Source organism: Cupriavidus necator (assembly GCF_040578825.1).
Lineage (GTDB): Bacteria > Pseudomonadota > Gammaproteobacteria > Burkholderiales > Burkholderiaceae > Cupriavidus > Cupriavidus necator_E.
Map to the genome: position 1 here is coordinate 110027 of NZ_JBEFLI010000002.1, position 56401 is coordinate 166427.

Genomic DNA, 56401 nt, shown 5'->3' on the forward strand with positions numbered 1-56401 from the left:
CGGTCGCCGATGCCGTCTTCGATCAGCGCTTCCGGGCCCCACACCTTGAACCACCAGTCGCCGTTCTTGCCGTCGTCGTAGTCGCCCTCGACCTTGCGCATGGCGCGGCGGAAGTCCATCGCCTCCTGGATGCTCTCTTCCACCAGCGCGGTACCGCCCGGCGCTTCCATCATCGCCGCGGCCACATCGCACGAGGCGATGATCGAGTACTGCGGGCTGGTCGAGGTGTGCATCAGGTACGCCTCGTTGAAGCGGTAGCGGTCCAGCTTGCGCGTCTCGGAGTCCTGCACGAGGATCTGCGAGGCCTGCGACAGGCCGGCCAGCAGCTTGTGCGTGGACTGGGTGGCGAACACCAGCGCGTCCTTGCTGCGCGGGCGATCCTTGCCGATCGCGTGCATGTTGCGATAGAAGTCGTGGAACGCCGCGTGCGGCAGCCAGGCTTCGTCGAAATGCAGCGTGTCGATCTCGGCCGCCAGCATCTCCTTGATCTGCTCGGCGTTGTACAGCACGCCGTCGTAGGTGCCCTGCGTGATGGTCAGGATGCGCGGCTTCTGGTTCTTGGCCTTGCTGGCGAACGGGTGCGCGGCGATCTTGCGCTTGATCGTTTCGGGATCGAACTCGCTCTTCGGGATCGGGCCGATGATGCCGTAGTGGTTGCGGGTGGGCATCAGGAACACGGGAATCGCGCCCGTCATCATGATCGCGTGCAGGATCGACTTGTGGCAGTTGCGGTCCACCACCACGATATCGCCCGGCGCCACGTTGGCGTGCCACACCATCTTGTTCGACGTCGAGGTGCCGTTGGTGACGAAGAACATGTGGTCGGAATTGAAGATCCGCGCGGCATTGCGCTCGGACGCCGCCACCGGGCCGGTATGGTCCAGCAGCTGGCCCAGTTCATCCACCGCGTTGCAGACGTCGGCGCGCAGCATGTTCTCGCCGAAGAACTGGTGGAACACCTGCCCCACCGGGCTCTTCAGGAATGCCACCCCGCCCGAGTGCCCCGGGCAGTGCCACGAGTACGAGCTGTCCTGCGCGTAGTCGATCAGCGCCTTGAAAAACGGCGGCGCCAGCGTGTCGAGGTAGACCTTGGCTTCGCGGATGATGTGGCGCGCGACGAATTCCGGCGTGTCCTCGAACATATGGATGAAGCCGTGCAGCTCGCGCAGGATATCGTTGGGGATATGGCGCGAGGTGCGGGTCTCGCCGTACAGGAAGATCGGCAGGTCCGAGTTGCGGCGGCGCACTTCGGAGACGAAGGCGCGCAGCTTTTCGATCGCGGCGGCCTCAAGCTCCTCGCTGTCGCGGGTGAACTCGTCGTCGTCGATCGACACGATAAAGGTCGAGGCGCGGCTGGACTGCTGCGCGAACGACGTCAGGTCGCCGTAGCTGGTCAGGCCCATGACCTCCATGCCCTCTTTCTCGATCGCTTCAGCCAGCGCGCGGATGCCCGAGCCGGAGATGTTCTCGGAGCGAAAGTCTTCATCAATGATGATGACGGGGAAACGGAATTTCATCGGGCATCCTTCACGGAGGAAACGGGGACTTAAAGGACTTGAGCCACATGGCCGGCGGGAGGTTCCCCGCAGCGGCGACATGTGGCTCTCACGTCAGGTGTGGCGGCCATCCTGGTGGCCAGCCTTCCGGCAAACGCCGGCATTGTAATGCGTCAGGTCTTCGGCAGTGTGACACCGTGCTGGCCCTGGTATTTGCCGCCCCGGTCGGCGTACGAGGTCTCGCAGACTTCGTCGCTCTCGAAGAACAGCACCTGGGCGCAACCCTCGCCGGCATAGATCTTGGCGGGCAGCGGCGTGGTGTTGGAAAACTCCAGCGTCACATAGCCTTCCCATTCCGGCTCGAACGGCGTCACGTTGACGATGATGCCGCAGCGGGCATACGTGCTCTTGCCCAGGCAGATGGTCAGCACCGTGCGCGGGATGCGGAAATATTCCATCGTGCGCGCCAGCGCGAACGAGTTCGGCGGGATGATGCAGACGTCGCCCTTGAAGTCCACGAACGACTTCTCGTCGAAGTTCTTCGGATCGACGATGGTGCTGTTGATGTTCGTGAAGATCTTGAATTCGTCGGCGCAGCGGATGTCGTAGCCGTAGCTCGAGGTGCCGTATGACACGATCTTGCGCCCGTCCGCCTCCCGGACCTGGCCTGGCTCGAACGGCTCGATCATGCCGTGCTGCTCCGCCATGCGGCGGATCCACTTGTCGGATTTGATGCTCATAAGGGTTGGGAGGTAGACACACGGGCTCGGAGTGCGCCGCATTGTACAACCAATCGGCCCGTCGACCGCTGTCCGCCCCCAACCGCCTAAGTGGCGCTCAGGCCACTGCGTCTTCCGGCAGCCGGTGGCGGAAGCGCTCGCGCCCGGTATAGAGCAAAAAGTGCTTGCCGGTGCAGCGCGCGAACAGCGTCAGGTTGACGCGCGTGGCCATCTGGTAGCCCATCTGCGTCACGCCGGAACGCGACAGCAGGAACGGGATGCCCATCTGCGCGCCCTTGATCACCATCTCTGAGGTCAGGCGGCCGGTGGTGTAGAAGATCTTGTCGTCGCCGCGCATGTTCTCCAGCCACATGCGCCCGGCAATGGCGTCGACCGCGTTGTGGCGGCCCACGTCCTCGACGAACATCAGCAGTTCGGTGCCCTTGAACAGCGCGCAGCCGTGGACCGAGCCGGCCTGCTTGTAGACCGACTGCTGCAGCCGGATGGTGTCGATGATGCCGTACAGCGTGTCCTGGTCAAGGATCGTATCGACCGGCAGGCGGATGTTGTCGACCTCGTCCAGCAGCGAGCCAAATACCGTGCCCTGCCCGCAGCCGGTGGTCACCACGCGGCGTGCGGTGCGTTCCTCGATGCGGTCCACGCCGGTGCGCGTGGTCACGGCGGCCGACTCGGTTTCCCAGTCGACCTGCACCGCGGCGATGTCCTCGATCGATTCCACCAGCCGCTGGTTGCGCAGGTAGCCCAGCACCAGGTGCTCGGGCGCGCCGCCCAGCGTCATCAGCGTGACCAGTTCGCGCTTGTCGAGGTAGACCGTCAGCGGCCGCTCGCCCGGCAGGAAGGCCGCGCGCACGCGCCCCTGCTCGTCGACGACTTCAACCTCTTCGATCAGGGGAACGGCTGCCTGGGTGAGTTCGGGACGCAAGGTCATGACGAGAGGGCTCGGGGCTGCTGGAGTGGGCCCCGCGCCGTCCAGGCGTGCATCGGGGCTGCGGTTACGGCGCCTTTGCTGGCGATTGTACCGCGCCCGGCGCGGCGGGGCTGGCGGTGCCCGCGGTGCTGGCTACGGCCGGCGCCGGGGCAGCCGCGGCAGGAGGAACAAACGGCCCCGGATCGGCGCAGGCAGCGGTCTGCGCCGGCGTGCGGGCGTCCTTGCCCTGGGCCTTGCGGTCGGCGTAGTAGTGCGACGCGGTCTTGTCCTGGGCGCGGCAGAGCTGGTAGGAGGCGACCTTGTCGGACCACGCGGCGCGCGCCTTGGTCTCCGCCGTCTTGGCCTGCTGGGCTTCGGTGGGCGGCGGCAGCTTGGCCAGCGCACCGGTGGCGAAGGTAGCGAAGGTGGCCAGGGCGATCAGCGTCAGGGTCCGTGTCATGTCGATTGTTCCCGGATTATTTCGCTTATATGGGTAGCAATGCGTTGGCATCAGCGCGGCATCAGGCTTCGCCCGGCCGCGTGGGCCGCGCCGCGGGCGCCTCCGGCCCGGTCGAACGCTGCGCCGGGATCTTGCCGGACTTGATGTCCTCGTACCAGAGCTCGTGGTGCTCCCTGGCCCAGGCCTCGTCCACCCAGCCGTCGCGCATGGCGCGGTAGGCGCCTTCCATGCCGATGGTGCCCATGTAGATATGGCCGCACGCCATCGCGGTCATCAGCACCGCCGAGATGCTGTGGATCACGTTGGCAATCTGCATGGTGGCGCGGTAGTAGTCCATGCCCGGGACGATCATGTCCAGCACCCAGCCGGAAGCCGACAGCACCAGCCCGAACACGAACACGCCGACCCAGAACCACAGCTTCTCGCCCGCATTGAAGCGCCCGCTCGGCACATGCCGGCCCGACGCCAGCCCGCCAAGGCTGGTGACCCAGCGCACGTCGTCGCGGCTGGGCAGGTTGTCGCGCAAGAACACGACGAAGGCCACGATCACCGACAGCGTGAAGATCGGCCCCACCACGTTATGCAGGTTCTTCAGGATGTACGTCAGCCAGCCGAACAGCATGTGCCCCATCAGCGGCAGCAGGAAATGCTTGCCGAACAGCATCACGATGCCCGACACCGCCAGCACCACGAACGAAATCGCCATGGTCCAGTGCACGATGCGCTCGAGCGGCGTGAAGCGCTCGATCATGCGGCCGGTGCGCGGCGTACGCAGCGGGATGGTGCCGCGCCACAGGAAGAAGCCGAGGATCACCGCCGGCACGATCACCAGCAGCCAGCCACCCCAGACCGTAATCACGCCGTTGCGGAGCAGCCGCCACTGCTGGCCGGTGCGCTGGATCAGCACCCCGGCTTCCTTGTCGGGCAGGCTGCTGTAGTGGCGCTGGTCGGAATTGACCTCGCGCCAGACCGGCGCGTTATTGCCGGGTTGCGTGACGGTGCGCTGCTTCTGCGACTGCGCCTCGGCGGCGATGTCGCGGCGCGGCACGTTGAAGATGTTCTCCGACGCGATGCCGGCGAGCGGCTGCGCCGGATGCGTGGCCGGGTTGTTGGCGTCGGCCTTGGCCGATGCCGCGGCCGGACCGGTCGATGGCCCCGGAGCGGGCGCGGGCGCCTGCGCCGCGGCGCTGCCGGCCACCGCACTCAGCGCCAGCGCGCCGGCGGCCAGCCAGCCACGCCAGTGCGCGGCACGCGCCTGGCATCGATTGTGAGACGGCGTCATAGGCCCTCCTTCAGCTCAGCGGGCCCATGGGCCCGCATTCCCGGGACGCGCAGTCCCGGGATTCGCAGCGGCACGTTCATTGCACCCGGGTGTATTCGTTCTGGTACTGGTTGCGCTGGCGGATCTGGTTATCCCAGCTCGTCTTGTCGCCAGCGGTCCAGCCCTTGGCCACGAAGGGGTCGTCGGGCGCGCCCTGGAAGGCCTGGGCGTCGGCCTTGCGGTGCGACGGGCCGATGGTCTGCGGCTTCTCGCCGCAGGCGGCCAGCAGCACGCCGCACAGCGACAGCAGGGCAATCACGCGGGCGCGGTTCATGACGTTTGTCCTCCCGAGGTGGCGGGCGCGGCGGGGGCTGCTGCAGGCGCAGCAGCAGGTGCCGCGGCGGGTGCGGCCGGTCCTGCCGGAGCCGGCCGGGCCGGCTGTGCCGGCGCGGCGGCCTGGGAGTTGCCGTAGGCCGTGCCCCAGCCGAACACATCGCCGCCGGTGCCGCGCTTGATCACGCGGTTGCGCAGGATGTCGGCAATGACGTCGCCGTCGCCGCCCAGCAGCGCCTTGGTCGAGCACATCTCCGCGCACAGCGGCAGCTTGCCTTCGGCCAGCCGGTTGCGGCCGTACTTCTCGAACTCGGCTTCGGTGCCGTTCTTTTCCGGGCCGCCGGCGCAGAAGGTGCACTTGTCCATCTTGCCGCGCACGCCGAAGGTGCCGGTCGACGGAAACTGCGGGGCGCCGAACGGGCAGGCGTACGAGCAATAGCCGCAGCCGATGCAGACGTCCTTGTCGTGCAGCACCACGCCGTCGTCGGTGCGGTAGAAGCAGTCGACCGGGCAGACCGCCATGCAGGGCGCGTCCGAACAATGCATGCAGGCCACCGAGATCGATTTCTCGGCGCCGACCATGCCGTCGTTGATGGTGACCACGCGGCGCCGGTTCACACCCCACGGCACCTCGTGCTCGTTCTTGCAGGCAGTGACGCAGCTGTTGCATTCGATGCAGCGCTCGGCGTCACAGATAAATTTCATGCGTGCCATGATGTTCCCCTGCCCTTATGCAAACCGCTCGATCTGGCAAATGGTGGTCTTGGTTTCCTGCATCATCGTCACCGAGTCATAGCCGTAGGTGGTCGCGGTATTGACCGCCTCGCCACGCACCACCGGCATCGCGCCTTCGGGGTAGTAGTCCCTCAGGTCCTTGCCCTGCCACCAGCCCGAGAAGTGGAACGGGATGAAGGCGGTATCGGGCCCGACGCGCTCGGTCACCAGCGCGCGCACCTTGAGCCGGGCCCCGGTCGGCGTCTTCACCCAGCAGAAGTCGCCGTTGCGGATGCCGCGGTCCGACGCCGCGCGCGGATTGATCTCGACGAAGTTCTCCTGCTGCAGCTCCGCGAGCCACGGGTTGGAGCGGGTTTCCTCGCCGCCACCCTCGTACTCGACCAGCCGCCCGGAGGTCAGGATGATCGGGAACTTCTCATAGACCTTGTTCTCGATATTGCGTTGCTGCACCGACTTGTACAGCGTCGGCAGCCGCCAGAACGCCATCTTGTCGTCGTGGGTCGGGTACTTGGCGACCATGTCCGGGCGCGTGGAGTACAGCGGCTCGCGATGCTGCGGGATCGGGTCGGGGAAGTTCCATACCACCGCGCGCGCCTTGGCGTTGCCAAACGGGTGGCAGCCATGGTTCTTCAGCACCACGCGCTGGATGCCGCCCGACAGGTCGGTCTTCCAGTTCTTGCCCTCGGCCTTGGCCTTCTCGGCATCGGTCAGGTCGTCCCACCAGCCCAGCTTCTTCAGCAGTACGTGGTCGAACTCCGGATAGCCGGTGGTGATTTCCGCGCCCTGCGAGTACGAGCCGTCCTCGGCCAGCAGGTTGACGCCGTCGCGCTCCACGCCAAAGTTGGCGCGGAAGTTGCCGCCGCCCTCCATCACGTGCTTGCTGGTGTCATACAGGTTGGGCGAGCCCGGGTGCTTCAGCTCAGGCGTGCCGTAGCACGGCCACGGCAGGCCGAAGTAGTCGCCGGTCAGGTCGTAGCCCGTGACCGGGTCCTTGCCCTGGTTGCAGCGCAGCGTCTTCACGTCGAACATCTGCATATTGCGCATATGCGACTTCAGCCGTTCGGGCGACTGGCCGGTGTAGCCGATGGTCCAGTTGCTGGCGTTGATCTCGCGCAGGATCGATTCGGGCTCCGGCTCCATCCACGTGCGGCCGGCGCGCTTGACCTCGATCATCTTGTAGTTCTTCGACAGCTCCTTGCCAAAGCCAAGCTTGTCGGCGAACGCCTGCATGATGGTGTGGTCGGGCATCGACTCGAACAGCGGCTCGATGACCTTCTCGCGCCATTGCAGCGAGCGGTTCGACGCCGTGCATGAACCCGATGTTTCGAACTGCGTGCAGGCCGGCAGCAAGTACACGGCGCGGTTCGGGTTGACCTTGTCACCCTCGGCCGGCGGCATGTTGGCCATGGCCGCGGTTGCCGACGGATACGGGTCGACCACCACCAGCAGGTCGAGCTTGTCGAGCGCCTTCTTCATTTCCAGGCCGCGCGTCTGCGAGTTCGGGGCATGGCCCCAGAAGAACACGCCGCGCACGTTGTTGTCCTGGTCGATCAGCTCGTTCTTCTCTGTGACGATATCGATCCAGCGCGACACCGTGGTGCCGGACTTCTCCATCATCGTCTGCGAGACGAACTGCTTCTTGATCCATTCGTAGTCCACGCCCCACACCGCCGCGTAGTGCTTCCACGCGCCGGTGGCCAGGCCGTAGTAGCCCGGCAGCGAGTCGGGGTTGGGGCCCACGTCGGTGGCGCCCTGCACGTTGTCGTGGCCGCGGAAGATATTGGCGCCGCCGCCCGCCACGCCGATATTGCCCAGCGCCAGCTGCACGATGCACGACGCGCGCACGATCGCGTTGCCGATGGTGTGCTGGGTCTGGCCCATGCACCACACCAGCGTGCTGGGGCGGTTCTTGGCCATGATCTCCGCGACCATGCGGACCTGTGCCTCGGGCACGCCGGTGACTTCCTCGACCTTGTCGGGGGTCCACTTGGCCAGCACCTCTTCCTTGACCTTGTCCATGCCATAGACGCGGTCATTCAGGTACTTCTGGTCTTCCCAGCCGTTCTGGAAGATGTGGTACAGCATGCCGAACAGGAACGCGATGTCGGTACCCGAGCGGATGCGCACGTAGTGCTGCGCCTTGGCCGCGGTGCGCGTGTAGCGCGGATCGACCACGATCACCTTGCAGCCGTTCTCCTTGGCGTGCAGCAGGTGCAGCATCGACACCGGGTGCGCCTCGGCCGCGTTGGAGCCGATATACAGAGCTGCCTTCGAGTTCTGCATATCGTTGTACGAGTTGGTCATCGCACCGTAGCCCCACGTGTTGGCCACGCCCGCCACGGTGGTGGAGTGGCAGATGCGCGCCTGGTGGTCGGTGTTGTTGGTGCCGAAGAACGACACCCACTTGCGCATCAGGTAGGCCTGCTCGTTGCTGTGCTTGGACGAGCCGACGAAGAACAGCGAGTCCGGGCCGGTCTGCTGGCGGATCTCCTTCATCTTCGCGGTGATCTCGTTGAGCGCCTGGTCCCAGCCGATGCGCTGGTACTTGCCATTGACCAGCTTCATCGGGTACTTGAGGCGGTATTCGCCGTGGCCGTGCTCGCGCAGCGCCGCGCCCTTGGCGCAGTGCGCACCCATGTTGAGGGGCGAGTCGAACACCGGTTCCTGGCGGACCCACACGCCGTTCTGCACCACCGCATCCACGGCGCAGCCGACCGAGCAGTGGCCGCACACGGTTCGCTTCACCACAATGCCGGTCTTGCCGTCGGCAGCGGCCTTCTTGTCGTCGGCCGCATCGGCCTTGCGGATCAATGACAGTTGCGAGGCCGCAAGGCCGGCACCGACGCCGATGCCCGAACGCTTGAGGAAGCTGCGACGGTCCATGGTCGGCATCGCGCCGGCCAGGCTTGCCGCGAGCCGTTGCGAAAGCCGGCCGTTGGTATGGCCAGTTGCTGAGGACGCACCGGCGTGTTCGGGCCGGTTGGCCAGGGCGTCAGCGAGGCGGGCGGATGCGCCCTGCGCCGCGCGTTTGCGGGTCAAGATCATGTCTCACCTCAGATACGGACGATGTTTCGTCCGGTTGCTGGCGGCGCGGGGTACCACACCGCCCTGGCGCTTACACCAGTGTGGTCCGGTAGTACTTGCGAATGTGGTCGGATACGCGGTAACCCTTGTTGTCCGACGGGGTGTCGGCGGGTTCCGGTAGCGCGGCGGTCGGGCCCGGCAAGGCCGGTCCACGCGCTGTCAGCGCTGCCGCGCCAGTGGCGGCAGCCACAACTCCAGCGCCCGCGAGAAACGTGCGGCGCGCGACCCTGGTTTGCTTCTCTCTCATGTGGGGGCTCCTCGGCTGTGCAAGCCCGATGGTTTAAGCCGTTATGCGTTGTTATGCATATTCTAGGAGCAACTAGCAGGAAAGACCATGCAATGCACGGGTTTTTCCGGACTTTCAAGCTAAATTTGCGCCAGGCGTATCGGATGCGGCGCGACACCCTAAAGAACGCGCCGCGCATGCCGATATTGATGCCCTCCGTCTTCAGTTCATTTCCAGCGCGACCGCTTCCACGCCGGCAAATGCGCTCAGCAAGCCCGCCACGCTGCGATAAAAGCGTGCCTGCGGGTGCTCCGTCACTGCATCGCACAATTTTTCCACCCATGGCTGCAGGTGCCGCGCGTAGAAACGCTGCTGCTCGCCGAGGTTGGACACCGAAAGGTCGTCACCCGCGACCAGGAAGCGCATCACCTCGCACAACGTGGCGATGTGGTCCTCGGTCTCACTGACACCGTCGTGGCGCTCGAGGCCGTAGCGCGCGAGATCCTCGCGCAGCGCCACCAGAGGGCGCTCGTTGAGGAAGCCGGTCATGTAGAAGGAGCCGTACAGAAACACGTCCTGGCGGCCCACGCCGACGAACAGCAGCCGGTACTCCTCCTCGGCCTCGGCCGCGGTGGTTTCGGATGCTGCGTCGCACAACGCGTTCCACGCCTTGCCGAGCACCGTGTCCGCGTCCGCGCCGACGGCGCGGTTGGCGGCGATGTGGTGCAGCAGCGCGGCATCGGGCGCGCTGTAGAACAGCGTGGCCAGCAGGCCATAGAGGTCGGCGCGGGCGGTGTCTTCGGCATCGTCGGCCGGCGGCGCGGCGGTGAGCTGGAGCGGCTGGAAATCTGTCATGTCGTGATGATTCGTCCCGGGGAGGTGGCAAGCTCAGCGCAGCGTGCCGCCGCTGACCGTGCCCATGTCCTTTTCCATCATGTCGACCACGCGGCAGTCCTGGCACATCTTCAGGCGCTCGGCCGCGGCGCCGGCAAAGGCCGGATGGCCGGCCAGGCGCACCAGCATCGACTCCACCATCTGCGCGGTGCCGAACGGCTTGCCGCAGCGGATGCAGTGGAAGGGCTGGGTCTCGTTCAGCGTGACCGGGCGGCGCGCCGCGTCCCCGGCCAGCAGGCGCGGCACCAGCGTGATGGCGTCTTCCGGGCAGGTCTTCTCGCACAGGCCGCACTGCACGCAGTTGCGTTCGATAAAGCTGAGCACCGGGCGTTCGGCGTTGTCGCGCAGCGCCTGCGACGGGCACGCGCCCACGCAGGCCATGCACAAGGTGCACTTGACGGTATCGACCGCGATCGCGCCAATCGGTGCCTCCGCCGGCAGCGGCACGCTGTCAGCAGGCACGGGGGCATGACGCACCAGATGGTCGAACACGAAGTCGAGCATCTCGCGCTTGGCCGGCACGGCGCCGAAGGCGGCGGGCGGCAGCGCGTTGCGGCCCGGGCGCAGGGCCGACAGGCGCGCGTCCAGCGCGGCGGTATCGCCAGCCTCGACCAGCGACAGCACCTCGTCGTCGTAGCCCAGGCCGGCCAGCATGGCGCGGCCGACTGCGATCTGCTCCAGCAGCGCGGCGCGGTACTGCGGCGCCTCATCGCCGGTCAGCATCACCGCCACGCGGCTGGCACCCCAGCACAGCGCGGCCAGCCACAGCTCGAGCCCGGCCGCGGCCGGATGGAACAGCGACAGCGGCATCACATTGGCGGGTACGCCCCGCGCCTTGCCGCCGCGGGCAGCGCGGCCCAGCGCCAGCAATGCGGGCGTGCCGTACTCCTCGCCATGCAGCACTACCACCGGGTCGCGGGCGCCGGCTTGCCGGTAGGAGGACAACATCGTGCGCAGCCGCGCGCCAGTCACCTCCGGTCCCGGGTAGCCATAGCTGATGGCCCCGCTGGGGCACACCGTCGTGCACGCGCCGCAGCCCATGCACAGGTTGGGCGTGACTTCGATGCGGCCCTTGCCGTCATGCCAGCGCGAGCCGATCGCCTGCGTCGAGCAGATGTCGATGCAGGCGGTGCAGCCGGTGGTCTGGTTGCGGCCGTGGGCGCACAGGCTTTCCTTGTAGCGGAAGAACTTGGGCTTCTCGAACTCGCCCACCAGGCCCGCCAGCGTCAGGGCCAGCGCCTGCTGGCGCGCGGGGTCGGCACCTGCGTGCAGGTAGCCCTGCGGCGGCTGGTGCATGGTGAAGGCGGGGGCATCGCACAGGTCGAACACCAGGTCAAAACGCTCCCGCACCTTGCCTGGCGCACGGTCGAAGTCGATCGCCACGGCGGCGCCGCAGGCACGCACGCAGTCGCGGTGCGAACGGCAGCGCGACAGGTCGATCTGGTAGCTGAAGTCGATCGCGTCTTCCGGGCACGCGTCGATGCAGGCATTGCAGCGGGTGCACAGGTCCAGGTCGATCGGATTGCTGCGGCCCGCGCCGGTTTCCCAGCTAGCCTCGAAGGCGCCGAGCCAGCCGGTCAGCGAAGCCAGCCGGCCGCTGTGGACCGGATAGGCGCGCGCGGCGGGCTGCGCGGCGGCAGGTTCGCGCGTGTCGCTGCCGGTCACCAGCACGGTGACGTCCAACTGCATCGCCGCCAGCCGTTCGGCCCACGGCAGCGCGCGCTGCGCCGGGCCCATCACCAGCACCGCGCCGTCGGAGCGGTAGTCGACCACCGGCACCGGATCCGGCTCGGGCAGCGCGGCCACGGCCAGCAGCGCGGCGATCTTGGCATTGGCCGTCTTCGGGTCGCGGCGGGCGCCCTGCGACCAGCCGCCGGTCTCGCGGATATTGACGAAACGTACCGGCGCGGTCACTACCGGGCGGCCGTCTTCGCCGCGCGCGGCCTGCGCGGCCACTTCGGTAAAGAGCTGGCGTTCCTGCGTGCAGGCGACGATAACGTCCTCGGTGCCGTCGAGCGCGGCGGTGAAGTCGCCGATTTCGCGCCGGCACAGCAGGCGGTGGACCTTCAGCGGGACCTGCTTCGGGTCCTGCCTGGCATCCGACAGCGCCGCCCCGTCAAGCGGCATGGTGTCGTTGCAATTGCAGATCAGCGTGGGCATGGCGCAATGCAGCTGACCGGTCCGGACGTCCTTCTTGGCGAGGGTCTGCGGGCCGGCGGATTGTGGGGAGGCCTATTGTAGGCCGGGGTGCCCTATGGGGCTACGCGCATTATCCGGGTCTTGCGGGCCCTGTTCTGCGTTTTGACTGGCCGCTTGCTGCGGTGTTTCGGCTGGTGCGGGTATGTCCGTAGCCTCGGCGCGCTCGCGCGATGCGGCCGGCGCCTCGGCGGGCGCCGCCGGCGGTACATCCGCATGGTCGGCGGTGTTGGCAGTGTCGGCGGCCTGGGCGGCCGCCTGCGCGGCGGCGCGCTCCTCGTCGGTGGGCTCGAACAGTCCCAGGGTCTCGGCCTGGCGGAGCTGGCGCAGGATCTCGGGGGGGATCGGGTCGGGCTTGCTGTAGTCGTCGATGTAGATGTCGAGGCCGTCCATCACGTTGAAGTGCGGATCGGCGAACAGCGTCTTGAGCGCGGCGCGCTTGACCGATTCGTCGACACCGCGGGCGACGAAGCGCGAGATATTGTCGCCGGGGCGCAGCGCGGCGACATCCTCCAGCGTCGGCGCGGGCACCTCGGGCACGGCTTCGCTACCCGCGGGGGCGGTGACGGCAGCTTCGGCCGGAAGCGGCGGCGGCTCAGGCGGCGGCTCGGGCGGAACGACAACGCCTTCGCGCACCGCGGCCTTGCGGCGCGACCAGCGTGACAGGAAGGACGAATCGCTCATCGGCGGGCGAAGTCAGATAGTCGGGTGGCAAGGATCAGTAGCGCGCGCGGTCCTGCGGCGACTTGAACGACTCGGGCCGGCGCCGCTGCTTGGGCTCGGGCCGGTAATGCTCGTTGACGTAGGCCTGCAGCCACTCGCGCTGTTCGGGCGCCAGCGGCACGTTCTCCACGATCTCGCCGGCATCGAGCCAGCGGCCGGCCTCGTTGTACGACAGCGAAACGGTCATCGGCACCGGGTGCGCGTCTTCACCGCTGCCACCACCGTCTTCGTCCTCGGGCATGCGCCACATCACGAACCAGCACGGCGTGGTCGAGGTCAGGTTCAGGTAATAGCCCTCGCCCTGGTCGCGGAACAGCTCCACCTCGAAGCCGGGGTACAGCCAGCGCGCACCATGGGCATCGCGCTCCAGGCAGACCGGGTGCGTGCCGAACTCGCCCAGGTCCGGCAGCACCGCGTCGAGCTGCCACTTCCATGGCTGCCAGCGGTTGCCCAGCGCCACCTTGCGCATCACCACCGCCATCGTGACGGCAGGGCGCGCGCCCGGGGGCGCCATCTCGGGCATGTCAGGCAGGGGCGTGACTTCGGTTTCCATGGTCTGCCGGCGCGGCGAACCGCGCGCTCAGGTGTTCTGCACCACGATGCTCGGGAATTTGCTGGTCATGTCGCGCGCCTTGTCTGCGACCTTGATCGCCACCTTGCGCGCGATGCCGCGATACAGCTCGGCCACCGGGCTGTCGGGCTCGGCCACGACCGTGGGGCGGCCCGAGTCGGCCTGCTCGCGGATCTGCAGGTTCAGCGGCAGGCTGCCGAGCAGGTCCACGCCGTAGTCGGCGCACATCTTCTCGCCGCCGCCGTGGCCGAAGATATGTTCGACATGGCCACAGTTCGGGCAGCAGTAGACCGCCATGTTCTCGACGATGCCGAGGATGGGGATGCCCACCTTCTCGAACATCTTCAGGCCCTTCTTCGCGTCGAGCAGCGCGATGTCCTGCGGCGTGGTCACGATTACGGCGCCGGTAACCGGCACCTTCTGCGACAGCGTGAGCTGGATGTCGCCGGTGCCCGGCGGCATGTCCACGATCAGGTAGTCCAGGTCGTGCCAGTTGGTCTGGCGCAGCAGCTGCTCCAGCGCCGAAGTCACCATCGGGCCGCGCCATACCATCGGGTTGTCCTGCTCGATCAGGAAGCCGATCGAGTTGGCCTGCACGCCGTGGCCCTCCAGCGGCTCCATGGTCTGGCCGTCGGTGGATTCGGGGCGGCCGTCGATGCCCAGCATCATCGGCAGGCTGGGGCCATAGATATCGGCATCGAGCATGCCCACGCGCGCCCCTTCGGCGGCCAGCGCCAGCGCCAGGTTGACGGCCGTGGTGGACTTGCCCACCCCGCCCTTGCCCGACGCCACCGCGATCACGTTCTTCACGCCGGGCAGCAGCTTGACGCCGCGCTGCACCGCATGCGCGACGATCTTCATGGTCACAGTCACGCTGACATTGGTCACGCCCGGCAGCTGCCGCACTGCGGCCACCACCAGCTTGCGGATCGGGTCGAACTGGCTCTTTGCGGGATAGCCGAGCTCGACTTCCAGCGAAACATCGCCGCCGTCGACCCGGATATTCCTGGCCGAGCGCGTGGACACGAGGTCCTTGCCCGTGTTGGGGTCGATGACGGTGCGCAGGACTTCGGTGACCTGCTCAGTGCTGACGCTCAAGACAAACTCCGCTTTGATTGTTTTGGGGGACGGGCCGCGCAAATGGATGGGCGCGCAATGTATCAAAGTATGCAGCACCAACCATGAGGGCCGGTAATCGGCGTGCAATACCCTCCGGGGGGTGGGGGATTACAGACAATTACAAATCTCACAACCTTGCACTTGTGCGCGCGCCGTCATATCCATATTGTAGTGCGGTTGGGCGGGCCGGCATGGCACATTGCGCCGCACCGCGCCCGACGCGTACAAAGGGTTACCTCAGCAATTGCCCTGGGGGTACCATCGCGATGCGGGTACCCTGAACTTTTACGGGAACATCAGAAGGAGAAAGCATGAAGATCAAGCTCGTGACCGTCTCGCTCGCCGCCGCCACGCTGCTCGCAGCGGGCTGCGCCACCGAACAGCAGACCCATACGGCGGTCGGTACCGGCGTTGGTGCCGCAGTTGGCGCCGGGCTTGGCAACCTGATCGGCGGCAACACCAAGGGCACTGTGGTCGGCGCGGCCGTGGGCGGTGCCCTGGGTGGCGCCGCCGGCTACAACTGGAACGCCATCCGCGGCAAGCTGAACAAGGACACCGCGGGCACTGGCACGCAGATCACCGAGCAGCCGGACGGCTCGCTCAAGGTCAACATCCCCAGCCAGGTGACCTTCGACACCGACAGCGCCTCGATCAAGCCGTCGTTCCGCTCGGTTCTCGACCAGGTCGCGCAGACGCTGGGCCAGCACCAGGAAGTGAGCGCCAGCGTGGTGGGCCATACCGACAGCACCGGCAATCCCAACTACAACATGCAGCTCTCGCAGCGCCGCGCCCAGAGCGTGGCCAGCTACCTGGGTGACCGTGGCGTCGCACGCAACCGCCTGTCGGCCGAGGGCCGGGGCCAATCCCAGCCCGTGGCGGACAACGGGACCGAGGCCGGACGGGCACAAAATCGCCGCGTCGAAATTTATTTGAAACCAATTCAGGGGTGACCCTGTCATAGAAACAGGTGCCGCTTGCCACCGTTGCTGGCTCGCGATGGGTGGCTGACCTCCCGGGCGGTACCTGATTTCTCCTCCTTTTCCGTTGTGGAAAGCTGCGCCGGTTCAGACCGGCGCTTTTTTTGGGCGAACGGTTTTCAGGGCCACGATGTTTTGCGCTCTCGTTCAGACTATTCCGCCATGCGGAACCGGCGCGTGAGTGGCGGCTGCTTGCTAAAATAGCCGCTTCCCGGCACGCGCCCGCCCTTCCGGCCGGCGCCGTCCAAGATATTTCCCCGCTCCTGACCGGCCCCTGTCTATGACCGCACGTCGCATCCTCGTCACATCCGCCCTGCCTTATGCCAACGGCCAGATTCATATCGGCCACCTGGTGGAATACATCCAGACCGATATCTGGGTGCGTTTCCAGCGCATGATGGGCAACGAGGTGTACTACGTCGGCGCCGACGACACCCACGGCACGCCGGTGATGCTGCGCGCCGAGAAGGAGGGCATCACGCCCAAGGCACTGATCGACCGCGTCTGGACCGAGCACAAGCGCGACTTCGACAGCTTCCTGGTGTCCTTCGACAACTACTACAGCACCGACGCCGAAGAGAACCGCGAGCTGTGCGAGAAGATCTACCTGGCCCTGAAGGCCGAGGACCTGATCGCCGAGCGCGAGGTCGAGCAGTTCTACGACCCGGTCAAGAGCATGTTCCTGCCGGACCGCTTCATCAAGGGCGAGTGCCCGAAGTGCGGCGCCAAGGACCAGTACGGCGATTCCTGCGAGGTGTGCGGCACCACCTATGTGCCGACCGACCTGAAGAACCCGTACTCGGTGGTGTCCGGCGCGACGCCGGTGCGCAAGTCGTCGGCCCACTACTTCTTCAAGCTGTCCGACCCGCGCTGCGAGAGCTTCCTGCGCGAATGGGTGGCCGACCTGGCCCAGCCCGAGGCTGCCAACAAGATGCAGGAATGGCTGGGCAGCGAGGGCGAGGCCTCGACGCTGTCCGACTGGGACATCTCGCGCGACGCGCCCTACTTTGGCTTCGAGATCCCGGGCGCGCCGGGCAAGTATTTCTACGTGTGGCTGGACGCGCCGATCGGCTACTACGCCAGCTTCAAGAACCTGGCGCAGAAGAAAGGCATCGACTTCGACGCCTGGGTCGGCCCGCACTCGACCGCCGAGCAGTATCACTTCATCGGCAAGGACATCCTGTACTTCCACACGCTGTTCTGGCCGGCGATGCTGCGCTTCTCGGGCTACCGCACGCCGACCAATGTGTTCGCGCACGGCTTCCTGACCGTGGACGGCGCCAAGATGAGCAAGTCGCGCGGCACCTTCATCACCGCGCAGAGCTATATCGACACCGGCATGAACCCGGAATGGCTGCGCTATTACTTCGCCGCCAAGCTCAATGCGAGCATGGAAGACCTGGACCTGAACCTGGACGACTTTATCGCCCGGGTGAACAGCGACCTGATCGGCAAGTACGTCAATATCGCCAGCCGTGCCGCAGGCTTCCTGGTCAAGCGCTTCGAAGGCAAGGTCGACGAAGCCGCGCTGGGCCATCCGCTGCTGGAGCAGCTGCGCCAGGCCGCGCCGCAGGTGGCGCAGCTCTACGAAGCACGCGAGTACAGCAAGGCGCTGCGCCTGGTGATGGAGCTGACCGACGCGGTCAACGCCTTTGTCGATACCGAAAAACCGTGGGACCTGGCCAAGGACGAAGGCAAGCGCGCGGCGCTGCATGCGGCCTGCTCGGTGTCGCTGGAGGCCTTCCGCCTGCTGACCATCTACCTGAAGCCGGTGGTGCCGAACGTGGCCGCTGGCGTGGAGCGCTTCCTGAACATCGAGCCGCTGGACTGGCGCGCGATCGACCGGCAGCTCTCGGCCGCGAGCCCGGTGCAGCCGTACCAGCACCTGATGACGCGCGTCGATGCCAACCAAGTCGATGCGCTGCTGGCAGCCAACCGCGATTCACTGCAGGCGACGGCGGCGCCTGTTGCCGCGGCAGCGTCGATCGAGCCGGTGGCCGAGACCATCACCATCGACGATTTCGCCAAGGTGGACCTGCGCGTGGCAAAGATCGTCGAATGCCAGAAGGTGGAAGGCTCGAACAAGCTGCTGCAGCTGACGCTGGACCTGGGCGAAGGCCAGACCCGCAATGTGTTCTCGGGGATCCAGTCGGCTTATACGCCGGAGCAGCTGGTGGGCAAGCTGACCGTGGTGGTGGCTAACCTGGCACCGCGGAAGATGAAGTTTGGTATGTCGGAAGGGATGGTGCTGGCGGCGTCGGCGGCGGATGAAAAGGCGGCGCCGGGGTTGTACATCCTCGAGCCGCATAGCGGCGCAGTCCCGGGCATGAGAATTCGCTGAGGGTTTTGGTGCGCCCAAGCCGCCCGGACTAGCCTAAGCAAGGTGTTCTCCCTCTCCCCTCAGGGGCCTCAGGGGGAGAGGGACCGGGGTGAGGGGTGGTTTAGCTAGGAACCACATCAAGCGGGGCCAACGGTTTTAACTCACGGGCGTCAGCCTTTGACACTCCGGCCCTCTCCCCCACCCCTCTCCCGCAGGCGGGAGAGGGGAGCTTGCTGCGAGCGTTATCGCCAGCTGCAAGCCAGCGAAGCCAACATCTTCACCCACCCTGCATCTTCGACGGATCATCACTCCTCGATGTCGTCGTCACCGTGCCACCGCTGTTGAAGTGCACGTTGAAGAAAGCCTTGTCGGTCGAGCTCTCCATCCACCGATACCCCCACACCTCTTCCTTCTTCAACGCAAACGCCTCCACCTTGGTCGGCTTGCCCAGCAGCCGCCGGATATCGTCCTTGCTCATGCCGGCGCGCACGCGCGCGAAGTTGTCGGGCGTCAGCACTTGCTCGATCTTCGCCACCTTGCCGTCAGGACCGATGGTGACCATCCAGGTGGTGGTGCCCTCGGGCCCGCGCGGATATTCAAGCCGGCGCCCGCCGTCGGCCTCTTCCCAGACGATTTCGGGCTTGCCGGCCTGGCGCCGCAGTTCTTCTTCCGTCGACTGGCCCGGCACGATGCCCTTGAACAGCTCGCGGTCGGGCTTGATCGCGTTCCAGGTGTTGCGGGCGGTTTCGCCCGCCTTCTTCATCGCTTCATCGACCTTCTGCTGGTCGCAGCCGAACAGCGCGAGCACGGAGGCAATCAGTCCCATGGCGGCAAGGCGTCGCGGCGACGCGTAAGTGGAGGGGCGCCCGTCAGCGGCGCACAGGCTCGGCGATGACGGCCGAGGCCGCCTGCGCGGCGCTTTGGGGATCGAGCGGCTGGCTGTCATCCTGCTGGCTCCTTCTGGTGCCGCGGTTCGGGGCCCCCGAGAACAGGGTGGCCCAGCTATCGAAGCGGCGGTTGAACAAGACCGACAAACCGTTGATGGACCCGCCCTTGGCAATCAGCGACCAGCGCCGCGAGAACTGCCAGGTCAGCTTCACCACGTTCGAGGCCGAGGTCAGGCTCTGCTCATAGCCCACCGACATGCGCTCGGTGATGGCCTTGCCCATGCTGACCACCTGCTGGTCGTTGAGACCCGCGGTGCTGGGACCGATCGAGAATTCGTCGATGCCGAAATGCGACACGATGCCCTTGCCCGCCCTGCCGCCGATCAGCCCCAGCGCCGCGCCGCCCAGTGCGGAACCGCTGAGCTGGCGCTGCTGGCCCGCGCCGGTGCTCTCCGCGCCGTAGCCGAACATCAGCCACGAGAGCTTGTCCTCGTCCGGCACGTTGGGCTCGGACACCAGCCGCACGCGCGGCAGCCGCACCGTGCCGGTCACCTCCACGCCCGCCTCCACTTCCTGGTTGCGGCGCATGGCGCGGATGTTCATGTTCGGGTTGTCGATCGGGCCGTTGAAGTTGATGATGCCGCGTTCGATATTGAGCCTGCGCCCGAATGCCTCGTAGGTGCCGTCGGTCACGCGTACCGTGCCGGTGGCCTTCATCGGCGTCAGCGGTTCGCTCTTGACGCCCATCTGGCCGGCCAGAAGCAGGTCGGCGCCCGCGCCGCGGAAGCGGAAGTTGTTGCCCAGGTCCACGGTCAGGTCGATCAACGGGCTGAAGCGGCTGGCGGGCTTGGATTCCGGCGACGGCGTGGCGGCGGTCTTCACCGCGCGCTGGTCCTTGCGGCGGACCACCACCACATCGTCGCCCAGCACCGGCGCGCCTGCCTTGGGCAGGTCAAAGAGCCCCCGATCCACACGGAACTCGCCCCGGATCACGATCTGCTTGTTCTCGTTGGCGATGGTGGCGTCGCCCGACAGCACCAGCGTGCGTTCGGGGCTGGCGAAGAGCTGCAGCTTCTCGGCGATGATCTTGCCGGTCAGGTTGGGATCGGCCTCGCCCAGCTTGACATTGCCGGTGGCGACGAGCTTGCCGTCGCCGCCGTGGAATTCCACGTGCTTCAGCTCGACCGTGTTCTGGTCCAGCACCACGCGCACGGTGCCATCCGTCAGGCGCAGGCCCTGGTCGTACAGCGTGACGGCGAGGTTGTCGCCGTTGACCGTGCCGGTCAGCAACGGCGCGCCCACCGTGCCGGCCAGCCGCAGCGCCGCGGCCATGCGGCCGTCGAAGGCGTACTGCGGCCCGGTCAGCGCTTCCAGCGACTTCAGCCGCGGCACGTCGATGGTGACCGTGCCGCCCAGCGTCGACGCCGGGCCCACCGTCTGCAGCCCCTGCTCCTGCACCAGCCCGGCCGAGGCATCGACCACCACCTTGCCGATGCGGCCCGACACCATGCCGCCACGCACCGCGATGCGGTTGCCGCCGGCGTCGGCGCGCAGGCTGGTTTCGCCCAGGCCCAGCGTGGTGAAGCCGCGGCCCGCGTTGACCGACAGGTCGCCGCTGCGCCGGCGCACCTCGGCAAACCCGCTCGCGGTCTCGGCCAGCGCCAGGTTCCAGCGGCCGTCGATCACCAGGTCGGAGCGCACCGGCGGTTTCTCCCCGGTGACGGTTTCCATCAGCTCCAGCACATGGCCGACCTGCAGGCCGTCCAGGCGCCCCGCGCTGCGGATGCGGCCGTGGTCCCAGTCCAGGTTGTCGATGGTCAGCGTGGCGCGGTCCAGCAGCAGCCGCGTGGCGCCCAGGCGCACGTGCTGGTCGGCCACCAGCAGCTGCGTCGGCGCCACCAGCCGCAGGTTGACGGTGCTGCGTTCCTCCAGCGTGCGGATGGTGCCGTTCCAGCCGTCCTTGCCCTTCCACGCGCCCTGCCCCGAAAGCGCCAGCTGCAGCGGGCGCCGGTTCAGGCTGCCGGCAGCCTTGAGGTCGAACACATGGTTGGCCTGGGTGCCGTTGAGCGTGGCATCGAGCGTGCTCAGGCTGGCCTGCGGCCCGCGGTAATTGCGCGCGGCGAGCTGCACCGATAGCGGACCGTCAAGGCCGCCGCGCACCTCGGCACGCCCGCTGGCCGTCGCCACGTTGTGCGGGCCCACCTCCAGCGCCTGCGCGTTGTAGTCGGCCACCACTTCGGGCTTCTTCAGCGTGCCGGTGATGGTGGCGTCGAGCTTGAGCTTGCCACCCACGCCGAACTTGAGCCGTTCGAGCTGCGGCGCATCGACCGCCAGCTTGAGCGCATCGCCGCGCGCGCCGAAGCTGCCGCGCAGGTTGGCCTGGTTGCCGGCCATGCTCAGCGACGCCTCGCTCGGCAGCAGCCGCTCGCCCGCCAGCCGCACCTTGCCGCCGCCGGTCATCGGCAGGCCCGCGTACTCGCTTTCATGCACGGCGAAGTCCAGCGCCACGCCCAGCTCGGGCGCGATCTCGCCGGTCGCGGTGAAGTCTGCGTTGATGCGGCCCGCCGCCACCTTGGCCAGCCGCGACGGATCGAACGCCGCCAGCTTGCCCTTGAAGCTGAACGGCTGCTTGTCCTTGAGGCCGAGCTTGCCTTCGGCGGTCAGCACGCCGGGGCCGACCGCGGCGCGCAGCGTGGACAGCGTGACCGCCTCGGCGTCGATATTGGCATCGGCAAACAGCTTGAGCGCCGCGCCGGACAGGTCCAGCGCCAGGCTCTGCCGGCCCGGCTCCATGCGCACCACCACCGGCCCCGACAGGCTGGCGCGGGTCAGCGAGCCGTGCAGCGCGGCCGGATCGAGCCGGTGCACGTCGAGGTCGAAGCCGCCACGGCCGCCGCGCAGCGTGCCGCCGCCAGTGATCTCGGCCTTGCCGAGCAGCGCCACGCGCAGCTCGCTGATAGCCTGCGACATTTCGCTCAGTTCGACATGGGCGCGCACCGACTGCACCGGCAGCCGCTCCTTGTCGAGCAGGCCGGGTTCCAGGTTGCGGATCTCGATATCGCCGGCGACGGCAAGCGGCGCGGGTGTCGGGGCAGCGGCAGGCGCCGAGGCCGCGGGCAATGAAGCCGCGGGCACCGGGGCCGCCGAAGGTGCCGAGGCGGCGGGAACGCTGGCCGCGCCCGCCGGCGCCGTCGCCGCCCCGGCGCCATTCACCGGCCGCAGCTCCGCATGCACCGTCAGGTTGGCTTGCGGCGCCGACGGACTGAACAGCCGCGGGTTGATGCGCTCGCCGTCGACCAGCAGGTGCGTGAAAGACACCTTGCCGAACGGCGTCAGGTCCACGCCGGCGCGCGCGTGGATGCGCTCGCCGTTGGCCTGCAGTTCGGCACGCAAGGCTTCGAGGGTGCCGTTGGCGGTGACGTTGACGGCAAAGTCCTCCTTCTGCCAGCTCGCCTCGAGCAGGGCTTCGGCACTGAGCGCGAACGGCGCGCGCGCGCCGAGCTGGGCGTTGGCCGCGAGCTTGCCATACGGCGTCTCCAGCTTGTCCAGGCTGACGCGGTGGCCCTGGCCATCGCTATGCAGCGCGCCGGACAGGTTGCCGAAGACCATCGGCTCGGCGGTGGGCGCCGTGCCCTGCAGCAGCGACAGCCGGTCGAGTGTCAGCGTATCGACGTCGATGGCCAGGGGCAGTTCGAGCGACGTTGGCTTCTGCATCGGCTCGGTACTCGGCTCGGACGGACCCAGCCGGACCTCGGCCTTGCCAATGCGCAGCCACTCCACATGCAGCCGCCGCGGCTGCCAGCTCAGCGCCCAGCGGCCGTCTACCCGGTCCACCGCCACGCGCGTCTGGCCGCTGACGAACACCACGTCGCGCAGCCGCAGCCCGTGCGCCACGGTACCGCCGTCGATCTGGCCGCTGAGCATGCCGGCCGACAGCCGCGTGGCCAGTGTCCACAGGTGGCGGGTGCCGGTCTCGGTGCGCAGCGCGGCCACGCCCGTGGCGACCAGCGCGAGCAGCAGCACCAGCAGCACGCCGGCCAGCCACGCCAGCCCGCGCCACAGCCGCCGGCGCTTGCGCGGCGCGGGCTGCGCAGGCGGTGGCGCGCGGTCGCCGCCGCCCGGAACGGAAGGCAAATCGTGCATGCTCATGCGGGCATCCCATGCTGGCGCACGCCCCTCATCAGAACGCCACCCCCAGCGAGATATGCGGCCGGACCTGCCGGTCCTGGACGCCGTAGCCGACGTCGAGCTGCAGCGGGCCCACCGGCGTGCGCCAGCGCACGCCGACGCCCACGCCGTTGTAGATCGTCACGCCGCGCAGGTTGTCGGCGGCGGTACCCGCATCCCAGAACACCGCCACGCCCCAGTCGGGCTTGAACCAGTACTGATATTCCAGGCTGCCCGTCCCAAGGTACTTGGCGGGCAGGATACTGGCGCCGCTGGGGGTGCCGATCGACTGGTAGCCGTAGCCGCGGATCGAATCGGTGCCGCCGGCACGGAAGCGCAGCGTCGCCGGGATCTGGCTCGAGCTGTCGCCGGTCAGGTCGGCGCCCAGCTCCAGCCGTGCCACCACCAGGTCGCGCTTGCCCACCGGTATGTACTGGCGGATCCGGCCATAGAGCCGCACGAAGGTGGCATCGCTCAGGAAGCCCTTGGCGGCCACCCCGATCTGGGTGTTGATCACATTGCCGCGGCGCGGGAACACCGGGTTGTCGACGTCGCGCCGGGTCCAGGCAAAGGCCGGCACCAGCGCCTTGCTGATCTGGCCGGGCTGGCCCGCCGGCAGCAGCTTGTCGTAGTAGAAATCCAGCGACGTGGTGACATCGTACTTCTCGCGCGAGCGCGAGCGCTTGAGGCCCGCGCGCAGGCTGGTGGTGTCGGTGTTCTCGATGTCGATGGTGCGCTCATAGCTGCCGTAGACGCTGTTGCGGTAGCTGCGCGTATCGGGCGGCATTGCGGTCTCGGCGAACAGGTAGGAACGCTTCTGCTCCAGCCGCGCCTGCGAATCGAAGGTCCAGGCGCGGTTGAACAGGTTGTAATAAGCATAGCGCCCTTCCACCTGCGCACCGGTGTCGGTGGTGAAGCCCACGCCACTGGTCAGCCGATGCGCCGGATACTCGCGCACCCGCACCGCGACCGGCGCCGTGACCACGCCGTCGGGGGCCTTGTCGGCATCCGGCGGCGGCTCCAGGTCGACCTGCACGTTGGAGAAATACGGCTGGTTTTGGATCGCGCGCTGCAGTTCCAGCAGCCGCTCGACGCGGTACGGCTCGCCCACGCTGAGCGGGTTGACGTTATGGACGATCTGCTCCGGATAGCGGCGCGTGCCGGTGACCTTGAGCGGCCCCAGCAGGTAGGACGGTCCGCTGACATAGTGCGCCGACAGGTCGGCGCGCAGGTCGTCCGGCTCCACCCGCGCCTGTGACGCGGCCAGCCGCGCGCCGTAGTAGTTGTGGCTTTGCAGCGTGAACAGCGCGTCTTCCTTGGCCTTGTCCCAGTCTTCCTGGCGGAACGGCTCGCCCACCGGCAGGCCCCACTTGGCCTGCACCTCGGCCACCTGTTCCGGCGAGCGCGTCGCCGCCGGGCCGGTCACCTGCACGTCGACATTGCGGATCAGCGTGCGTGCGCCAGGATCGACGATGACGCGGACCACGCGCTTGTCGCCCTCGACATCGACGCGGGTAGTGGTGGTCGGGTCGAAATAGCCTTCGGTGGAAGTGAACTGGCGCACCTGTTCGCCAACGGTTTCGACCATGTAGTCGAACTGGTCCGGGGTCAGGTCGGTGCGGTCCTTGTAGCGCGCCAGGTCCAGGTGTTCCTCCAGGATCTCGCGGATCGGCTTGGGGGCCTCGACCTCGACCTTGTAGGCCGCCTGCGCGGGGCACACCCACAGCATCGCCAGCGCGAACATGGCGGCAATGGCGCGCAGGGCCGCCGCCGCGCGTGTGAACGCGGGGCCTTCGTGTGCCGCTTTCGGCATAGCGGCGCCGGCCCGCAGGCCTGCCATCCTTGCCAGATCGGTCCTCATCCGTTGATGTCGCCTGGCGCCCCGGGAGCGCGGTTAGCGGTGATAGCGGTGTCTTGCGGCATCGCCGTTTGTCCACACATGCGAAGTCGGTATTTGACCACACCCGGCCTTGATGCCGGAACTTTCCCACCCAGCGCACGGCGAACCGGTGCGCCGGCACGCTGCTCTAAATCCATACCGGAGCGGGCCGATACTGTAAAATCCTGCCCCACCGCATCCAATCGGCGCCCGCACGGCGCATTACGGTTTCACCATGGCAATCTACGAATCCGATATCACCCAGTTCCTGAAGCAGCTCAAGCAAGAGCGCCCGACGCTGGAAGCCGAGCAGCGCGACGGCCGCGCCCTGCTGTGGGACAAGTCGCCGATCGACCTGGAAGAGCGCGCCCGCGCCGAGGCTTCGCGCGTCGCGCAGAAGCCTTACGTTTACTCGTCGGATCACTGATCCCCGCAGATCCCCTCCGCCCCGCGATCGTCCGCACGCCAGCCATGAGCGCAGCCGAGCAGGACAAGCTGTCGCCAGCCGGCCTGCCCGCCGCTGCCCCCGCCGGCACGGACCGCCCCGCCGGTCCCGCCGACATGGTCGACGGGATGGCGTTCGCGCGCCTGTACGGCGAGCCGCTGTTCAAGCTGCCGCAAGACCTGTACATCCCGCCGGACGCGCTGGAGGTGTTCCTCGAGGCGTTCGAAGGCCCGCTGGACCTGCTCCTGTACCTGATCCGCAAGCAGAACTTCAACGTGCTGGACATCCCGATGTCGCAGGTCACGCGCCAGTACCTGTCGTATATCGAGCAGATCCGCAAGTCCAACCTCGAGCTGGCGGCCGAGTACCTGCTGATGGCGGCCATGCTGATCGAGATCAAGTCGCGCATGCTGTTGCCGGTCAAGAAGGCCGACAGCGACGACGAAGCCGAGGATCCGCGCGCCGAGCTGGTGCGCCGCCTGCTGGAATACGAGCAGATGAAACTGGCCGCGCAGAAGCTGGACACGGTGCCGCAACTTGGCCGCGACTTCCTGCGCTCGCAGGTCTATATCGAGCAGAGCCTGGCGCCGCGCTTCCCGGAAGTGGAAACGATCGACCTGCAGGCCGCGTGGGCCGATGTGCTCAAGCGCGCCAAGCTCAACCAGCACCACAAGATTTCGCGCGAGGAACTGTCGGTGCGCGAGCATATGAGCCAGATCCTGCGCCGGCTGCAGCATGCCCGCTTCATGGAATTCAGCGAGCTGTTCGAGGATGCGATCCGCTCCGGCAAGGGCGTGCCGGTGGTGGTGGTGAACTTTATCGCCATGCTGGAGCTGTCACGCGAATCGCTGGTGGAGATCACCCAGGCCGAGCCGTTCGCGCCAATTTATGTGCGATTGGCGTACAGCCCCACCTGACCCACCCGCAGCCGGGGTCCGGCCTCCCCCCAGTTGATCTACAATCCGCCGACAGCCGGCAGTACAGCCCCGCAGGCGCAAGCCCCAGGTGCATCGCCCGACAGAAGGACGAGACCGGTTGGTCCATGCGCCGCCCACGCCCTTTGACCGGGCCGGCGCCCGGGTCACCCCCCTCACGACCAGCACACCAAGCCAGATGAAAGTCATTTCCTCCATCCAAGAGCTGCGGGACCAGCTGCGCGGCCAGAACCGCGCTGCCTTCGTTCCCACCATGGGCAACCTTCACGAAGGCCATCTGTCGCTGATGCGCCTGGCGCGCCAGCACGGTGATCCGGTGGTGGCGTCGATCTTCGTGAACCGCCTGCAGTTCGGTCCTAACGAGGATTTCGACAAATACCCGCGCACGCTGCAGGACGATATCGAAAAGCTGCAGAAGGAAGGCGTCTACGTGCTGTTTGCGCCCTCCGAGCGCGATATGTACCCCGAACCGCAGGAATACCGCGTCGAGCCTCCGCACGACCTGGGCGACATCCTCGAAGGCGAGTTCCGCCCCGGCTTCTTCAAGGGCGTGTGCACCGTGGTGATGAAGCTGTTCTCGTGCGCGCAGCCGCGCGTGGCGGTGTTCGGCAAGAAGGATTACCAGCAGCTGATGATCGTGCGCCGCATGGTGCAGCAGTTCGCGCTGCCGATCGACATCATCCCGGCCGAAACCGTGCGCGCCGAGGACGGCCTGGCGCTGTCGTCGCGCAACCGCTACCTGACGCCGGACGAACGCGCCGAGGCCCCGGTGCTGTACCGCACGCTGCATGACGTGCGCGACACCGTGCTGGGCAGCGACCGCGCCGCCGCCGACCTGCTTGCGGTGGAAGCCAATGCCAAGGAATCGCTGGCAAAGCGCGGCTGGAAGCCGGACTACGTGTCGATCCGCAAGCGGGTCGACCTGCAGGCGCCGACACGCGAGGAATTCCTTGCGGGCGAGCCGCTGGTGGTGCTGACGGCGGCCAAGCTGGGGGCGACGCGGTTGATTGATAACCTCGAGATCTGATCTGAAGCCCGCGTTGCCCGCCGGGTTGCTCCCCTCTCCCGCCTGCGGGAGAGGGGCCGGGGGACAGGGCAGGCGCATGGCAAGCATCGAGCCGTGTCGCTTCGTGGCTACGCCCGCCCTCTCCCCCGCCCCTCTCCCATAAATGGGAGCGGGGAGAAAACTTTCACGCCCCCCGCATCCCCGTCCGCTGCGCCGCCTTCACCACATGCCGCTGGTGCCCGCGCCGGCGCTTCCACCAGATCAGCAAGCCGGTCACCGCAAACGTCAGCGGCGCCAGCCCGAACAGCGTGATAAACAGGCGCCCCGGCAGGCCGAAGGCCTCGCCGGTATGCAGCGGGAACAGCCAGTTCAGCAGCGTATCGCCGGCGGGCGCTTCATGCGGATCCTTTACGCCCAGCAGCTGCCCGGTCCAGGCGTCGAGCCACAGCCGGGTGGCGCCGCTGTCCTTGCGCACCTCGCCCGGCTGGCGCAGCCGCACCTCGAAGGCATCGCCCGGCTTGCGCGGGAAGCTGATGCGGGTCACCACCGCGTCCGGATACTGCGCCTGCGCCGCGGCCATGATCTGGCCGGCGCTGAGTGGCCTGGCTTCGGCCGGCGCCGGCGCGGACACGTGCTTGACCGGCGGCGTCACCGTCATCACTGCCGCCACCATCGGCGTGACCCATTTGGGCAGGTTCAGGTACCAGCCGGAGAAGGCGATGATGGCCAGCACCGGCGCGGCCAGGATGCCGCCGGCGCGGTGCAGCGAATAGTTGAAGCGCGGCCAGGACCCGCCATGCGTGATGCGAAACGCCTGCAGCACCGAGCGCAGCTTCATCTTGGGCCACCACACCACCACCCCCACCAGCGTGGTCAGCAGCAACAGCATGCCGGCCACGCCGGTAATAGTCTTGCCGGTGTCGCCGGACAGCAGGTAGCGATGCAGGTGGAACAGCGTCGGCAGCAACAGCCGGCGCGACACGCCCGCCTCGCCCCATACGCGCTCGCCCTTCACGGCCAGCGTCACCGGGTCGACCATCACCTGGCGCGAGCGGCCTGGCACCACGCCATCGGGTCCCTTGACCGGGTACCAGGCGATAAATACCCCATCGGCATGGTGGGGCAGCATCAGCATGTTGGGCTTGCCGTACGGGGGCGCGGCGAGCCGTTCGGTCACGGCCTGGACGGTGGCCGGCGACACCGCCTCCGTCATCGGCGCGGAGGCCACCAGCAGATCGGGATTGAGCCAGGCGTCCAGTTCCTCGCGCCAGGCGATGGCCATACCGGTCAGCCCCAGCAGGACGAACAGCAGGCCAAGGCTCAGGCCGATATACAGGTGCAGCTTGACGAGGACGACGCGCAGGCGGCCGGTGACCATGACGGGGGTTGGAGTACGTTGAGCGGGCGCTGCAAGGCACGCGATATGACGCAGCCGCCATACCCGCGCAGAATGCAAATGCGAAGGATTCGCGATTCTAGCAGGGGCCCTGCCCGCGGGCCGTCAGAAGTGCCGCAGAGTTGTTCCCGAGAGACGGGTTTCAGCGCCGCAGTGGCGCCAGCATCGCACCGAGATCGAGGTGCCCGGCCATGGTGTCGGCGAGTCGCTCGATCGACGCCTCGCGCAGCGCGTCGAGGTCCACCGCCTGCGCGCCGTCCAGCCCCGCCCAGCGCAGCAGCGCCTGGCAGCCGGCGGGATCGTCGAACAGGCCATGGAGGTAGGTGGCCAGCACCTGTCCGTCGTCGGAGCGGGCGCCATCGGGCCGCAGGGCGCCATCGCCGCGGTCGAGCCACAGCGCGGGCTGGTCGAGCCCCGCGCCCGTGGTGACGCCGAGGTGGATCTCGTAGCCTCGCACCGGCGCGTTGGAGCCTTCCAGCGCCAGCCGACCGCCCACCTGGCGCAGCTGCTTGTCCGCGGCCAGCGTGGTTTCGTAATTCAGCAGGCCAAGTCCCGGGCTGCTGCCGGACGGCCCTTCGCGGCCGTCCGGATCGTGCACCTGCCGGCCGAGCATCTGCATGCCGCCGCAGATGCCGATCAGCTTGCCGCCGTAGCGCAGGTGGCGCTGCAGCGCCGCGTCCCAGCCGTTGCCGCGCAGGAAGGCCAGGTCGGCGCGCACGTTCTTGCTGCCAGGCAGCACCACCAGGTCCGCGTGCGGGATCGGCCTGCCGGGACCCACGAACTGCAGGTCGACCTGCGGATGCGCGCGCAGCGCATCGAAGTCGGTATGGTTGGCGATGCGCGGCATGACCGGCACGATCACGCGCAGCCGCTGCGCGGGCGTGCCGGCCTTGTCTGACTGCGTACCGATAATCGCGTCCTCGGCATCCAGGTGCAGGCCGTGCAGGTAGGGCAGCACGCCGAACACAGGCTTGCCGGTGCGTGCCGTCAGCCAGTCGAGCCCCGGCTCGAGCAGCCCGATATCGCCGCGGAAGCGGTTGATGATAAAGCCCGTCACGCGCGCGCGTTCGCTGTCGGAAAGGCAGTCGAGCGTGCCGACCAGGTGCGCGAACACGCCGCCGCGGTCGATATCCGCGACCAGCACCACCGGGCAGTCGATGCGCTCGGCAAAGCCCATATTGGCGATATCGCGCTCGCGCAGGTTGATCTCCGCCGGGCTGCCGGCGCCTTCCACCAGCACCACGTCATAGGCCTGCCCCAGCCGCGCATGCGAGGCCAGCACCGCCTTCATCGCCGCGGGCTTGTACGCGTGGTAGGCGCGCGCATCCAGCTCCAGCCGCGCGCGGCCGTGGATGATCACCTGCGCGCCGGTGTCGCTGCTGGGCTTGAGCAGCACCGGGTTCATGTCGGTATGCGGCGCCAGCCGCGCGGCTTGCGCCTGCAGCGCCTGCGCGCGCCCGATCTCGCCGCCGTCGACGGTGACGGCGCTGTTCAGCGCCATGTTCTGCGGCTTGAACGGCACCACGCGCGTGCCGGCACGCGCCAGCACACGGCACATGCCAGCCACCACAGTGCTCTTGCCGGCATCGGAGGTGGTGCCCTGGACCATCAGCGTGCCGCGCAGGGCACCTGGCGGCAGGGAAAGCGGGGAATCGGATTGCATCGCGGGATTATCGCACCCGGCCCCATGCAAGAGCAGGAAGCAAGACCCGGATGCGGCGGCTACAATACGCGGATGGAAACCCCGGCCATCGCACCCGCTTCCACGCCCGGCACGGCCACCGCTGCCCAGCAGCGTGCCGCCGCCAGCGGGACCGGCGCGCGCCAGCTGACGCTGGTGCTCGGCGGCGCACGTTCCGGCAAGAGCCACTACGCCGAACAGCTCGCTACCGACCACGCCACCATCATTGGCGGCCCGGTCACCTACGTCGCCACCGCGCGACAGGATCCGGCGCACGCCGACGAAGAACTCGAAGTCCGCATCGCGCTGCACCGCGCCCGCCGCCCCGTCGACTGGCGCCTGGTCGAAGAGCCGGTGCACCTGGCCGATGCGCTGTACGCCAATGCGCGCCACGACGGCTGCATCCTGGTGGATTGCATGACGCTGTGGATGAACAACCTGCTTTTCCCCAACGGCCGCAGCTACCCCGAGCATGGCGTGATCACGCCGCCCGACGCCTTCGCCGAGGAAATCGAGGCGCTGCTCAACGCGCTGCCCACGCTGCCGGGCCACGTGATCCTGGTCTCCAACGAGATCGGTTTCGGCGTGATCCCGATGGGCGCGATCACCCGCTTCTATGTCGATGAACTGGGCCGCCTGAACCAGAAGCTGGCCGCCGCCGCGGACCGCGTGCGGCTGCTGGTGGCAGGTATCCCGGTTGCGGTCAAGGGCGTCGATCCCGCATGGTGATGCAGGCCTGGCCGGCCTGCGTTGCCGCTGCACTGGCAGGCGTGCTGCTGGATCGCTGGCTGGGCGAGCCGCGCCGCTGGCACCCGCTGGTGGGCTTCGGCCGCATCGCCGCCGCATTCGAACGACGCTTCAATGATGCTGATCGCCGCGGCCCGCCGTGGCGGCAGCGCATGGCCGGACTCGCCGGCTGGTGTTTGCTGGTGCTGGTGCCCGCCGCACTGGCGTGGTGGCTGGCTGAGGCCGCGGCGCGCTGGCATCCCGTTGCCGCGCTGGCGCTGCATGCCGTGGCGCTGTACGCCGCGCTCGGCGCGCGCAGCCTGCACCAGCATATCGCCCCGATCGCCGCCGCCCTCGCCGCGTCGGACCTGCCGACCGCGCGCACGCTGACCGCGCGCATCGTCTCGCGCGATACCGCTGATGCCGATGCCGAAGCGCTGGCCCGCGCCGCGTGCGAATCGGCGCTGGAGAACGGCAACGACGCGATCTTCGGCGCGCTGTTCTGGTTCCTGCTCGGCGGTGCGCCCGCGGTAATCGTGTTCCGGCTGGCCAATACGCTCGATGCGATGTGGGGCTACCGCACGCCGCGGCTGGTTTATTTCGGCTGGGCCGCGGCGCGCATCGACGATCTGCTCAACCTTGTGCCGGCGCGGCTCACTGCGCTCTCGTATGCTCTGCTCGGTGCCACGGCGCAGGCGTTGCGCTGCTGGCGCACGCAGGCGCCGGCGTGGTCCAGCCCCAATGCCGGCCCGGTGATGGCCGCGGGGGCCGGCGCCGTTGGCGTACAGCTTGGCGGACCGGCGCGCTATCACGGCGAACTGGAACAACGCCCGCCGCTGGGCGCCGGCACCGCGCCTCAGGCCGGGCATGTGATGGCGTGCCTGCGGCTGGTCGAGCGCACCTTGTGGCTGTGGCTGGCGCTGGCAGGCGCCAGTGCCTTGGCCGTTCTCGCTGTTTCTACGTCGACGTGAGCTCCCCCCTCTTCCCGATCCGCCATGGCGGCAACCTGCTGGCCGCGGTGCGCCGCTACGGCCGCCCGGCCGATGACTGGCTCGACCTGTCCACCGGCATCCATCCCGATGGCTACCCGGTGCCGGCGCTGCCGGCGCAGGCATGGCAACGGCTGCCGCAGGACGACGACGGGCTGGCCGAGCTGGCGGCACAATCGTTCGGCGCGCCGCAAGCGTTGCCGGTAGCGGGTTCGCAGGCCGCGATCCGCACGCTGCCGGGGTTGCTGCGCGCGGGCCGCGTGGGCATTGCCGCGCTCGGCTATAGCGAATACGCGCCCGCGTTCGCCGCCGCGGGGCATACGGTGGTGCCGCTCGCTGAAGCCGATTTCGCGCGCGCCGGTCTCGCCGACGAACTCGATCATCTGGTCGTCGTGAACCCCAACAACCCGACCGCCCGCTTGCTGCCGCCCGCTACGCTGCTGCGCTGGCATGCGGCGCTCGCCGCGCGCGGCGGCACGTTGCTGGTCGACGAAGCTTTTATCGACTGCATGCCGGAACACTCGCTTGCCGCGCGCAGCGGCGACGATGGCCTGGTGGTGCTGCGCTCGACCGGCAAGTTCTATGGCCTCGCCGGCATCCGCTGCGGCTTCGTGCTGGCACAGCCCGCGCTGCTGGACGCTCTGCGCGAGCGGCTGGGCCACTGGACCGTATCGGGACCGGCGCGTGAAGTCGCGCGACTGGCGCTGGCCGATCAGGCATGGCAAGCCGCCACGCGCACACGGCTGGCTGCGGCAGGCACCCGCCTTGCCGCGCTGCTGGATCGGCACGGCCTCGTGCCCGCGATGCACCCGCTGTTCTGCTGGGCGCCGCATGCCGATGCGGCACGGTTGCACGAGGCCCTGGCGCAGCACGGCGTCTGGACCCGGCTGTTCGATGCCGCCGGCGGCTGCCCCGCAAGCCTGCGCCTGGGCTTGCCCCCGGACCATCAGGAAGCCTGGCAGCGCCTCGATGCGGCGCTGCTTGCCGTCACTGCCTGATCTTCGCAACACCCACGCTACGCCCACGCAACACCCTTACCATGCTGAACCACCTCAAGCCCGTCATCGCCCTCACGCTGCTTGCAGCCCTGCCCGCGCAAGCCGCCGTCTCGGCCGTCGACGATGCGGGCCAGACCGTGACGCTGGCCCAGCCCGCGCGCCGCGTGGTCTCGCTGGCGCCGCACGTCACCGAGATGATCTTCGCGGCGGGTGGCGGTGACCGCATCGTCGGCACCGTCAGCTACAGCGACTACCCGCCTCAGGCGCGCGAGATCCCGCGCGTGGGCGACAACAAGGCGCTGGACCTGGAGCGCATCGCCGCGCTCAAGCCCGACCTGATCGTGATCTGGCGCCATGGCAATGCGCAGAAGCAGACCGACCGGTTGCGCGCGCTGGGACTGCCGGTGTTCTACAGCGAGCCGCGCCGGCTGGCCTCGATCCCCGAGAACCTGGAGAAGCTCGGCACGCTGCTCGGCACCGAAGCCACGGCGCGCCGCGCCGCCGAGAGCTTCCGCCAGCAGGTGGAGACGCTGCGCAAGACCTACGCAGCGCGTCCGCCGGTGACGGTGTTCTACCAGGTCTGGCAGCAGCCGCTGATGACACTCAATGGCCAGCACCTGGTCAGCGACATGCTGGCGCTATGCGGCGGGCGCAATCTGTTCGCGGCGGAAACGCCGCTGGTGCCGACCGTATCGGTCGAAGCGGTGATCGCGGGGAATCCGGAGGCGATGCTGACGGCGGGCATGGGTGCGACGCGCTCGGACCAGCCGCTGCCGGATTTCGAGATGTGGCAGCGCTGGAAGCAGGTCACCGCGGTGGCGCGCAACAACCTGTTCGTGATCGATGGCGACCTGATCAATCGCGCCGGACCGCGCGTGGTGCAAGGCGCTGAGCAGATCTGCAAGGATCTCGACACGGCACGCAAACGTCGCCCGGGGCGCCAGGCGCGCTGATCAGCCGCCGCGGTTCCACCAGTCCAGCCGCACGCCACGCGCACCGAGCCGGAAGCGGCAGCTTGCACCGAAGCCCAGCGCCCAGTTGACGGTGACCGCCAGCGGCACGCCCAGCCAGTGCGCGGCCAGCATGCGCATGGGGCCGGCATGGCCGACCACCCACAGGCAATCATCGCTGCCCAAGTCGAGCGATCCGGCCCAGCCGGCCACTCGGGCCTGCGCCTGCGCCGGCGATTCGCCGCCGTGCGGGCGCGCATGCAGCAGGTCTGCCGCCCACTGGTCGAGCGCGGCGCGGTCGATCGCATCCCACGCCACGCCTTCCCAACTGCCGAAGTCGATTTCGCGCAGCCGCGGCTCGCTGTCGATGGCGGCCACGCCCGTGCTCTGCGCCAGCGCCTGCGCGGTGCCGCTGGCGCGCGCCAGCGGGCTGGTGACGATGCGCGCGGGCGCAGGCAATCCCGCTGCGATCCGCGCCACCGGCGGCGTCAGCGGCGACACCAGCGGCAGGTCCAGGCACCCGTAGCAGGTGCCCGCCGGCACATCCGGCTGCGCATGGCGGATCAGGACCACATCCATGCCGCGGCCACCAGGTAGAGCAGGATTTCCGCGCACTGCTGGGCCATGCCCAGGCAGTCGCCGGTATAGCCGCCGATGCGGCGCACGAAGTAGCGGCCCAGCAGCCAGCGCAGCCCCAGCAGCGCGACCAGCGCCACCGCACAGAAGCGCGGCGATACCACCCACAGCGGCACCACGCCGCACAACAGCGCGAACAGCAGCCCGGTGCCGGCCAGCCGTTGCGCCACCGGCCTGGCCTTGCCTTCGGCGCGCACATAGGCCAGCGTGGCGAGATAGCTGACCGCCATCGCGCGGCTGGCCGCATGCGCGGCAACCATCACGGCCAGCAGTACCGCCAGCCCGCTGCGCTCACCGATCGCCACCAGCAGTTGCCACTTGAGCAGCAGCGCCACCACCAGCGCGATCGCACCGAACGCGCCGATGCGCGAGTCGTGCATGATGCGCAGCACATCCTCGCGCTGCCACGCGCCGCCGAAGGCATCGACGCAATCGGCCAGCCCGTCTTCATGGAAGGCGCCGGTCAGCAGCAGCGTGGCGGCCATGCCCAGCAGCACGGCGACGCCGATCGGCCACCACAGCATCGCGGCCCACGTGACCAGCGCGCCGACGGCGCCGACCAGCAGTCCGACCAGCGGGAAGTAGCGCGCCGCGGCGTGCAGGTAATGCGGTTCGAATCCGACCCAGCGCGCCAGCCAGCCCGGCAGCGGCACGCGCGTGAAATAGCCCAGCGCCGTCAGGAAATAGCGCAGCTCGCCGGCGGGGCCGGCTTGCGGGCGCACCGGGCCGGACGGCACGCTCATGGCGACGCGGTGCTGACGCCGGCGCCGCTGAAGGTCGCCATCTCGTTCAGGAACGCGGCGGCGGAGGCCACCAGCGGCCATGCCAGCGCCGCGCCGGTGCCCTCGCCCAGGCGCAGCTCCAGTGCCAGCAGCGGCTCGGCGCCGAAGTGTTCCAGCAGCGCGCGGTGACCGCGTTCATGCGAGCAATGCGTAAAGACGCAGTACTGCAGCACGTTGGGGTCAAGGCGCTGCGCCACCAGCAGCGCGGCCGAGGCGATAAAGCCGTCGACCAGGATCACCATGCGGCTGGCGGCGGCAGCCAGGAAGGCGCCGGCCATCATCGCGATCTCGAAGCCGCCGAAGGTGGCCAGCACTTCCAGCGGCGACTGTGCGCCGGCATGCAGCGCCAGCGCGCGCGCCAGCACCTCGCGCTTGCGAGCCAGGCCGGCATCGTCGAGGCCGGTGCCGCGGCCGATGCAATCGTCCAGCGGCCGTCCGGTCAGCCGCTGCATCAGGCAGGCGGCGGCCGAGGTATTGGCAATGCCCATCTCGCCGAAGCCGATCACATTGCAGCCCTGCTGCGCGTGGCGCAGCACGCGCGCCATGCCGGCGGTCATCGCCGCGGTGGCCTGCTCAGCCGTCATCGCCGGCTCGGCCGCGAAGTTGCGGGTGCCATCGGCAATGCGGCAATTGACCAGCCCCGGCGTTGCCGGCAGGGGCACGCGCACGCCCGCGTCGACGATCTCCAGCGCGATGCCGTGCTGGCGCGAGAACACATTGATCGCCGCGCCGCCCGCGAGGAAGTTCTGCACCATCTGCGCGGTGACTTCGGCCGGATAGGCGCTGACGCCGGCATCGGCCACGCCGTGATCGGCGGCAAACACGATCACCGTGGGCCGCTGCAGCGCGGGGCGTTGCGTGCCGAGGATCAGGCCGAGCTGCAGCGCCAGCGACTCGAGCCGGCCCAGCGCGCCGAGCGGCTTGGTCTTGTCGTCGATGGCGGCCCGCAGCGCGGGACGCAATGCATCGTCAAGGGGAGTGATTTCCGGAAACTGCATGGTACTTTCGAATTCTGGTTGGGGTTGTGGCTACATTTCGACGCCGCGCTGCGCCTTGATGCCCTGCTGGAAGGCATGCTTGACGGGGGTCATGTCGGTGACGGTATCGGCCGCCGCCACCAGCGCCGGCGGCGCGCCGCGGCCGGTGATGATCACGTGCTGCATCGGCGGGCGCGCGCGCAGGTCGGCGATCACCTGCTCCACGTCAAGATAGTGCAGCTTCAGCGCGATGTTGAGTTCGTCGAGCAGCACCAGCCCGATCGCCGGGTCGCGCAGCATGCCGCGCGCCACTTCCCAGGCGGCTTGGGCCTTGGCGACGTCGCGGGCGCGGTCCTGCGTTTCCCAGGTATAGCCCTCGCCCATCACGTGGAACGCGCATTCCTCAGGGAAGCGGCGCAGGAACCTCTCCTCGCCGGTCGGCTGCGCGCCCTTGATGAACTGGACCACGCCGGCGCGCATGCCGTGCCCGAGCGCGCGCACCACCATGCCGAAGCCGGAGCTGGACTTGCCCTTGCCGTTGCCGGTGGTGATCACGATCACGCCGCGCTCGTCCTGGGCGGTGGCAATCTTCGCATCGACCACTTCCTTCTTGCGCGCCATGCGCGCGTTGTGGCGGGCATCGCGGTCCGCGTCTTCGGTAGAGGGCTGGTTGGCGTCTGTCATGGTTTCGGGTCCTGCAAATTCAGATGGGACAGCGCGGCGCCATCGGGAATCAGCGCAGTATGCACGCCGTCGGTGACGCTGACGATAGGGGTGCGCAGCGCGCGCGAGCAGCGCTCGGGGGTCAGCACTTCGGCTGCCGGGCCGTGCAAGGCGGTGCCGTCCTCGGCCATCAGCAGCGCATGGGTGGCGTAGCGCAGCGCCAGCGTCAGGTCGTGCAGGATCACCACGATGGCGTGGCGCCCTGCCCGCGCCAGGCCGGCGAGCTGCTCCAGCACCACGATCTGGTGGCGCAGGTCGAGATGCGATACGGGCTCGTCGAGCAGCAGCAGCGGCGCCTGCTGCGCCAGTGCGGCCGCCAGCGAGGCGCGCTGGCGTTCGCCCCCCGACAGCGTCAGCACGTCGCGCGCGGCCAGCGCCTCGATGTCCATGGCACGGATCACGTCGTGGACCACGCGCTCGTCCTCGCGCCCGGTCCAGCCCCAGCCGGACAGGTGCGGATGACGGCCCACGCGCACCGCATCGAGCACCGACATCGAGAACGTGTCATGCACCGCCTGCGGCAGGTAGGCGCGCTGGCGCGCCAGTACCGCCGGCGCAACCTGCGTGGTGCCGATACCGTCGATCTCCACGCTGCCGCCATCGGCATGGCGCAGCCCGGCCAGCACCGACATCAGCGTGGATTTGCCGGCGCCGTTGGGGCCTGCAATGCACCACAACTCGCCCGGGCCGATATCAAGCGTCAGGTTCTCCGCCAGCACACGCTGGCCGGCGCGCAGCCGCACCTCGCGCAGCGCCAGCACCGGGCATGCGGTAAGCGGATGGGACCAGGGTGCGGCTGACGTCATCGCGGCCTCCGCAACAGCAGGTAAAGGAAAGTCGGCACACCCAGCAGCGCGGTGATCACACCTACCGGCAGCTGTGCCGGAGCGATCACGGTGCGGGCGATCAGATCGGCGGCCATCAGCAGCGCGCCGCCCAGCAGCACCGCGGCCGGCAACAGCAGGCGCTGGTCGTTGCCCCATGCCAGCCGCACCAGGTGCGGCACCACCAGCCCGACAAAGCCGATCGAGCCGGCCGTGGTGATGGCCACGGCAATGCACAGCGACGCCAGCAGGAAGGTCGCCAGCCGCACGCGGCCCACGCGCACGCCCAGCGACTGCGCCACGGTCTCGCCCAGCAGCATCACGTTGAGCGCGCGCGCCATCGGCATCGCCAGCAGCACCGCGGCCACCATCATCGCCAGCGCGCCGCCATAGCTGGCGGTGCCGCTCAGGTCGCCGGTGAGCCAGAACAGCATGCCGCGCAGCCGCGATTCGGGCGCCACGGCAAGGATCAGCGTGATCACCGCGCCCCAGCCAGCGGCCAGGATCACGCCGGTCAGCAGCAGCCGGGCGCCGGCCTCGCGGTGGCCGCCCTGCACCTGCGGATGCAGCAGGTCGCGCCGCGCCAGCGCCGCCACCAGCAGCATCGACAGCAGGGCCCCGGCGGCAGCGGACACCTGCACGCCCCACCACGGCGCCAGCAGCAGCATCGCCAGCAGCGCGGCGGTGGAGGCGCCACCGGATACGCCCAGCACATAAGGCTCGGCCAGCGGATTGCGCAGCAGCACCTGCATCAGCGCGCCGGACAGGGCCAGCAGTCCGCCGCACGCGAACGCCGCGGCCGCGCGCGGCAGGCGCAGCTCGCGCACGATGGCGCCGCCCGTGCCCGTGTCGGTGCCGTTCAGCGCATGCCACAGCTCGCGCGCATCGAGCGATACGCTGCCCAGCGCGAGCGAGCCCGCGAACACCAGCAGCGCCGCCAGCGCGAGCGTCAGCCAGACCGCCAGGGCGCGCCGCAGCTCAGACATGGCGCGCCCGTGCGCTCATCGCTGGCGCCAGCCCAGCGTGATAAAGCCCGCGCGCCCCTGCGTGTTGTAGGGATAGGCGAGCTGGTAGTCCTTGTCGAACAGGTTTTCGACGCGGGCGCCAATGAACCATTGCTTGTCGATGTTGTAGCGGGCGTTCAGGTTGACGATACCGTATCCGCCCAGCCGGCGCGAGCCGGCATCCATGCGCGCCGACGACACCAGCCATTCGCCGCCGAAGCGCCAGTTGCCGAAGTTGCGGCCAATGTCGAGCGCGGCGTGGCGGCGCGCGCGGCGCAGCAGCTGCCTGTTGGTCTGCTCGTCGACCGGGTTCTGGAAGGTCACGCTGGCGCCGATGTCGGTGCCGTAGACCGTGGCGCGCCACGAGGCCTCGACGCCCTGCACCTTGGCCTTGTTGACGTTCTCGGCCAGGAACATGCCGTTGGGCTGCGGCGCCGACACGATCAGGTCGTTGTAGCGCGTCTCGAACGCGGTCACGCGCAGCAGGCCGGCGCTGGCGGTGCTGTACTGCACGCCCGCTTCGACCGACTTGGCGCGTTCCGGCTGCAGGTTGGGCTGGCCGAAGCCGGGGAAATACAGCTCGTTGAAGGTCGGCGCGCGGAAGGCGTTGCTGACGTTGGCGATCAGCTTGAGCGCGTCGGTCAGGTTATAGCCATAGCCGGCGAAGAAGCTGCCCTGGTTGCCGAAGTCAGAGTAGTGGTCGTTGCGCGCATTGAGCTGCAGCTGGTGCTTGCCGAAGCGCCCGTCATAGCCGCCGAACACCGAGAACACATTGCGCGAGGGCGCGCCGTAGGCGCTGGAATCCAGTTCCTGCTGCAGGTAGTCGGTGCCGAACAGCAGCGTGTGGTTCGCGGCGACGGCGTACTCGTTCTGCCAGTTGAACTGGCGGTTGCGGGTATTGAAGGTGCCGTTGGGGCGGCCGTTGAGGAAGGTGTCGCTGTTGTCCGCGCTCTGCGACAGCTTGAAATGCGTGGTCCAGTCAGCGCCCACCTTGCCGTTGACGAAGGCCGACAGCGTGTACAGCTCGCTGTCAGTGCGGTTGTCGTCGGTCGCGCGGCCGAAGGCGCTGTCGAACGAAACCTTGCTCTTCGAGTAGTAGCCGGTGAAGCCCGCGTCCCAGTTGGGCGTGAAGCGGTGCTTCACCTGGCCCGACACGCTCTGGTTCTCGTACGGGTTGTCGTTGGGGTTGGCGCGCGGCGCCTGCCTGGTGTTGATCGACGAGAAGCCGTCGGTCTTGAATGCCGAACCGGTCAGGTTGAACGAGGTATCGCCGACCTGGCCGCCATAGCCCACCGTGCCCTGGCGCGTATTGTTGCTGCCGTATTCCACCTGCGCATTGGCCGCCGGGGCCTGGCCCACGCCGCTCTTGGTGAAGATCTGCACCACGCCGCCGATCGCGTCCGAACCATACAGCGCCGACACGTTGCCGCGCACCACCTCGATCCGCTCGATCTGGTCGGGCAGGATATTGGCGAGCTGCGCGGTGCCGCTGCTGGCCGCCGACACGCGCACGCCATCGACCAGGATCAGCGTCTGGTTGGAGTTGGCGCCGCGCATGAACAGCGTGGTGTTGCTGCCCATGCCGCCGTTGGTCGAGAACTCGACACCGGCCTGGCTGCGCAGCAGCGTGCGCAGATCGGGTGCCTGCGAGTTGACGATGTCCTGCTGCGTGACCACCGTGGTGTGCGGCAGCGCCTCGGTAATGGCTTGCGGGGTGCGCGTGGACGTGACCACCACCGGCGCGAGCTGCGCGGTGCCACTGTCGGCCGCTTGCGCGAACGATGTGGCCGGAGCGAGGGTGAACGAGGCAAGGGCCGCCGCAATGGCAGGCACGGACGGACGCACCGCCGGGGCTGCCGGGCGGGTCGACCTGTGGAGCGATGAACGCATGATGCAGGACTGGGTAGGACGGCCGGGCCCGTTCCCCCGCGGACCATATGGCGATGAGGCGTGCCGCGCACGGGCGGCAGCCCGCGTTCAGGCCGGTATCCGGGCTGGCGACACGGGACCGGCGCCTTCCCGAACCTGCGGTTCAGTGGCATGTGGCCGGTCCTGCGGGGCATGGGGCCGGGAACGGATCCCGGCATTGCCAGCGGCCGGGATGATCGGGCTGGCAGATGCGCACGCGGTCGCTTACCGTTGCGGGGGCAGCACAGGTTGGCCGCTCCGGCGCGCTGCCGGCCTGGCTCCCTGATTCCCGTTGAACTGCCCTTTCGCCAGGGACGAAAGGGCGAGCACCTGAGACGTGCGCGAGTGTAGGCAGTTTCGCTCCCGGCGTCAACGCGGCCTCCGGCAGGCTTTTGTCACAACTCTCGCGGGATTTTGGGTGCAGAAGACTGCAACTTCCATGCGGGTGATGGGTCAGAAACCCTTTCCTTCGCATTGTGCGCAGCGGCGCATCGGCTAGAATCGCGATACCTGACACTTCTCCCATCATGACAGGCCCTATGCTCACAGAACTCGAACAACTGGCCGCCAAGATCGGGCGCGTGCTGCACCATGCGGACACCCTGGCGGCGGAGAACCAGCGGCTGCGCGACGAGATCGCCCGGCTTGAGGGCGAAGCCGCGCAGTTGCGCAGCGAGCGCGAGGCCATGGCCGCCGACCGCGAGCTGCTCAATATCAAGATCGAAGAAGCGCAGCTTCGCATCCAGTCCATCCTTGACAAGCTGCCGACCGCCAGCGACACGCGCCAGCTCGACCTGCTCGGCGAGGGCGCAGAGCCGCACAAGGCCCCCGGAGAACACGCATGAGCAACAAGCAAGTCGAAGTCAATATCGCCGGCCAGCCCTACCGCTTTGCCATCGCGCCCGAAAACGAGGCCGCGCTGCTCGAGGCCGTGGCGCTGGTCGATACGCAGATGAACAAGCTGCGCAGCGGCATCGCCGCCAAGGGCGTGGAGCGCGTGGCGGTGATGGCCGCGATCAGCATCGCGTCCGACCTGCTGACCCTGCAGCGCAAGCAGCAGGCCGACGGCGCGATTCCGGTGGATGCCATCCGCGCGCGCATCCGCGAACTCAATGACCGCGCCGACGAAGCGCTGCGGCAATACGCGCACGTGGGCACCGGTACGCGCGGCTGACGACGTGCAGGCGCGGTATCCCGGTATATCGGTATGGTGGTCGATGTGCTGTGGATGCCGCGCTGCCCCGCAAAATGTAACGATACGCGCGGGTGGACTTGGTATGACCTGCAACGCGGTGTATAGTGTAGCCAGACTGCACGAGGCACCACAGAAGTGCAGCTGACAGGTCGGGTTATCGCGCCCGGCCGCCGTTCTCATCCCATCCTTGTTAAGAAACGGCAAACGTCTGACATCCCGCACGCGGACCGGTTATCCGGCACGACGATGTGGTCGGAGCGTCAGACGTTTGACAGTTTCCCTGCCTGGTTCGTGAGGGTCATAAACTCCTTGAACCGATATGCATTGCATGGTGCGGGATCATGTCGCATGGGCGAGCGCGTCGTCCCATTCATAGTCCTGGTTTCGGCCTGGACTCCCTGAGTGGATGATGTACCCGAAATGCGACTTCCGCAGCCACTCTGAACCTCACTTGGGTTCAGGATGCCGACCCAGCGGCCGAGGCGGGGACCCCTTGAAAAGGCGGTGGTTTTGAACCATCGCCTTTTTTCTTGCCTGTGTTTTGCCGACCCTGCACGTGCCGACCTTGCGCACGCAGTGCCCGGATCTGTCTTCCGCACCTGAGCCGCGCCGTGAGCCCGAACCAGAACAAACGCGCCCGCCAGTACTGGCTGATGAAATCGGAACCGGACGAGGCCAGTATCGACGACCTCGCCCGCGAAGGCACGCTGCCCTGGACCGGCGTGCGCAACTACCAGGCGCGCAACTTCATGCGCGACGCCATGCAGCTTGGCGACGGCGTGCTGTTCTACCACTCGTCGTGCCCGGAGCCCGGCATCGCGGGGCTGGCCGAGGTCTGCTCCGCGCCCTACCCCGACCCGACGCAATTCGATCCGAAGAGTCCCTACCATGACGCGGCCTCGAAGCCGGACGCGCCGCGCTGGCTGCTGGTGGACGTGCGCTTCGAACGCAAGAGCAGGCTGATCCCGCTGGCCGAATTGCGCGAACACGAGGAACTGGCCGACATGGTGGTGCTCCGCCGCGGCAACCGGCTGTCGATCACGCCGGTGACGCCGGCCGAATGGCGCTTTATCACCGGCAAGCTGATGCGCTGATTCATGGCGTTCACCAACCTGCCGGTCCTGATCCCCGCGCTGCTCGGCCTCGGCGCCTTCACCGGCTTCTGTGCCGGCTTGCTCGGCGTGGGCGGCGGCATGATGATGGTGCCGTTCCTGACGCTGCTGTTCACCGCGCTGGCCTTTCCCGCCGAAGCCATCGTCCATATGGCGATCGCCACCTCGATGGGCACCATCCTGTTTACCTCGCTGTCGTCGGTGCGCGCGCATCACCAGCGCGGCGCGGTGCGCTGGCCGATCGTGCTGGCGCTGGCGCCGGGCATCGTGCTGGGCGGCATGGTCGGCGGCGGCAAGGTCTTCGCCGCGCTGAAGACCAGCTGGCTGTCGCTCGCCTTTGCCTGCTTCGTCGGCTTCTCGGCGCTGCAAATGCTGCGCAACCGGCGCCCCGCTCCCGGCCGTCAACTGCCTGGCTTTGCCGGCATGGCGGGCGCGGGCGGCGCGATCGGTTTCCTGTCGAGCCTGGTGGGCGCGGGCGGCGCCTTTGTCTCGGTGCCGTTCATGACCTGGTGCAACGTGCCGATCCACAACGCGGTGGCAACCTCGGCCGCGCTCGGTTTCCCGATCGCCGTGGCCAGCGTGGCGGGCTATGTGTGGAGCGGCTGGCAGATGCCCGGGCTGCCCGCGGGATCGCTCGGCTATATCTATGTGCCGGCGCTGGTGGTGATCGCCGGCGCCAGCGTGCTGACCGCGCCGCTGGGCGCGCGCACCGCGCACCGGATGGACGTCGGCCAGCTGCGCAAGGCGTTTGCGGTGCTGCTGATCTGCCTGGCGTCGTACATGTTGTGGAAGGCGTGGCAGTCGTTCTGAGGCTGGCGGTAACCCTTTTGCGCCGTAACCATCGTTTACATTGTGGAGGAACGATTCACCTGCCGGTTCCGTCTGATACCCATCACGTTTGAACGGGAGAACAAGATGAAACAATGGCTAGCCGCCACCCTGCTGGGCACCACCGCCATCGTCGCCTCGGCGCACGGCGGCCCCACCGAAACGCCGTCGGGCGTGCTGTCGCTGAATGCGCAGGCCGTCGCCGAAGTGCCGACCGATATCGTCCACCTGACGCTCGCCGCGGAACAGGAAGGCGCCGAGCCCGGCGCGATCTCGTCGTCGCTGTCCACGCGCACGCAGGCCGTGATCGCGCAGGCGCGCCGCGTGCAGGGCGTTACCGCGGAATCAGGCGGCTTCACCATCCACCCGAGCACTGACCGCAACGGCCGCATCAGCACCTGGCGCGGGCGTTCCGAGGTCATCCTGAAGTCGCGCGATTTCTCCGCGGTGTCGAAGCTGGCCGGCGACGTCGCCAGCCAGATGCAGGTGCAGAACATCGCCTTCTCGCTGTCGCGCGAAGCGCGCGAGGCGGCCGAAACGAAGCTGGCCGAGCAGGCAGTGGCATCGTTCCGCAACAAGGCGCAGGCGACGACCAGGCTGTTTGGCTACAACAGCTATACCATCCGTGAGGTCAGCGTGACCGAGACCGGCGTGATGCCGCCGGTGCCGCGCATGTATGGGGCTGCCAAGGCGATGATGGCGGAGTCGGCGGTGCCGGTGCCGGTTGAGGGCGGGAAGACGCAGGTGACGGTGTCCGTCAATGGGTCGGTGCAGATGTTGAAGTAAGCCGCCGACGCAGAAAAAAGCGGTGGTTTTGGGTGCTCCAAAGCCGCCCGAGCTAGCCTAAAGCAAGGTGTTCTCCCTCTCCCGCAGGCGGGAGAGGGGAGCAAACCCGCAGGGGAAGAAGGGCAGCAGCGAAGCAGGACTCACAGCGCTGCAAACTGCTCCCGCAACACATTCTTCTGCACCTTCCCCATCGTATTGCGCGGCAGTTCATCCACGACATGCACGCGCTTGGGCACCTTGAAATTGGCGATGCGGCCCTTGAGCGTACCGATCAGCGCCGTTTCGTCGATGTCGGCCCCAGGCTTCCTCACCACCACCGCCACCACCGCTTCACCAAAATCCTTGTGCGGCACGCCAATGACGGCGCTTTCCGCCACGCCCGGCATCTCGTCGATAAAGCTCTCGATTTCCTTCGGGTACACGTTGTAGCCGCCCGAGATAATCAGGTCCTTGCTGCGCCCGACGATGCTCAGGTAGTTGTCCGGCACCTTGCGTTCGCCCGACTGGCTGACGACGCCGCCAAAGCGCCCGACATCGCCGGTCTTGAACCAGCCATCTTCGGTAAATTCCTCGCGCGTTTTCTCCGGCATGCGCCAGTAGCCCTTGAACACGTTCGGTCCCTTGACCTCCACATTGCCGATCTCGCCCGGCGCGCACGGCTTGCCTTCGCCATTGACCACGCGCACTGACACGCCCGGCAGCGGCATGCCGACGGTGCCGCCAATGCGCTCGCCCTGCGCGGGGTCGTAGGGATTGGACACCAGCATCACGGTCTCGCTCATGCCGTAGCGTTCCAGGATGGTATGGCCGGTACGCTCGCGGAAGGCATCGAAGGTCTCCAGCAGCAGCGGCGCCGAGCCCGACACGAACAGCCGCATGCGGCGGCAGGTGTCGTCGTCGAAGCGCGGCTCCTGCAGCATGCGCACGTAGTAGGTGGGCACGCCCATCATCACGGTCGAGCGCGGCAGGAATTTCAGCACCTGCGCCATGTCGAGCTTCGGCGCCCAGATCATCTTGGCGCCGGCCAGCAGCGCGCCGTGCGACGCCACGAACAGGCCGTGCACATGGAAGATCGGCAGCATGTGCAGCAGCACGTCGTCGCTGCGCCAGCCCCAGTAGTCATGCAGCGTCTGCGCATTGGAAGACAGGTTGCGGTGCGTCAGCATCGCGCCCTTGCTGCGGCCGGTGGTGCCGGAGGTGTAGAGGATGGCGGCGAGGTCTTCGTCCGTACGCTCGACGGTCGTGAAGTCGTCCGCCTTCGCGGCCGCGCGTGACAGCAGCGAGCCGCTGCGGTCGTCGTCCAGCGTGAACACGTGGTTGACGCCATGGCGGAACGCCACCTTCGACACCCAGCCGAAATTCTTGCTGCTGCACACCACCACCGACGGCTCGGCGTTGCCGACGAAGTAGTCGATCTCGGCCTCCTGGTAGGCGGTGTTCAGCGGCAGGTAGACATAGCCGGCGCGCAGCGTGGCCAGGTACAGGAACAGCGCCTCGGGCGACTTTTCCACCTGCACCGCCACGCGCGCGCCTTCAGGCAGGTGCAGCGAGGCCAGCAGGTTGGCCAGCTTGGCGGTGGCGCGGTCGAGGTCGTCCCAGCTGTAGTACAGGCCGTCATGCGTTTCGATGCAGCAGGCGGTGCGGTCGGCGGGAAAGCGGGATTCGAACAGGGCGAACAGGTTGGCGTTCATGTTGGGGATCGAACGAAAGACTGCGGGAAATTTGCAATGAAGACGCTGTCAGGCCCCGCATGCGCGGGTATGACGGCGGTGCGGGATTCAGTGGAGGGCTCTATTTTCCACGGAATTGCGGCGGACGGCGCGCCAGGAAAGCGGCCACCCCCTCCGCATGGTCGGCGCCCTCGGCATAGGCAAAGTGCGCATCCAGCTCGGCCGGGGACAGCGGTGCGGGCGACGGCGCCAGACGCCGGATGGTGGCCTTGTTGATCCGTGCCGCGGCGGGCGCGCCGGCGGCAATGCGGCGCACGGTGGCGTCGACTTCGGCAGCAAGCGCGCCGGGCGCGACCACGCGGGTCAGCAGGCCCTTGTCGCGGGCCTCGGCGGCATCGAACACGCGGCCTTCGAGCAGGATCTCCAGCGTGGCCGCGCGGCCCGCCAGCGCCAGCAGGCCCTGCAGTTCGCCCGGCGCCATCGGGAAGCCCAGCCGGTTGATCGGCACGCCGAAGCGGCTGTCAGACGCGGCGATGCGCAGGTCGCAATGGCAGGCGATCTCCAGCCCGCCGCCCACGCATACGCCCTCGATCATCGCCACGGTCGGATGCGGGCATTGCGCGACTGCCGCCAGCGCCGGCGCGATGGTGGCCATGTGGTAGTGCCGCACCGCCGCTTCGTCGCCGCGCTCGGCGGGAAATTCGGCGATATCGGCGCCGGCGGCAAAGTTGCCGTCGGCGCCGCGCACCACCACGCAGCGCAGCGAGGTGTCGGCGGACAGGCGCGCAAAGCCCGCCACCAGCTCGCGCCACATCTGCGCGGAGATGGCGTTGAGCTTGCCCGCGTGCGACAGCGTGACGGTGGCGGTGCTGCCCGCGGTGGCGAAGATGACGGTGCCGCTCATTGCCGTCAGTCGATCTTGGCGCCGGACTGCTGCACCACCTGCGCCCAGCGGCGGATTTCCGCGCGCTGGAACTGGCCGAACTGCTCGGGCGTAAAGGCCGGGGTCTCCGAGCCATTGTTGAGCCAGATCTGCTTGAGCTCAGGCGTGTTCAGGGCCTTCTCGGTCTCCGCGTACAGGCGGTCGACGATCTCCTTGGGCGTGCCCTTTGGCACCCACATCGCATACCAGGTCGAGACCTCGTAGTTCGGCACCCCCGCCTCGGCCGCGGTCGGCACATTGGGGAAGGCCGGTGAGCGCTTGGGCGCGGCCACCGCCAGCGCCTTGATGCGGCCGGCACGGATATGCTGCGCCGACGAGCCCAGGCCGTCGAAAATCAGATCGACCTGGCCCGCGATCAGGTCCGACAGCGCCGGGCCCGCGCCCTTGTACGGGATATGGGTGATGAAGGTCTTGGTCTGGATCTTGAACAGCTCGCCGGCCAGGTGGTGGGCCGAGCCGTTGCCGGCCGAACCGTAGTTGAGCTTGCCCGGATTGGCCTTGGCAAAGGCGATCAGCTCCTGCAGCGTGTTGGCCTTGACCCGGGTGGGATTGACCACCACCACCTGCGGCGGCTGCGCGATCACCGTGACCGGGATGAAATCCTTCTCGATGTCGTAGTCCAGCTTCTTGTAGAACGACGGCGCGATCGCGTGGTGGGCGCCGCCGATAAAGACCGTGTAGCCGTCCGGCGCGGCCTTGGCCGCCACGCTGGCGCCGACCGTGCCGCCGGCGCCGCCGCGGTTGTCGATGACGAACTGTTTGCCGAGCTGCTTGGAAAGCTGCGCGGTCAGGGGCCGCGCAAAGGCATCGGTGCCGCCGCCGGCGGGGAACGGCACGATCACGGTGACGGGCTTGGACGGCCAGGTGTCGGCGTGCGCGGCCGGGGCCGCCAGCAGTGTGCCGGCACCAATGCCGACGATACCCAAAGCCATGCCCGCTGCCCGCGCGCAGGCGGCCAGGCTGAACTGACGACGATTCATTGCTGTCTCCTCTCTCTGATGGAAAGTCAATCTGGTGGCCGTGTGCGCCTGATGCGGCGGCTTGCGGCCTGAAGCACTACGAAGATCCCGACAAAAGGACCCGGCGCGCCTGGCGCCGCGTATGCGGGGGCGTTCCCCGTGACCGGACCAGGGTCACAGCAGCTTCCCGACGCTACGGCTGATGCGCGGGTTGCCGGCACCCAGGCGTGCCAGATTGTCATCCAGCGCCTCGGGCACGTAAAGGTAATTCACCATCATCCCGCAGCTCTGGCTGCGGCCTTTGCGCGACAGGTCGGCAGCCCAGTTCAGGCGCTCGACGCAGGCGCCGTTGCCGAGATGGAAACGCGCCACCGGGTCGGCCGGCATCGACTGGTTGCGTTCCCGCACCAGGTAGTGCGCGGCCAGCGTCATCGCGGTATCGCGGATCACTCCGTCGGCGGCATCGGGCGCCAGCGCCTCCAGCCAGGCCGCGCCGTCGGCGGGCGCCGTGCCGTGGCGCTCGTTCCAGCGCGCCAGGCGCTTCTCTCCGAGCACGCGCGCCAGGGTCGCGCCATCCTGTTTGCGCATCCAGTCGGCAAACCCGGGGATTGGCGACAGCGTTGCGAACTGCTTCACTTTCGGGAATTCCCGCTGCACCTCCTCGATCACGCGCTTGAGCAGGAAGTTGCCGAAGCTGACGCCGCGCAGGCCCGCCTGCGTATTGCTGATCGAATAGAAGATCGCCCACTTGACCCGGCGCAGGTCTTCCAGCGGCGCGGCTTCGTCGAGCAATGTATGGACATCTGCCGCCATCTCCGGCGCGAACGCCACCTCGACAAAGATCAGCGGCTCGCGCGGGATGCGCGGGTGGAAGAACGCGTAGCAGCGGCGGTCGGAGTCGAGCCGGTTGCGCAGGTCGGTCCACGAGGCAATCTCGTGCACGGCCTCGTAGCGGATCAGTTTTTCCAGCAGCGATGCCGGCGAGTCCCAGGTGATCGGCTGCAGTTCCAGCAGGCCCACATCGAACCAGTTGGAGAACAGCGCTTCGAGGTCGTCGTCGAGCGCGCGCAGCCCCGGCACGCGGCGCTGCCAGCGCAGCATGTCGGCGCGTAGCTGGATCAGGAAGTGCAGGCCGCAGGCGCTGTTGCCGCGCTGGCCGTGCAGCGCCGCCAGGCGCTTGAAGAAGCGGATGCGGGCGTTGGAAAGCGCATGGGTCAGGCCGGAATGTCCCGCATGCGGGCGGCTGGCGCGGGCGGCCTTGTCCGTCGTCTTTTCGACTTTGTCACCCTTGTCGCCCTTGTCGCCCTTGTCGCCGTCTGCGGGCTCATCGCTGCCGCTGCTGTTGGCTACCTCGGCCAGCACCGCCAGCATGCCGCGCCGGGCGGCCTCGCCGGCGGCTTCGTACTCGGCCTGCCACGCGTGCGCGGCGGCGTTGGCGGCGCCGTCGGTCAGGCGCGCATCGAAGCACAGCCGTAGCTGCTCGCGCTGGCGGCGCATCACGCGCGGCGGCAGCGGCGCCTCGCCGTCGGCGGGCTTAGCGGCGGCAGGCGCCTTGGCCTCGCCCTCGCCCTTGCGTCCCCACCAGCGGCCCAGCCGCGACAGGAAATTCGTTCCCGCCGGCTCGCTCTCGCCCAGCGGTGCGCTGATCTTCTGGTCACCCGTGTCGAAGGAATTCATGCCTTGCCCTGCCTTGATGCATCGATTGAACGTGAAGGAATGGTGGTGTCCCGGGGCCGACTGCTTGCTGTCCTCGCTGCCCTTACTCCTGGCCCGCCGCCACGCGCAGCGCCGGCGGCGCGCGCCCGGCCGGCGCCTCGTCCACGCCGGCATCGAGCGCCTTCAGCGCGGCGCGCTGGCGCAGCAGGTGCGTCTTCATCATGGCCTCGGCACCTTCGGGGTCGTGCGCCTTGAGCGCGGCGAACACCGACAGGTGCTCGGCGCAGGATTCCTGGATCCGCCCCGGCAGCTTCAGGCTCTTGTGGCGCGACAGCCGCAGCACCTTGCGCAGGTCGCTAATCAGCCCCGACAGCCAGCGGTTGCCCGCCAGGCGCTGGATCGCGTCATGGATCTGGGCATTGGTCTCGTAGTAGGCGTCGATGTCGCAGGCCTGGGCGTAGCGCGCCAGGTCGGCATGCAGGCCTTCAAGCGCGTCAAGGTCGGCGCGGCTGGCATTGCGCGCCGCTTCGAAGGCGCAGCGGCCTTCGAGCAGTGCCATCAGCGGGAAGATTTCGTCGAGGTCCTGCTCGGACAGTTCGTTGACAAAGCAGCCGCGGCGCGGCTCCAGCCGCACCAGGCCTTCGGCGGCCAGCACCTTGAGCGCCTCGCGCAGCGGCGTGCGCGAAATGCCCAGGGCCTCGGCCATCGCGCTTTCGTCGATCCAGGCGCCGGGAGCCAGCTTATGCGCGTCGATCATGGCGCGCAGCCGGTCTGCCACTTCCAGGTACAACGCCTGCTGGACGATGCGCATGCCATCCCCTTCCACAGTGTCAATCCGACCCCGGTACGCCGATGCGATCCGGTCGCCATAATTCATAATTATGGATTAGGCTGCGAACGATACAAGGGAATTCGATGCTGCACTGCAAACCACGCGTAGCGAACGCAATATTGGGAACAGCGGGATTTTTGGCCGGGCCAATAAGGCCGGCGAGAGGTGCGGCGGACGTTCCCTTGCCTCCCCGCAAGGAAACGTCCGCGCCATAAAGAACTGCCTGAACTGCTTGTCATCGCGGACCGGCATTGTTGGCAATGCCTGCCCCGTGGGTCCATGGAAATCTGGCGCTGGCCCGGCACCACCCCCGAAATGCGCTAGCGCGCGGATTTTCCCTTATGCCCGTGATTTGCCGTCCAGCGCCGCTCGGTGCCGCCCTTTCGGACCGGACCGTGCCTCCCTCGCGCTGCCGTGGCGGCCTGTGGCATGCCGCACATCTTGTAACACTACGGATAGCGATTAACGTGCCAGAGATGCTAAGTCCCTGATTCGATTGATGACACGCATCCGAAACTTGTTACAGAATACGTCTAGTGTAACAGGATGTTTCTAGAGTGTTACGAGGGTTTTCCCATGTCGGCAACGAGACAAACGGGCTGGCGGGATCGGCATATGCAAAATGTGCCGTTTCCTTTATTTGGCAGTGAGAGAATGTGAGCGCATCGCCGCAATAGCCCCCGCTCATTTTGTTGCACAAATGAAGCGAGCCAGGCGCCGCATTTTTTGCGCCGTCGTTTTCCCAACACATCGGAGCTTCAGCCATGCAAGCTGGCAGCAGCGATTTCACCCTTTCCGCCCCGCCGGCGGACCATGCCACCACCCCGGCCGATCCGCGCGAAGCCGCACCGCGGCCGCTGCGACTGTCATTTATCGGATCCGGCTCGGAGTATTTCCGCATCTGGATCGTCAATGTGCTGCTGACCATCGTCACCTTTGGCATCTATTCCGCCTGGGCCAAGGTACGCACGCTGCAGTATTTCTATCGCAATACGCGGCTTGACGGCGCGAGTTTCGATTACCACGGCAAGCCCTCGGCCATCCTGAAGGGCCGGGCCATCGTGTTCGCGCTGGTGTTCGCGTTCCAGATCGCATCCGGTTTCTCGCCTTTGCTCGCGCTGGCCATGCTGCTGGCACTGCTGGCCGTGTTCCCGCTGCTGCTGGTGCGCTCGCTGCGCTTTCGCATGGCAAACTCCAGCTACCGCGGGCTGCGCTTCGCCTTTGCGGGCCGCGACGCCGAGGCCTACCAGGTGTTCGTGCTGTGGCCGCTGGCCGCGGTGCTGACGCTGGGCCTGCTGGGGCCGCTGGCGCACCAGCGCTTCAAGCGCTACCAGCACGACAACACACGCTTCGGCACGGCGCCGTTCGCCTTCAGCGCCGCGGCAGCCGATTTCTATGGCGTCTACCTGCGGCTGTTCGGCGTGGTGCTGGCGGTGACCGTGGCCTGCGCCGTAGCTGGCCTGGTGCTGACGGCCGGCAGCTACGGCGCGGCGGCGTTGCTTGTCTTTGCCATCGTCGGGTTCTACGTCGGCATGCTGGCGGTCACCCCTTACCTGATGGCACGCCTGCAGAACGTGGTGTGGAGCCACACCACGCTGGCGCCGCACGCGTTCCGCAGCGAGGTGAAGGCCAGTCGCATGGTCTTTATCTTTGTCACCAATCTGATCGCGATCGCGCTGACGCTGGGGCTGTACCTGCCGTTCGCACGGGTGCGCGCGGCGCGCTACCGGCTGGAATGCGTGACCATGCTGGCCGCCAGCCCGCTAGACAGCTTTGTCGCCGGCGAGATGCAGCAGGTGGGAGCGCTGGGCGATGCGGCGGTAGACTGGTACGACATCGACATCGCGCTGTGATGTTGTGCCCTGATCTCGCTGACCTAACGGCTCCATGATTCCAGTCACCTTCTTCGATGGCCGCACCTCGCGCGCGCACCCGGCAACGCTGGCCGTGGAGGCGCAGCAGGCGGTGCTGCGCGACGACAGCGGCGCCGAGCTGCGGCGCGCGCCGCTGGCGGACGTGCGGGTTTCCGAACGCGTGCGCCGCGCCCCGCGCCTGGTCACTTTCGCCGACGGGGCCTTCTGCGAGATCACCGACCACACCGCCTTCGACCGCATGCTGGCCGCCACCGGGCATCGCGAGGGGCTGGTGTCGCGGGCACAGAACAGCTGGCGCCTGGCGGGGCTGGCGGTGGCCGCGCTGCTGGCGGTGCTGGTGCTGGGCTACTACGTGCTGTTGCCGTGGGGCGCGGGCGTGCTGGCGCACACGGTGCCGGCCGAGGTCGAGGCCCATCTCGGCAGGCTGACGCTGGCAAGCCTGGACAACGGCATGGTCAAGCCGACGCAGCTACCGGCCGCCGAGCAGCAGCGCATCCGCGCCGGCTTTGCCGCGCTGGTGCGCCCGGACGACGCCGGGCACGACTACCAGATCCTGTTCCGCCAGGGCGGCGAGTTCGGCGCCAATGCGCTGGCGCTGCCGGGCGGCACCATCGTGGTCACCGACGAGCTGGTGAGCCTGGCCGGCACCGGCCCGGGCATGCTGGGCGTGCTGGCGCATGAAGCCGGCCACGTGGCGAAGCGCCACGGGCTGCAGCAGGTGATACAGGGCTCTGCGATCGGGGCGTTGTCGGCCTACCTGTTCGGGGATATTTCGACGGTGCTGGCCGGCGTGCCGGCCGCCATGCTGACGCTGCGCTATTCACGCGACCACGAGCGCGAGGCCGACGACTTCGCCATCGCCGTCATGCAGCGCAACGGCTTGCCGCCCGCGGCGCTGGCCGACGTGCTGGTGAGGCTGGAACAGCGGCACGGCGCTGCATCGGAAGCCGAGGCGGAGCGCGGCCAGGACTTCCTGTCGACGCACCCGCAGACGCGCGCACGGATCGAAGCCCTGCGCCGCGCCGGCAAATAAGCCAGGCTCAGGCTACCGGCTGCGGCGCATCCGCGCCCGGCTGGCGCCGATAGGCCCAGATCACCATGGCGATGCCGGCCAGGATCATCGGCAGGCTCAGCCACTGGCCCATCGACAGCTTCAACGCCAGCAGCCCAAGGAAGGTGTCCGGCTCGCGCGCGAACTCCGCGGCAAAGCGGAATGCGCCGTAACCGATCAGGAATACGCCCGACACCGCGCCCATCGGCCGCGGCTTGCGCGCGAACAGCCACAGGATGATGAACAGCGCCAGGCCCTCGCCGGCGAACTGGTAGAGCTGCGACGGATGGCGCGGGATGTTGTCCCCCGCCTGCGGGAAGATCATGCCCCACGGCAGGTCGGTCGGGCGGCCCCACAGCTCGCCGTTGATAAAGTTGCCGATGCGTCCGGCGGCCAGCCCGCACGGGATCATCGGCGCGATAAAGTCGGTCACGTCCATCCAGTGGCGCCGGCGCAGTTTCGCGAACAGCCACATCGCCACGATCACGCCCAGGAAGCCGCCGTGGAAGGCCATGCCGCCCTCCCACACCTTGAAGATCTCAAGCGGATGGGCCAGGTAGTACGTCGGCTTGTAGAACAGCACGTAGCCCAGCCGCCCGCCCAGGATCACGCCCAGCACGCCGAAGAACAGCATGTCGTCGAGATCGCGCGTGCTCCAGCCCTTTGTCGCGATATGCGGCTGGCGGATGCGCAGGCGCCCGAACCAAAGGAACATGATGAACCCGGCCAGGTACATCAGCCCGTACCAGCGGATGGCAAGCGGGCCCAGGTGGATGGCAACCGGGTCGAACTGGGGATGAATCAGCATGTTGGCGTGAATGGAGGTTGGAAGGGCCGCGGCCCGCGCGTTGTCAGTGACGGTCGGGCCCGGCTGCGCTGGCGCCCGCGGGTTGCGCGAGCGTGGCGGCGATATCGATGAAGGACCGCAGCACCGGCGCCACACCGGCTGCGCCTGCCTGGCCGGCGGCCGCGCCGTCGCGCCAGACCAGCCCGGTCTCGATCTGCGGCCCGGCCTCGCGCAGCGCCAGGTACGACACCCCGGTGCGGCGAAGGTTGCACAGCGACGCCGGCACCAGCGCCACGCCCATGCCGGCCGACACCAGGCTCACGATGGTCTGCATCTGGATGGCTTCCTGCGCGATCACCGGCGCCAGGCCCTCGCGCGCATAGTAGCCCGTAATGATGTCATAAAACGCCGGCGCGCTTCGGCGCGGGAAGATGATCAGCGGTTCATGGGCCGCCTCGCGCAGCGACACCGGGCCCTCCGCCGCGCGCATGCCGCCGGCCGGGCGCCAGCCGTCGGGCACGGCCAGCACCAGCGGCTCGCTGACCAGCGGCAGGTAGGCCAGCCCGTGCGGCATCGCCGGCAATTGCGGGCGGATCACCAGCCCGGCGTCGATCGCGCCCTCCATCAGCGCTTCGAGCTGCACGTCGCTGGTGGCCTCGCGCAACTGAAGCTGCACCTCGGGGTGGCGCGCCCTGAAGCGCCGCAGCAGGTCGGGCAGGATGCCGTAGTCGGCGGTACTGACGAACGCCAGCGACAGCGATCCCACCTCGCCGCGCGCCAGCCGCTGCGCCAGGCCGGGCAGCGCCGCGGCGTCGGCCAGCACGCGGCGCACTTCCGGCAGCCATTGCTGGCCGGTCGGCGTCAGCACCACGGAGCGCCGCGTGCGCACGAAGAGCTGCACGCCGATTTCCTCTTCCAGCGCCTGGATCTGCTGCGACAGCGGCGGCTGCGTCATCGACAGCCGGCGCGCGGCGCGGCCGAAATGCAACTCTTCCGCCACCGTGACGAAATAGCGTAGCTGGCGCAGGTCCAAACCGGCTCCTGATATGTTTATCGACTCAATAAAGGTCAAATAATATATTTGACACACCAAAACGCAAGCGGCATCCTTTCGCCCACAACATCGCCGCCGTGCGTGCGCTTTCCCTGCATGGCGGCACTGAAGATCCCCGGAGATTCCCACCATGGCATTCAACAAACGCTCGCAGCACATCACGCAAGGCGTGGCGCGTTCCCCCAACCGTTCGATGTACTACGCACTCGGCTACAAGAAGGAAGACTTCGACAAGCCGATGGTGGGCATCGCCAACGGCCACTCGACCATCACCCCTTGCAACGCGGGCCTGCAGCGCCTGGCCGATGCGGCCATCGACGCGATCAAGGCGTCCGACGCCAACCCGCAGGTGTTCGGCACCCCGACCATCTCGGACGGCATGTCGATGGGCACCGAAGGCATGAAGTACTCGCTGATCTCGCGTGAAGTCATTGCCGACTGCATCGAGACCGCCGCGCAGGGCCAGTGGATGGACGGCGTGGTCGTGATCGGCGGCTGCGACAAGAACATGCCGGGCGGCATGATCGCACTGGCGCGCACCAACGTGCCGGGCATCTACGTCTACGGCGGCACCATCAAGCCGGGCAACTGGAAGGGCAAGGACCTGACCATCGTGTCGTCGTTCGAGGCCGTGGGCGAATTCACCGCCGGGCGCATGAGCCAGGAGGACTTCGAGGGCGTGGAAAAGAACGCCTGCCC

50 protein-coding genes and 1 other RNA gene (2 of these 51 cut by a window edge) are annotated in these 56401 nt (G+C 68.0%); 18 read left to right on the plus strand and 33 right to left on the minus strand.

The annotated features are described in order from the left end of the window. The 14 genes from AB1I47_RS01860 to apbC all read right to left on the minus strand — a co-directional run. On the minus strand, positions 1-1517 hold the 5' portion of the coding sequence (locus AB1I47_RS01860; RefSeq protein ID WP_354682079.1) for an arginine/lysine/ornithine decarboxylase. 754 nt of this gene lie to the left of the window's left edge; 1517 of the gene's 2271 nt are visible here — the first part of the coding sequence; the start codon lies at positions 1515-1517; its stop codon lies off the left edge, out of view. Between the two features lie 152 nt (positions 1518-1669). Continuing rightward, complete coding sequence (dcd, locus tag AB1I47_RS01865; RefSeq protein WP_354682080.1) at positions 1670-2236, minus strand: dCTP deaminase; 567 nt, start codon at positions 2234-2236, stop codon at positions 1670-1672. Between the two features lie 97 nt (positions 2237-2333). Further along, a complete protein-coding gene (locus tag AB1I47_RS01870) occupies positions 2334-3164 on the minus strand; it encodes a formate dehydrogenase accessory sulfurtransferase FdhD (protein ID WP_354682081.1) in 831 nt (276 codons plus the stop codon). Positions 3165-3228: 64 nt separating this feature from the next. After that, entirely contained in the window at positions 3229-3603 is a 375-nt protein-coding gene (locus AB1I47_RS01875) for a hypothetical protein (RefSeq protein WP_354682082.1), read from the minus strand. 61 nt (positions 3604-3664) lie between these two features. Continuing rightward, positions 3665-4885, minus strand: coding sequence for a formate dehydrogenase subunit gamma (locus AB1I47_RS01880; protein ID WP_354682083.1), 1221 nt, complete (start codon positions 4883-4885; stop codon positions 3665-3667). A 76-nt stretch (positions 4886-4961) separates the two neighbouring features. After that, the gene (locus AB1I47_RS01885) at positions 4962-5198 is read right to left on the minus strand and encodes a hypothetical protein (RefSeq protein ID WP_354682084.1); all 237 of its coding nucleotides are present in this window, start codon (positions 5196-5198) and stop codon (positions 4962-4964) included. Next, positions 5195-5911, minus strand: a complete 717-nt coding sequence (gene fdh3B, locus AB1I47_RS01890) for a formate dehydrogenase FDH3 subunit beta (RefSeq protein ID WP_354682085.1) — start codon at positions 5909-5911, stop codon at positions 5195-5197. The genes AB1I47_RS01885 and fdh3B overlap by 4 nt, the downstream gene beginning before the upstream one ends. 15 nt (positions 5912-5926) lie before the next feature. Continuing rightward, on the minus strand, positions 5927-8977 hold the full coding sequence (locus AB1I47_RS01895; protein WP_354682086.1) for a molybdopterin-dependent oxidoreductase: 3051 nt from the start codon (positions 8975-8977) through the stop codon (positions 5927-5929). 70 nt (positions 8978-9047) lie between these two features. Further along, positions 9048-9263 carry a formate dehydrogenase gene (locus AB1I47_RS01900; RefSeq protein WP_354682087.1) on the minus strand — a complete coding sequence of 72 codons (216 nt, stop codon included), beginning with the start codon at positions 9261-9263 and terminating at the stop codon, positions 9048-9050. Between the two features lie 201 nt (positions 9264-9464). Then, positions 9465-10097, minus strand: coding sequence for a TorD/DmsD family molecular chaperone (locus AB1I47_RS01905; RefSeq protein ID WP_354682088.1), 633 nt, complete (start codon positions 10095-10097; stop codon positions 9465-9467). A 33-nt stretch (positions 10098-10130) separates the two neighbouring features. After that, positions 10131-12296 carry a 4Fe-4S binding protein gene (locus AB1I47_RS01910; RefSeq protein WP_354682089.1) on the minus strand — a complete coding sequence of 722 codons (2166 nt, stop codon included), beginning with the start codon at positions 12294-12296 and terminating at the stop codon, positions 10131-10133. A 72-nt stretch (positions 12297-12368) separates the two neighbouring features. After that, complete coding sequence (locus tag AB1I47_RS01915; protein ID WP_354682090.1) at positions 12369-13016, minus strand: DUF3306 domain-containing protein; 648 nt, start codon at positions 13014-13016, stop codon at positions 12369-12371. Positions 13017-13050: 34 nt separating this feature from the next. Next, complete coding sequence (locus AB1I47_RS01920; RefSeq protein ID WP_354682091.1) at positions 13051-13608, minus strand: DUF3305 domain-containing protein; 558 nt, start codon at positions 13606-13608, stop codon at positions 13051-13053. 27 nt (positions 13609-13635) lie between these two features. Then, a complete protein-coding gene (gene apbC, locus AB1I47_RS01925) occupies positions 13636-14724 on the minus strand; it encodes an iron-sulfur cluster carrier protein ApbC (protein WP_354682092.1) in 1089 nt (362 codons plus the stop codon). Between the two features lie 332 nt (positions 14725-15056). Here apbC and AB1I47_RS01930 point away from each other — a divergent pair, with 332 nt between their 5' ends. Then, a complete protein-coding gene (locus tag AB1I47_RS01930; protein WP_354682093.1) occupies positions 15057-15695 on the plus strand; it encodes a YiaD family glycine zipper/OmpA-like lipoprotein in 639 nt (212 codons plus the stop codon). Between the two features lie 307 nt (positions 15696-16002). Next, positions 16003-18063 (plus strand): methionine--tRNA ligase, encoded by a 2061-nt coding sequence (gene metG / locus AB1I47_RS01935; RefSeq protein WP_354682094.1) that lies wholly within the window; start codon positions 16003-16005, stop codon positions 18061-18063. Between the two features lie 256 nt (positions 18064-18319). On the opposite strand, the gene bamE is transcribed toward metG, so the two are convergent. Genes bamE through AB1I47_RS01950 form a run of 3 tightly spaced genes read right to left on the minus strand, consistent with a single transcriptional unit; the run spans position 18320 to position 24909 of the window. Beyond that, positions 18320-18868, minus strand: a complete 549-nt coding sequence (gene bamE, locus AB1I47_RS01940) for an outer membrane protein assembly factor BamE domain-containing protein (RefSeq protein ID WP_354682095.1) — start codon at positions 18866-18868, stop codon at positions 18320-18322. Between the two features lie 43 nt (positions 18869-18911). Next, positions 18912-23078, minus strand: coding sequence for a translocation/assembly module TamB domain-containing protein (locus AB1I47_RS01945; RefSeq protein ID WP_354682096.1), 4167 nt, complete (start codon positions 23076-23078; stop codon positions 18912-18914). Between the two features lie 31 nt (positions 23079-23109). Then, positions 23110-24909, minus strand: coding sequence for an autotransporter assembly complex protein TamA (locus tag AB1I47_RS01950; RefSeq protein ID WP_354682097.1), 1800 nt, complete (start codon positions 24907-24909; stop codon positions 23110-23112). Between the two features lie 301 nt (positions 24910-25210). Here AB1I47_RS01950 and AB1I47_RS01955 point away from each other — a divergent pair, with 301 nt between their 5' ends. From AB1I47_RS01955 to panC, 3 genes are all read left to right on the plus strand, one after another. Then, on the plus strand, positions 25211-25402 hold the full coding sequence (locus tag AB1I47_RS01955; protein ID WP_354682098.1) for a DUF3460 family protein: 192 nt from the start codon (positions 25211-25213) through the stop codon (positions 25400-25402). A 44-nt stretch (positions 25403-25446) separates the two neighbouring features. Next, complete coding sequence (locus AB1I47_RS01960) at positions 25447-26337, plus strand: segregation and condensation protein A (protein WP_354682099.1); 891 nt, start codon at positions 25447-25449, stop codon at positions 26335-26337. A gap of 196 nt (positions 26338-26533) precedes the next feature. Continuing rightward, positions 26534-27382, plus strand: coding sequence for a pantoate--beta-alanine ligase (panC, locus tag AB1I47_RS01965; RefSeq protein WP_354682100.1), 849 nt, complete (start codon positions 26534-26536; stop codon positions 27380-27382). A 163-nt stretch (positions 27383-27545) separates the two neighbouring features. Here panC and AB1I47_RS01970 read toward each other — a convergent pair whose 3' ends face one another. After that, positions 27546-28739, minus strand: a complete 1194-nt coding sequence (locus tag AB1I47_RS01970; protein WP_354682101.1) for a PepSY-associated TM helix domain-containing protein — start codon at positions 28737-28739, stop codon at positions 27546-27548. Positions 28740-28899: 160 nt separating this feature from the next. Then, positions 28900-30420 carry a cobyric acid synthase gene (locus AB1I47_RS01975; protein ID WP_354682102.1) on the minus strand — a complete coding sequence of 507 codons (1521 nt, stop codon included), beginning with the start codon at positions 30418-30420 and terminating at the stop codon, positions 28900-28902. 72 nt (positions 30421-30492) lie between these two features. Here AB1I47_RS01975 and cobU point away from each other — a divergent pair, with 72 nt between their 5' ends. From cobU to AB1I47_RS01995, 4 genes are read left to right on the plus strand one after another with little or no spacing between them, the layout of a single operon-like run. Continuing rightward, on the plus strand, positions 30493-31167 hold the full coding sequence (cobU, locus tag AB1I47_RS01980; protein WP_354682103.1) for a bifunctional adenosylcobinamide kinase/adenosylcobinamide-phosphate guanylyltransferase: 675 nt from the start codon (positions 30493-30495) through the stop codon (positions 31165-31167). Continuing rightward, positions 31161-32135: an adenosylcobinamide-phosphate synthase CbiB gene (cbiB, locus tag AB1I47_RS01985; protein ID WP_354682104.1), complete on the plus strand. Its 975-nt coding sequence runs from the start codon at positions 31161-31163 to the stop codon at positions 32133-32135. Before cobU ends, cbiB begins: the two co-directional genes overlap by 7 nt. Next, positions 32132-33151: a threonine-phosphate decarboxylase CobD gene (gene cobD, locus AB1I47_RS01990; RefSeq protein ID WP_354682105.1), complete on the plus strand. Its 1020-nt coding sequence runs from the start codon at positions 32132-32134 to the stop codon at positions 33149-33151. Before cbiB ends, cobD begins: the two co-directional genes overlap by 4 nt. Positions 33152-33192: 41 nt before the next feature. Then, on the plus strand, positions 33193-34104 hold the full coding sequence (locus tag AB1I47_RS01995; protein WP_354682106.1) for a cobalamin-binding protein: 912 nt from the start codon (positions 33193-33195) through the stop codon (positions 34102-34104). Here the strand turns inward: AB1I47_RS01995 and AB1I47_RS02000 are convergent, their stop codons facing one another. Genes AB1I47_RS02000 through AB1I47_RS02030 form a run of 7 tightly spaced genes read right to left on the minus strand, consistent with a single transcriptional unit; the run spans position 34105 to position 40937 of the window. Next, positions 34105-34680 (minus strand): histidine phosphatase family protein, encoded by a 576-nt coding sequence (locus AB1I47_RS02000; protein WP_354682107.1) that lies wholly within the window; start codon positions 34678-34680, stop codon positions 34105-34107. Further along, a complete protein-coding gene (locus tag AB1I47_RS02005; protein ID WP_354682108.1) occupies positions 34665-35480 on the minus strand; it encodes an adenosylcobinamide-GDP ribazoletransferase in 816 nt (271 codons plus the stop codon). The genes AB1I47_RS02000 and AB1I47_RS02005 overlap by 16 nt, the downstream gene beginning before the upstream one ends. Further along, positions 35477-36517: a nicotinate-nucleotide--dimethylbenzimidazole phosphoribosyltransferase gene (gene cobT, locus AB1I47_RS02010; protein WP_354682109.1), complete on the minus strand. Its 1041-nt coding sequence runs from the start codon at positions 36515-36517 to the stop codon at positions 35477-35479. Before cobT ends, AB1I47_RS02005 begins: the two co-directional genes overlap by 4 nt. Positions 36518-36547: 30 nt before the next feature. Beyond that, entirely contained in the window at positions 36548-37180 is a 633-nt protein-coding gene (gene cobO / locus AB1I47_RS02015; RefSeq protein WP_354682110.1) for a cob(I)yrinic acid a,c-diamide adenosyltransferase, read from the minus strand. Continuing rightward, positions 37177-38025, minus strand: a complete 849-nt coding sequence (locus tag AB1I47_RS02020; protein ID WP_354682111.1) for an ABC transporter ATP-binding protein — start codon at positions 38023-38025, stop codon at positions 37177-37179. The genes cobO and AB1I47_RS02020 overlap by 4 nt, the downstream gene beginning before the upstream one ends. Then, positions 38022-39029, minus strand: a complete 1008-nt coding sequence (locus AB1I47_RS02025) for a FecCD family ABC transporter permease (protein WP_354682112.1) — start codon at positions 39027-39029, stop codon at positions 38022-38024. The genes AB1I47_RS02020 and AB1I47_RS02025 overlap by 4 nt, the downstream gene beginning before the upstream one ends. A gap of 15 nt (positions 39030-39044) precedes the next feature. Then, entirely contained in the window at positions 39045-40937 is a 1893-nt protein-coding gene (locus AB1I47_RS02030; RefSeq protein WP_354682113.1) for a TonB-dependent receptor domain-containing protein, read from the minus strand. Between the two features lie 557 nt (positions 40938-41494). Between AB1I47_RS02030 and AB1I47_RS02035 the strand changes: the two genes are divergently transcribed. The 6 genes from AB1I47_RS02035 to AB1I47_RS02060 all read left to right on the plus strand — a co-directional run bounded on the left by AB1I47_RS02035 (position 41495) and on the right by AB1I47_RS02060 (position 44876). Then, positions 41495-41800 carry a hypothetical protein gene (locus tag AB1I47_RS02035; protein WP_354682114.1) on the plus strand — a complete coding sequence of 102 codons (306 nt, stop codon included), beginning with the start codon at positions 41495-41497 and terminating at the stop codon, positions 41798-41800. Continuing rightward, positions 41797-42129, plus strand: coding sequence for a cell division protein ZapA (locus AB1I47_RS02040; RefSeq protein ID WP_354682115.1), 333 nt, complete (start codon positions 41797-41799; stop codon positions 42127-42129). Before AB1I47_RS02035 ends, AB1I47_RS02040 begins: the two co-directional genes overlap by 4 nt. Positions 42130-42424: 295 nt before the next feature. After that, positions 42425-42643: non-coding RNA, 6S RNA (gene ssrS, locus AB1I47_RS02045), on the plus strand. 118 nt (positions 42644-42761) lie between these two features. Next, positions 42762-43244, plus strand: a complete 483-nt coding sequence (locus AB1I47_RS02050) for an EVE domain-containing protein (RefSeq protein ID WP_354682116.1) — start codon at positions 42762-42764, stop codon at positions 43242-43244. A 3-nt stretch (positions 43245-43247) separates the two neighbouring features. Further along, complete coding sequence (locus AB1I47_RS02055; protein ID WP_354682117.1) at positions 43248-44072, plus strand: sulfite exporter TauE/SafE family protein; 825 nt, start codon at positions 43248-43250, stop codon at positions 44070-44072. Positions 44073-44177: 105 nt separating this feature from the next. Further along, entirely contained in the window at positions 44178-44876 is a 699-nt protein-coding gene (locus tag AB1I47_RS02060) for an SIMPL domain-containing protein (RefSeq protein ID WP_354682118.1), read from the plus strand. 140 nt (positions 44877-45016) lie between these two features. On the opposite strand, the gene AB1I47_RS02065 is transcribed toward AB1I47_RS02060, so the two are convergent. The 5 genes from AB1I47_RS02065 to AB1I47_RS02085 all read right to left on the minus strand — a co-directional run bounded on the left by AB1I47_RS02065 (position 45017) and on the right by AB1I47_RS02085 (position 50915). Then, positions 45017-46567, minus strand: a complete 1551-nt coding sequence (locus AB1I47_RS02065) for a malonate--CoA ligase (RefSeq protein WP_354682119.1) — start codon at positions 46565-46567, stop codon at positions 45017-45019. A gap of 100 nt (positions 46568-46667) precedes the next feature. Beyond that, a complete protein-coding gene (locus AB1I47_RS02070) occupies positions 46668-47450 on the minus strand; it encodes an enoyl-CoA hydratase/isomerase family protein (RefSeq protein ID WP_354682120.1) in 783 nt (260 codons plus the stop codon). Positions 47451-47455: 5 nt separating this feature from the next. Next, the gene (locus AB1I47_RS02075; protein ID WP_354682121.1) at positions 47456-48469 is read right to left on the minus strand and encodes a Bug family tripartite tricarboxylate transporter substrate binding protein; all 1014 of its coding nucleotides are present in this window, start codon (positions 48467-48469) and stop codon (positions 47456-47458) included. 153 nt (positions 48470-48622) lie between these two features. After that, complete coding sequence (locus AB1I47_RS02080) at positions 48623-50125, minus strand: malonyl-CoA decarboxylase domain-containing protein (RefSeq protein ID WP_354682122.1); 1503 nt, start codon at positions 50123-50125, stop codon at positions 48623-48625. Between the two features lie 82 nt (positions 50126-50207). After that, on the minus strand, positions 50208-50915 hold the full coding sequence (locus tag AB1I47_RS02085; RefSeq protein ID WP_354682123.1) for a GntR family transcriptional regulator: 708 nt from the start codon (positions 50913-50915) through the stop codon (positions 50208-50210). Between the two features lie 785 nt (positions 50916-51700). Here AB1I47_RS02085 and AB1I47_RS02090 point away from each other — a divergent pair. Together AB1I47_RS02090 and AB1I47_RS02095 are read left to right on the plus strand one after the other, a co-directional pair. Next, positions 51701-52789 (plus strand): YjgN family protein, encoded by a 1089-nt coding sequence (locus AB1I47_RS02090; RefSeq protein WP_354682124.1) that lies wholly within the window; start codon positions 51701-51703, stop codon positions 52787-52789. Positions 52790-52823: 34 nt separating this feature from the next. Next, entirely contained in the window at positions 52824-53843 is a 1020-nt protein-coding gene (locus AB1I47_RS02095) for a M48 family metallopeptidase (protein WP_354682125.1), read from the plus strand. Positions 53844-53850: 7 nt separating this feature from the next. Here AB1I47_RS02095 and lgt read toward each other — a convergent pair whose 3' ends face one another. Together lgt and AB1I47_RS02105 are read right to left on the minus strand one after the other, a co-directional pair. Next, positions 53851-54669 (minus strand): prolipoprotein diacylglyceryl transferase, encoded by an 819-nt coding sequence (gene lgt, locus AB1I47_RS02100; RefSeq protein WP_354682126.1) that lies wholly within the window; start codon positions 54667-54669, stop codon positions 53851-53853. A 43-nt stretch (positions 54670-54712) separates the two neighbouring features. Further along, the gene (locus tag AB1I47_RS02105; protein ID WP_354682127.1) at positions 54713-55681 is read right to left on the minus strand and encodes a LysR family transcriptional regulator; all 969 of its coding nucleotides are present in this window, start codon (positions 55679-55681) and stop codon (positions 54713-54715) included. A 151-nt stretch (positions 55682-55832) separates the two neighbouring features. Here AB1I47_RS02105 and ilvD point away from each other — a divergent pair, with 151 nt between their 5' ends. After that, positions 55833-56401: the 5' end (the start) of a dihydroxy-acid dehydratase gene (gene ilvD / locus AB1I47_RS02110; RefSeq protein ID WP_354682128.1), read on the plus strand. It continues 1105 nt past the right edge of the window; 569 of the gene's 1674 nt are visible here — the first part of the coding sequence; it begins with the start codon at positions 55833-55835; its stop codon lies beyond the right edge, outside the window.

What these genes read in the sequence shown, in the direction of transcription:
- dcd (WP_354682080.1), bottom strand. Translation starts at nt 2,236, where the DNA reads ATGAGCATCAAATCCGACAAGTGGATCCGCCGCATGGCGGAGCAGCAC.
- AB1I47_RS01870 (WP_354682081.1), bottom strand. Translation starts at nt 3,164, where the DNA reads ATGACCTTGCGTCCCGAACTCACCCAGGCAGCCGTTCCCCTGATCGAA.
- AB1I47_RS01875 (WP_354682082.1), bottom strand. Translation starts at nt 3,603, where the DNA reads ATGACACGGACCCTGACGCTGATCGCCCTGGCCACCTTCGCTACCTTC.
- AB1I47_RS01880 (WP_354682083.1), bottom strand. Translation starts at nt 4,885, where the DNA reads ATGACGCCGTCTCACAATCGATGCCAGGCGCGTGCCGCGCACTGGCGT.
- AB1I47_RS01885 (WP_354682084.1), bottom strand. Translation starts at nt 5,198, where the DNA reads ATGAACCGCGCCCGCGTGATTGCCCTGCTGTCGCTGTGCGGCGTGCTG.
- fdh3B (WP_354682085.1), bottom strand. Translation starts at nt 5,911, where the DNA reads ATGGCACGCATGAAATTTATCTGTGACGCCGAGCGCTGCATCGAATGC.
- AB1I47_RS01895 (WP_354682086.1), bottom strand. Translation starts at nt 8,977, where the DNA reads ATGATCTTGACCCGCAAACGCGCGGCGCAGGGCGCATCCGCCCGCCTC.
- AB1I47_RS01900 (WP_354682087.1), bottom strand. Translation starts at nt 9,263, where the DNA reads ATGAGAGAGAAGCAAACCAGGGTCGCGCGCCGCACGTTTCTCGCGGGC.
- AB1I47_RS01905 (WP_354682088.1), bottom strand. Translation starts at nt 10,097, where the DNA reads ATGACAGATTTCCAGCCGCTCCAGCTCACCGCCGCGCCGCCGGCCGAC.
- AB1I47_RS01910 (WP_354682089.1), bottom strand. Translation starts at nt 12,296, where the DNA reads ATGCCCACGCTGATCTGCAATTGCAACGACACCATGCCGCTTGACGGG.
- AB1I47_RS01915 (WP_354682090.1), bottom strand. Translation starts at nt 13,016, where the DNA reads ATGAGCGATTCGTCCTTCCTGTCACGCTGGTCGCGCCGCAAGGCCGCG.
- AB1I47_RS01920 (WP_354682091.1), bottom strand. Translation starts at nt 13,608, where the DNA reads ATGGAAACCGAAGTCACGCCCCTGCCTGACATGCCCGAGATGGCGCCC.
- AB1I47_RS01930 (WP_354682093.1), top strand. Translation starts at nt 15,057, where the DNA reads ATGAAGATCAAGCTCGTGACCGTCTCGCTCGCCGCCGCCACGCTGCTC.
- metG (WP_354682094.1), top strand. Translation starts at nt 16,003, where the DNA reads ATGACCGCACGTCGCATCCTCGTCACATCCGCCCTGCCTTATGCCAAC.
- bamE (WP_354682095.1), bottom strand. Translation starts at nt 18,868, where the DNA reads ATGGGACTGATTGCCTCCGTGCTCGCGCTGTTCGGCTGCGACCAGCAG.
- AB1I47_RS01945 (WP_354682096.1), bottom strand. Translation starts at nt 23,078, where the DNA reads ATGAGCATGCACGATTTGCCTTCCGTTCCGGGCGGCGGCGACCGCGCG.
- AB1I47_RS01950 (WP_354682097.1), bottom strand. Translation starts at nt 24,909, where the DNA reads ATGCCGAAAGCGGCACACGAAGGCCCCGCGTTCACACGCGCGGCGGCG.
- AB1I47_RS01955 (WP_354682098.1), top strand. Translation starts at nt 25,211, where the DNA reads ATGGCAATCTACGAATCCGATATCACCCAGTTCCTGAAGCAGCTCAAG.
- AB1I47_RS01960 (WP_354682099.1), top strand. Translation starts at nt 25,447, where the DNA reads ATGAGCGCAGCCGAGCAGGACAAGCTGTCGCCAGCCGGCCTGCCCGCC.
- panC (WP_354682100.1), top strand. Translation starts at nt 26,534, where the DNA reads ATGAAAGTCATTTCCTCCATCCAAGAGCTGCGGGACCAGCTGCGCGGC.
- AB1I47_RS01970 (WP_354682101.1), bottom strand. Translation starts at nt 28,739, where the DNA reads ATGGTCACCGGCCGCCTGCGCGTCGTCCTCGTCAAGCTGCACCTGTAT.
- AB1I47_RS01975 (WP_354682102.1), bottom strand. Translation starts at nt 30,420, where the DNA reads ATGCAATCCGATTCCCCGCTTTCCCTGCCGCCAGGTGCCCTGCGCGGC.
- cobU (WP_354682103.1), top strand. Translation starts at nt 30,493, where the DNA reads ATGGAAACCCCGGCCATCGCACCCGCTTCCACGCCCGGCACGGCCACC.
- cbiB (WP_354682104.1), top strand. Translation starts at nt 31,161, where the DNA reads ATGGTGATGCAGGCCTGGCCGGCCTGCGTTGCCGCTGCACTGGCAGGC.
- AB1I47_RS01995 (WP_354682106.1), top strand. Translation starts at nt 33,193, where the DNA reads ATGCTGAACCACCTCAAGCCCGTCATCGCCCTCACGCTGCTTGCAGCC.
- AB1I47_RS02000 (WP_354682107.1), bottom strand. Translation starts at nt 34,680, where the DNA reads ATGGATGTGGTCCTGATCCGCCATGCGCAGCCGGATGTGCCGGCGGGC.
- AB1I47_RS02005 (WP_354682108.1), bottom strand. Translation starts at nt 35,480, where the DNA reads ATGAGCGTGCCGTCCGGCCCGGTGCGCCCGCAAGCCGGCCCCGCCGGC.
- cobT (WP_354682109.1), bottom strand. Translation starts at nt 36,517, where the DNA reads ATGCAGTTTCCGGAAATCACTCCCCTTGACGATGCATTGCGTCCCGCG.
- cobO (WP_354682110.1), bottom strand. Translation starts at nt 37,180, where the DNA reads ATGACAGACGCCAACCAGCCCTCTACCGAAGACGCGGACCGCGATGCC.
- AB1I47_RS02020 (WP_354682111.1), bottom strand. Translation starts at nt 38,025, where the DNA reads ATGACGTCAGCCGCACCCTGGTCCCATCCGCTTACCGCATGCCCGGTG.
- AB1I47_RS02025 (WP_354682112.1), bottom strand. Translation starts at nt 39,029, where the DNA reads ATGTCTGAGCTGCGGCGCGCCCTGGCGGTCTGGCTGACGCTCGCGCTG.
- AB1I47_RS02030 (WP_354682113.1), bottom strand. Translation starts at nt 40,937, where the DNA reads ATGCGTTCATCGCTCCACAGGTCGACCCGCCCGGCAGCCCCGGCGGTG.
- AB1I47_RS02035 (WP_354682114.1), top strand. Translation starts at nt 41,495, where the DNA reads ATGCTCACAGAACTCGAACAACTGGCCGCCAAGATCGGGCGCGTGCTG.
- AB1I47_RS02040 (WP_354682115.1), top strand. Translation starts at nt 41,797, where the DNA reads ATGAGCAACAAGCAAGTCGAAGTCAATATCGCCGGCCAGCCCTACCGC.
- AB1I47_RS02055 (WP_354682117.1), top strand. Translation starts at nt 43,248, where the DNA reads ATGGCGTTCACCAACCTGCCGGTCCTGATCCCCGCGCTGCTCGGCCTC.
- AB1I47_RS02060 (WP_354682118.1), top strand. Translation starts at nt 44,178, where the DNA reads ATGAAACAATGGCTAGCCGCCACCCTGCTGGGCACCACCGCCATCGTC.
- AB1I47_RS02065 (WP_354682119.1), bottom strand. Translation starts at nt 46,567, where the DNA reads ATGAACGCCAACCTGTTCGCCCTGTTCGAATCCCGCTTTCCCGCCGAC.
- AB1I47_RS02070 (WP_354682120.1), bottom strand. Translation starts at nt 47,450, where the DNA reads ATGAGCGGCACCGTCATCTTCGCCACCGCGGGCAGCACCGCCACCGTC.
- AB1I47_RS02075 (WP_354682121.1), bottom strand. Translation starts at nt 48,469, where the DNA reads ATGAATCGTCGTCAGTTCAGCCTGGCCGCCTGCGCGCGGGCAGCGGGC.
- AB1I47_RS02080 (WP_354682122.1), bottom strand. Translation starts at nt 50,125, where the DNA reads ATGAATTCCTTCGACACGGGTGACCAGAAGATCAGCGCACCGCTGGGC.
- AB1I47_RS02085 (WP_354682123.1), bottom strand. Translation starts at nt 50,915, where the DNA reads ATGCGCATCGTCCAGCAGGCGTTGTACCTGGAAGTGGCAGACCGGCTG.
- AB1I47_RS02090 (WP_354682124.1), top strand. Translation starts at nt 51,701, where the DNA reads ATGCAAGCTGGCAGCAGCGATTTCACCCTTTCCGCCCCGCCGGCGGAC.
- AB1I47_RS02095 (WP_354682125.1), top strand. Translation starts at nt 52,824, where the DNA reads ATGATTCCAGTCACCTTCTTCGATGGCCGCACCTCGCGCGCGCACCCG.
- lgt (WP_354682126.1), bottom strand. Translation starts at nt 54,669, where the DNA reads ATGCTGATTCATCCCCAGTTCGACCCGGTTGCCATCCACCTGGGCCCG.